General features: G+C 63.6%; 43 protein-coding genes (1 of these 43 only partly in view). 22 read left to right on the top strand and 21 right to left on the bottom strand.

What is annotated here, in order from left to right:
* Positions 1-1,178: 1,178 nt before the first annotated feature.
* Positions 1,179-2,213 (bottom strand): aspartate-semialdehyde dehydrogenase, encoded by a 1,035-nt coding sequence (locus tag ASD50_RS09075; RefSeq protein ID WP_056239353.1) that lies wholly within the window; start codon positions 2,211-2,213, stop codon positions 1,179-1,181.
* A gap of 415 nt (positions 2,214-2,628) precedes the next feature.
* Between ASD50_RS09075 and ASD50_RS09085 the strand changes: the two genes are divergently transcribed.
* Positions 2,629-4,485, top strand: coding sequence for a DEAD/DEAH box helicase (locus ASD50_RS09085; RefSeq protein WP_056239362.1), 1,857 nt, complete (start codon positions 2,629-2,631; stop codon positions 4,483-4,485).
* A gap of 23 nt (positions 4,486-4,508) precedes the next feature.
* Here the strand turns inward: ASD50_RS09085 and ASD50_RS09090 are convergent, their stop codons facing one another.
* The 9 genes from ASD50_RS09090 to ASD50_RS09130 form a co-directional block, all read right to left on the bottom strand.
* Positions 4,509-4,961: an urease accessory protein UreE gene (locus ASD50_RS09090; protein ID WP_056239365.1), complete on the bottom strand. Its 453-nt coding sequence runs from the start codon at positions 4,959-4,961 to the stop codon at positions 4,509-4,511.
* Between the two features lie 48 nt (positions 4,962-5,009).
* The gene (locus tag ASD50_RS09095) at positions 5,010-5,702 is read right to left on the bottom strand and encodes an ABC transporter ATP-binding protein (RefSeq protein ID WP_056239368.1); all 693 of its coding nucleotides are present in this window, start codon (positions 5,700-5,702) and stop codon (positions 5,010-5,012) included.
* Positions 5,695-6,420, bottom strand: coding sequence for an ABC transporter ATP-binding protein (locus ASD50_RS09100; protein ID WP_056239371.1), 726 nt, complete (start codon positions 6,418-6,420; stop codon positions 5,695-5,697). The genes ASD50_RS09095 and ASD50_RS09100 overlap by 8 nt, the downstream gene beginning before the upstream one ends.
* Entirely contained in the window at positions 6,417-7,451 is a 1,035-nt protein-coding gene (locus tag ASD50_RS09105; protein WP_056239375.1) for a branched-chain amino acid ABC transporter permease, read from the bottom strand. The genes ASD50_RS09100 and ASD50_RS09105 overlap by 4 nt, the downstream gene beginning before the upstream one ends.
* Positions 7,448-8,314: a branched-chain amino acid ABC transporter permease gene (locus tag ASD50_RS09110; protein WP_056239378.1), complete on the bottom strand. Its 867-nt coding sequence runs from the start codon at positions 8,312-8,314 to the stop codon at positions 7,448-7,450. The genes ASD50_RS09105 and ASD50_RS09110 overlap by 4 nt, the downstream gene beginning before the upstream one ends.
* A 73-nt stretch (positions 8,315-8,387) precedes the next feature.
* Positions 8,388-9,635, bottom strand: coding sequence for a transporter substrate-binding protein (locus ASD50_RS09115; protein ID WP_244484469.1), 1,248 nt, complete (start codon positions 9,633-9,635; stop codon positions 8,388-8,390).
* A 79-nt stretch (positions 9,636-9,714) separates the two neighbouring features.
* Entirely contained in the window at positions 9,715-10,752 is a 1,038-nt protein-coding gene (locus tag ASD50_RS09120; RefSeq protein ID WP_274533315.1) for an alpha/beta fold hydrolase, read from the bottom strand.
* A 315-nt stretch (positions 10,753-11,067) separates the two neighbouring features.
* Positions 11,068-11,739: an ANTAR domain-containing response regulator gene (locus tag ASD50_RS09125; RefSeq protein ID WP_082549555.1), complete on the bottom strand. Its 672-nt coding sequence runs from the start codon at positions 11,737-11,739 to the stop codon at positions 11,068-11,070.
* 25 nt (positions 11,740-11,764) lie between these two features.
* Positions 11,765-12,874 (bottom strand): transporter substrate-binding domain-containing protein, encoded by a 1,110-nt coding sequence (locus ASD50_RS09130; protein WP_056239389.1) that lies wholly within the window; start codon positions 12,872-12,874, stop codon positions 11,765-11,767.
* Positions 12,875-13,291: 417 nt separating this feature from the next.
* Between ASD50_RS09130 and ASD50_RS09135 the strand changes: the two genes are divergently transcribed.
* Together ASD50_RS09135 and ASD50_RS09140 are read left to right on the top strand one after the other, a co-directional pair.
* Positions 13,292-15,073 (top strand): adenylate/guanylate cyclase domain-containing protein, encoded by a 1,782-nt coding sequence (locus tag ASD50_RS09135; RefSeq protein WP_056239393.1) that lies wholly within the window; start codon positions 13,292-13,294, stop codon positions 15,071-15,073.
* 297 nt (positions 15,074-15,370) lie between these two features.
* Positions 15,371-19,630 carry a cytochrome P450 gene (locus tag ASD50_RS09140; RefSeq protein WP_244484470.1) on the top strand — a complete coding sequence of 1,420 codons (4,260 nt, stop codon included), beginning with the start codon at positions 15,371-15,373 and terminating at the stop codon, positions 19,628-19,630.
* 84 nt (positions 19,631-19,714) lie between these two features.
* On the opposite strand, the gene ASD50_RS09145 is transcribed toward ASD50_RS09140, so the two are convergent.
* Positions 19,715-20,473, bottom strand: coding sequence for a Crp/Fnr family transcriptional regulator (locus tag ASD50_RS09145; RefSeq protein ID WP_056239397.1), 759 nt, complete (start codon positions 20,471-20,473; stop codon positions 19,715-19,717).
* A 263-nt stretch (positions 20,474-20,736) separates the two neighbouring features.
* Here ASD50_RS09145 and ASD50_RS09150 point away from each other — a divergent pair, with 263 nt between their 5' ends.
* From ASD50_RS09150 to ASD50_RS09225, 16 genes are all read left to right on the top strand, one after another.
* Positions 20,737-23,109 (top strand): hypothetical protein, encoded by a 2,373-nt coding sequence (locus ASD50_RS09150; RefSeq protein ID WP_056239400.1) that lies wholly within the window; start codon positions 20,737-20,739, stop codon positions 23,107-23,109.
* A 1-nt stretch (position 23,110) separates the two neighbouring features.
* A complete protein-coding gene (locus ASD50_RS09155; RefSeq protein ID WP_056239403.1) occupies positions 23,111-24,937 on the top strand; it encodes a hypothetical protein in 1,827 nt (608 codons plus the stop codon).
* Positions 24,938-24,971: 34 nt separating this feature from the next.
* Positions 24,972-27,569 (top strand): hypothetical protein, encoded by a 2,598-nt coding sequence (locus tag ASD50_RS09160; RefSeq protein ID WP_056239405.1) that lies wholly within the window; start codon positions 24,972-24,974, stop codon positions 27,567-27,569.
* Between the two features lie 34 nt (positions 27,570-27,603).
* Entirely contained in the window at positions 27,604-30,297 is a 2,694-nt protein-coding gene (locus tag ASD50_RS09165; protein WP_056239408.1) for a hypothetical protein, read from the top strand.
* A 9-nt stretch (positions 30,298-30,306) separates the two neighbouring features.
* Entirely contained in the window at positions 30,307-32,595 is a 2,289-nt protein-coding gene (locus ASD50_RS09170) for a hypothetical protein (protein WP_056239412.1), read from the top strand.
* A complete protein-coding gene (locus ASD50_RS09175) occupies positions 32,592-33,518 on the top strand; it encodes a hypothetical protein (RefSeq protein ID WP_156464990.1) in 927 nt (308 codons plus the stop codon). The genes ASD50_RS09170 and ASD50_RS09175 overlap by 4 nt, the downstream gene beginning before the upstream one ends.
* A complete protein-coding gene (locus tag ASD50_RS09180; RefSeq protein ID WP_056239426.1) occupies positions 33,506-35,272 on the top strand; it encodes a hypothetical protein in 1,767 nt (588 codons plus the stop codon). Before ASD50_RS09175 ends, ASD50_RS09180 begins: the two co-directional genes overlap by 13 nt.
* A 13-nt stretch (positions 35,273-35,285) precedes the next feature.
* Positions 35,286-37,775, top strand: a complete 2,490-nt coding sequence (locus ASD50_RS09185) for a hypothetical protein (protein WP_056239431.1) — start codon at positions 35,286-35,288, stop codon at positions 37,773-37,775.
* 271 nt (positions 37,776-38,046) lie between these two features.
* On the top strand, positions 38,047-39,210 hold the full coding sequence (locus ASD50_RS09190) for a transporter substrate-binding domain-containing protein (protein ID WP_056239433.1): 1,164 nt from the start codon (positions 38,047-38,049) through the stop codon (positions 39,208-39,210).
* A complete protein-coding gene (locus tag ASD50_RS09195; protein WP_056239435.1) occupies positions 39,207-39,851 on the top strand; it encodes an ANTAR domain-containing response regulator in 645 nt (214 codons plus the stop codon). The genes ASD50_RS09190 and ASD50_RS09195 overlap by 4 nt, the downstream gene beginning before the upstream one ends.
* 16 nt (positions 39,852-39,867) lie before the next feature.
* Positions 39,868-41,097 (top strand): urea ABC transporter substrate-binding protein, encoded by a 1,230-nt coding sequence (locus tag ASD50_RS09200; protein ID WP_056239438.1) that lies wholly within the window; start codon positions 39,868-39,870, stop codon positions 41,095-41,097.
* 75 nt (positions 41,098-41,172) lie between these two features.
* Positions 41,173-42,045 (top strand): ABC transporter permease subunit, encoded by an 873-nt coding sequence (locus tag ASD50_RS09205; protein WP_056239441.1) that lies wholly within the window; start codon positions 41,173-41,175, stop codon positions 42,043-42,045.
* A gap of 6 nt (positions 42,046-42,051) precedes the next feature.
* Positions 42,052-43,110 carry a branched-chain amino acid ABC transporter permease gene (locus ASD50_RS09210; RefSeq protein WP_056239444.1) on the top strand — a complete coding sequence of 353 codons (1,059 nt, stop codon included), beginning with the start codon at positions 42,052-42,054 and terminating at the stop codon, positions 43,108-43,110.
* Positions 43,111-43,112: 2 nt separating this feature from the next.
* Complete coding sequence (locus tag ASD50_RS09215; RefSeq protein ID WP_056239448.1) at positions 43,113-43,829, top strand: ABC transporter ATP-binding protein; 717 nt, start codon at positions 43,113-43,115, stop codon at positions 43,827-43,829.
* Complete coding sequence (urtE, locus tag ASD50_RS09220; RefSeq protein WP_056239450.1) at positions 43,822-44,532, top strand: urea ABC transporter ATP-binding subunit UrtE; 711 nt, start codon at positions 43,822-43,824, stop codon at positions 44,530-44,532. Before ASD50_RS09215 ends, urtE begins: the two co-directional genes overlap by 8 nt.
* 29 nt (positions 44,533-44,561) lie before the next feature.
* On the top strand, positions 44,562-45,551 hold the full coding sequence (locus tag ASD50_RS09225) for an acetamidase/formamidase family protein (protein ID WP_056239452.1): 990 nt from the start codon (positions 44,562-44,564) through the stop codon (positions 45,549-45,551).
* 175 nt (positions 45,552-45,726) lie between these two features.
* Here ASD50_RS09225 and leuB read toward each other — a convergent pair whose 3' ends face one another.
* The 4 genes from leuB to ASD50_RS09245 all read right to left on the bottom strand — a co-directional run bounded on the left by leuB (position 45,727) and on the right by ASD50_RS09245 (position 48,536).
* Positions 45,727-46,830 carry a 3-isopropylmalate dehydrogenase gene (leuB, locus tag ASD50_RS09230; RefSeq protein WP_056239456.1) on the bottom strand — a complete coding sequence of 368 codons (1,104 nt, stop codon included), beginning with the start codon at positions 46,828-46,830 and terminating at the stop codon, positions 45,727-45,729.
* A 90-nt stretch (positions 46,831-46,920) separates the two neighbouring features.
* Positions 46,921-47,271 carry a VOC family protein gene (locus tag ASD50_RS09235; RefSeq protein WP_056239459.1) on the bottom strand — a complete coding sequence of 117 codons (351 nt, stop codon included), beginning with the start codon at positions 47,269-47,271 and terminating at the stop codon, positions 46,921-46,923.
* Positions 47,268-47,663, bottom strand: a complete 396-nt coding sequence (locus ASD50_RS09240) for a RidA family protein (RefSeq protein WP_056239463.1) — start codon at positions 47,661-47,663, stop codon at positions 47,268-47,270. Before ASD50_RS09240 ends, ASD50_RS09235 begins: the two co-directional genes overlap by 4 nt.
* A 33-nt stretch (positions 47,664-47,696) precedes the next feature.
* The gene (locus ASD50_RS09245) at positions 47,697-48,536 is read right to left on the bottom strand and encodes a hypothetical protein (RefSeq protein ID WP_156464991.1); all 840 of its coding nucleotides are present in this window, start codon (positions 48,534-48,536) and stop codon (positions 47,697-47,699) included.
* Between the two features lie 207 nt (positions 48,537-48,743).
* Here ASD50_RS09245 and ade point away from each other — a divergent pair, with 207 nt between their 5' ends.
* Positions 48,744-50,444 (top strand): adenine deaminase, encoded by a 1,701-nt coding sequence (ade, locus tag ASD50_RS09250; RefSeq protein ID WP_056239465.1) that lies wholly within the window; start codon positions 48,744-48,746, stop codon positions 50,442-50,444.
* 29 nt (positions 50,445-50,473) lie between these two features.
* Here ade and leuD read toward each other — a convergent pair whose 3' ends face one another.
* The 6 genes from leuD to ASD50_RS09280 all read right to left on the bottom strand — a co-directional run bounded on the left by leuD (position 50,474) and on the right by ASD50_RS09280 (position 56,477).
* The gene (gene leuD, locus ASD50_RS09255) at positions 50,474-51,079 is read right to left on the bottom strand and encodes a 3-isopropylmalate dehydratase small subunit (protein ID WP_056239468.1); all 606 of its coding nucleotides are present in this window, start codon (positions 51,077-51,079) and stop codon (positions 50,474-50,476) included.
* 123 nt (positions 51,080-51,202) lie between these two features.
* On the bottom strand, positions 51,203-51,682 hold the full coding sequence (locus ASD50_RS09260) for a glyoxalase superfamily protein (protein WP_244484471.1): 480 nt from the start codon (positions 51,680-51,682) through the stop codon (positions 51,203-51,205).
* Positions 51,683-52,681: 999 nt separating this feature from the next.
* The gene (locus ASD50_RS09265; protein WP_056239536.1) at positions 52,682-53,980 is read right to left on the bottom strand and encodes a L,D-transpeptidase family protein; all 1,299 of its coding nucleotides are present in this window, start codon (positions 53,978-53,980) and stop codon (positions 52,682-52,684) included.
* Positions 53,981-54,333: 353 nt separating this feature from the next.
* Positions 54,334-55,284, bottom strand: coding sequence for an acetyl-CoA carboxylase carboxyltransferase subunit alpha (locus ASD50_RS09270; RefSeq protein ID WP_056239473.1), 951 nt, complete (start codon positions 55,282-55,284; stop codon positions 54,334-54,336).
* A 95-nt stretch (positions 55,285-55,379) separates the two neighbouring features.
* A complete protein-coding gene (locus ASD50_RS09275) occupies positions 55,380-56,297 on the bottom strand; it encodes a site-specific tyrosine recombinase XerD (protein ID WP_056239476.1) in 918 nt (305 codons plus the stop codon).
* Between the two features lie 30 nt (positions 56,298-56,327).
* Entirely contained in the window at positions 56,328-56,477 is a 150-nt protein-coding gene (locus tag ASD50_RS09280) for a hypothetical protein (RefSeq protein ID WP_056239479.1), read from the bottom strand.
* 143 nt (positions 56,478-56,620) lie between these two features.
* Here ASD50_RS09280 and ASD50_RS09285 point away from each other — a divergent pair, with 143 nt between their 5' ends.
* Together ASD50_RS09285 and aroB are read left to right on the top strand one after the other, a co-directional pair.
* Positions 56,621-57,232: a shikimate kinase gene (locus ASD50_RS09285; protein WP_056239483.1), complete on the top strand. Its 612-nt coding sequence runs from the start codon at positions 56,621-56,623 to the stop codon at positions 57,230-57,232.
* Positions 57,229-57,671: the 5' portion of a 3-dehydroquinate synthase gene (gene aroB / locus ASD50_RS09290; protein WP_056239485.1), read on the top strand. It continues 673 nt past the right edge of the window; 443 of the gene's 1,116 nt are visible here — the first part of the coding sequence; its start codon is at positions 57,229-57,231; its stop codon lies off the right edge, out of view. Before ASD50_RS09285 ends, aroB begins: the two co-directional genes overlap by 4 nt.

Raw genomic sequence — 57,671 nt, forward strand, 5'->3', positions numbered from 1 at the left:
ACCGTCATGCGACCAATCCGGCACCGACGCCCTTCCCTGATACCCGGTGCGCACCAGGTCTCCCGCAAGGGCGATGGCAGCGAGTATGCGGGAGACGGAGACGGTGGGGATAAGTGGGGCGCGTGTTTTTGTGGGAGGTGAGTGGGAACAAGGGGTTGGGCGGAGGTCAGCCCGCGTTTGGTCCACGCTTGGCCAACTCGGCGCTGCCCCTCACCTGCCTGCCGGCATCCCACCCGCCGGGTGCCCGCTGCTTTCGCAGCGACCCGGCGTTCGCTGGCCTTTCATCGTGCCACCGGCACGATGAATTCGCTTCGCGAACCGGCTGCTCACCCCNCCCGCTGCTTTCGCAGCGACCCGGCGTTCGCTGGCCTTTCATCGTGCCACCGGCACGATGAATTCGCTTCGCGAACCGGCTGCTCACCCCCTCATCCGACCTCGCTACGCTCGGCCCCCGCCCGGCCCTCCGCTATGGCTCCGGGCGTTCGTCGTTCGAAAAGCCCATTTAGGGGCTTTTCGTGCGCTCCGTGCACCACGTCTCACCCCACAAGGGGCGAAGGCAGGTGGGCATCCGCGTTCCGGCCAATGTTCAACATGGCTACCTAGCGGTGAGGTCGATGCAGGCGTCCCCTTCGCCCCTTGTGGGAGAAGGCGCCTGAACGAAGTGAAGGCGGATGAGGGGTATTGGCAAAAGGTCCGAAGCGTTTGGCGCTCTGCCGCGATGTGACGGAATGGATCCCGGATAGTCCTTCCTCCCTTCGCTCGAAAGCGATTTCCGGGATGACGAAGTTGAGGAGGCAGCGCTCTTTTGGCCGGATGCCGAAGTTGAGGGGGGTTGTTCCGGCTTCAGGGGCGACGAGGTTGAAGCGCCGCTTCCGGGTTGATGAGGTTTCCGGCTCACATCCCGTGATGACGCAGCATGGAAGCCTCGCCGCGTCTGGAGTGAGACGCAGTGGCGACGATATGGCAGGGAACGAAGAGTACCCAGCCTGCGATTGCGGGCCGCGCCCGATGGCGCACCCCCGCGGAGGCCCGCCGCGAAAGCGGCGATACGGCCGTGAGCGAGTTTATTTCGAGGGTTCGGGCGCCGCGTCAGCCAAGTCCGCGACCGCGGGCCGCGCCCGATGGCGCGCCCCCGCGGAGGCCCGCCGCCAAAGCGGCGATACGGCCGTGAGCGGAAATTACGCCGCCTTCTGCTTCGGCTTGATGAGGCCGCGCTCGATCATCAGTTCGGCGATCTGCACGGCGTTGAGCGCCGCGCCCTTGCGCAGGTTGTCGGAGACAACCCAGAGGTTGAGGCCGTTGTCGATGGTCGAATCCTCGCGGATGCGCGAGATGTAGGTGGCGTCTTCGCCCGCCGATTCGATCGGGGTGATGTAGCCACCGTTCTCGCGCTTGTCGACGACGAGGCAGCCCGGCGCTTCGCGCAGGATGTCGCGTGCTTCGTCGGCGGTGATCGGCTTTTCGAACTCGAGGTTGATCGCCTCCGAGTGGCCGATGAACACCGGCACGCGCACGCAGGTGGCCGTCACCTTGATCTTCGGATCAAGCATCTTCTTGGTCTCGGCGACCATCTTCCATTCTTCCTTGGTGGTGCCGTCTTCCATGAACACGTCGATGTGGGGAATGACGTTGAAGGCGATGCGCTTGGTGAACTTCTTGGCCTCGACAGGGTCGGCCACGAATACGGCGCGCGTCTGGGTGAACAACTCGTCCATGCCTTCCTTGCCGGCGCCGGACACCGACTGGTAGGTCGAGACGACGATGCGCTTGATGGTGGCGGCATCGTGCAGCGGCTTGAGCGCCACCAGCATCTGCGCGGTCGAGCAGTTCGGGTTGGCGACGATGTTCTTCTTGGTATAGCCGGAAATGGCCTCGGGGTTCACCTCCGGCACGATCAGCGGCACGTCCTGATCGTAGCGGAAGGCCGAGGAATTATCGATGACGACGCAGCCCTGCTTGCCGATCTTGGGCGACCATTCCTTGGACACGTTGCCGCCAGCCGACATCAGCGCGATGTCGGTATCGGAGAAGTCATAGGTGTCGAGCGCCTTGACCTTCAGCGTCTTGTCGCCGAACGAGACTTCGGTGCCCTGGCTGCGCCGGGAGGCCAAGGCCACCACTTCGCTCACCGGAAAGCCGCGCTCTTCCAATATGTTCAGCATTTCGCGGCCCACATTGCCCGTGGCGCCGACTACCGCAACCTTGAAACCCATCGAAGTCATTCTCCTGTCGCTCTCCGCTTGTTTTCTGGAGAACCCGCCGGCCGGTGCGGGTCCCGCCTCCCTCGGGCCGAACCCGGGGAGAGGGCGGAGAGGCCAAGGGAGATCAGACCGTGGTAGCGGTCGTTTTTTTGGCCGTGGTTTTGGTCGAGGACAGACGCGCAGAAACCCCTCCGGCCCTGTTGTGGCCGGGGAAGTCGAATGCAAAGAGCGCCATCAAGAGGCCACGCATCGGATACGTCCTGTTCGGTGCCGGCTTTTACGCGGTTTCGCCGAAGAGTCAATCGCGCAGGCTGTACAACAAAGGTCTGGCGAAGTAGGAACGCCCGACAAGCTGTCCGACGCTGAGTTGGACACGGCGTGGCCGCGCACCTGGCGCGCCCGGACCCCCAAACTCCGAAAGACGAAGATGACCATGTTCGAAGGCATTGTTCCCGCGCTGGCCGAGGCGCTGGAAAAACGGGGTTATTCCGAACTGACGTCGGTTCAAAACGCCGTGCTCGACCCGAAACTCGGGCAGTCCGACGCCCTGGTTTCGGCCCAGACGGGATCGGGCAAGACGGTCGCCTTCGGCCTCGCTCTGGCTCCGACGCTTTTGGGGAATTCGGAGCGCTTTGGGCAGGCTTCAGCACCATTGGCGCTGGCAGTTGCGCCGACGCGCGAACTCGCGCTTCAGGTGGCGCGCGAACTGGAATGGCTTTACGAATTCACCGGCGCAACCGTTGCGACCTGCGTCGGCGGCATGGACATGCGCAGCGAGCGGCGCGCTTTGGAACGGGGCGCTCATATCGTCGTCGGCACGCCCGGACGCCTGCGCGATCATATCACGCGCCACGCGCTCGACATGACGGCGCTCAAGGCCGTGGTGCTGGACGAGGCCGACGAGATGCTCGACCTCGGCTTTCGCGAAGACCTGGAATTCATCCTCGACGCGGCTCCGGCCGAGCGCCGCACGCTGATGTTTTCGGCGACCGTGCCGCGCTCCATCGCGGCGCTTGCCAAGGGCTACCAGCGCGATGCCGTGCGCATTGCCGCGGCGGGCGAGGAAAAACAGCACCACGACATCGAGTACCGGGCGCTTTGCGTGGCGCCTGCCGACCGGGAAAACGCCATCATCAACGTTCTGCGCTACTACGAGGCCCGCAACGCCATCGTGTTCTGCAACACACGCGCCGCCGTCAACCATCTCACCGCCCGCTTCAACAACCGCAATTTCTCGGTGGTGGCGCTGTCGGGCGAGCTCAGCCAGAACGAGCGCAGCCATGCGTTGCAGGCGATGCGCGACGGGCGCGCCCGGGTGTGTATCGCCACCGATGTCGCGGCGCGCGGCATCGACCTGCCCAATCTCGAACTGGTCATCCATGCCGACCTGCCGACCAATCCGGAGACGCTTCTGCATCGCAGCGGGCGCACCGGGCGGGCCGGGCGCAAGGGCGTCAGCGCGCTGATCATTCCGAACCATGCGCGGCGGCGCACCGAACGCCTGCTGCAGAACGCCGGCATCAAGCCCGAATGGGCAAGCCCGCCGTCGGCGGACGAGGTCATCCAGCGCGACAACGAACGCATGCTGGCCGATCCCGCCTTCGCCCAGCCGATCAATGACGAAGAGCGGACCTTCGTCGCCACCCTGCTTGAAAAGCACGGCGCGGAGCAGGTGGCGGCCGCCTTCCTGCGCTTTGCCCGTGCCGGGCGCTCCGCGCCGGAATATTTGTCCGAGCCGGTGCCGTTCAAGCCTTCAACCGAAAGGGGCGAGCGCGGTCATCGAGACGAACAGCCCAGCCGACGCGACGACTTTGGCGACAGCGTCTGGTTCTCGCTTTCGGTCGGCCGTCGCCAGAACGCCGAGCCGCGCTGGCTGATCCCGATGCTGTGCCGCACCGGCAACCTCACCAAGCGCGAGATCGGCGCGATCAGGATGCAGCCGGAAGAAAGCTTCGTGCAGATCGCCGCCGACAGCGCCGACCGCTTCTTTGCGGCGATCGGACCGGATCACAAGGTTCAGGGCAACATCGCGGTGAAGCGCCTTGACGGGCAGCCCGACCTGTCGCGAGCCGGCTACAATCCGCCGAAGCCCGACAAGAAACCGCATCGCGGCAAGAGCGGGTTCGATGCGGCCACGCCGAAGCGGCGCTTCGACAAGCGCGAAAAGCCGCAGCCCGAGAGGCAGTTTGCCGACCAGAAGCCGTGGGCGGCCAAGCCCGGAAAGCCAAAAACGGACAAGGCGCGGGCGCCGAAGACCAGGAAGGGCGGAAAGAAGCCGGGCTGACGCCGGTTTCCGAAGCGTGAAGCCTATTTGCTCTTGCCGAGGAACTTGACCGTGCCGCGGTGCAGGATGTGCTGGAGCCGATCCAGCACGTAGCCCGATCCAAGTTCGCCGATGACGTAGAGCCGGTTGCCCAAAAAACGCACCGGCCAGTGCATGTTGCCGGCGCAGTAACCGAGTTCCAGCCCGGCGGCGGCGTCGGCCGCGTCGAACACCAGCCAACGCTCCGGCTCGGCCTTGACGACGATGGCGCGCTTGTCTTCCAGAAGCAGCACGGCCCCGTCGACCAGGCGCTGGGTGCGCGGCAGCTCGATCCGGCATTCGGTGCCGCGATCGGTCGCCACCGACAAGCGGCGGCGAGCGATCTCGACCGTATCGAGCAGGATGAATTCGATGCGGCCCTCGTGATCCAGCAGATGAAGCCGCGCAGCGATTTCCCTGTCCGCCGACAAGCCCACTATGGCATTCAATCTGAGCATCGAATTCCCTACCGATTGAGAGATTGGACAGGCTTGCAAGCTGTTGCCTCAAATTCCGAGGTGGGCGTCGACGGCCTCGCGGTCGTAAAGCTGCTGTGGCGAAATCTCGGCGACGAACACGCCCTTCTGGATGATCAGCACCCGGTCGGCCAGTTGCCGTATGAAGCGGATGTCCTGCTCGACGAGGATGATGCCGAGGTTGAGCGCGGCCCTGAGCTCCCCCAGTTTTTCGGCAATCAGGTCTACGATGGAGGGCTGGATGCCTTCCGTCGGCTCGTCGAGCAGGATCAGTTTCGGCCGCCCGGCAAGGCAGCGCGCAAGCGCCAGGATCTGCTGCTGGCCGCCGGACAGGCCGCGGCCCGGCCGTTCCAGCAGATCCTTCAGAACGGGGAAATGGTCGAGCATTTCGGGGATGGCGCTTTCGCCGTTGCGCATGATCTCGCCCATCTTCAGGTTCTCCATGACGGAGAGCTGCGGGAAGATGTCCCGGCCCTGCGGCACGTAGCCGATGCCGGTACGGGAGCGCTCGGCGGTGCTGGCGCGCGTGATGTCGTGGCCGGCAAAGTCGATGCGTCCGCTGGTCGCCTTGATGTTGCCGACCAGCGTGCGCAGCAGCGTGGTCTTGCCCATGCCGTTGTGGCCGAGGATGCCGACCACCTCGCCCGGTTTCATCTTCAAGTCGATGCCGTGCAGGATCGGAATGCGGCCATAGCCGGAGTGAAGATTCGTGACCTCAATCATCGTCGGCTTTCCCAAGATAGATTTCGCGAACCAGTTCGTTGCCCTGGATGTTTTCCATCGTGTCTTCGACCAGCACGCGGCCCTGGTGGAAGACGGTCACGGTGTGGGCGATCTGCTTGATGAACTGCATGTCGTGCTCGACCACCACGATGGCGGCGGTCTTGTTGACCTCGCGGATGAGCTCGGCGGTGCGGTTGGTCTCGTCGGCGGTCATGCCGGCGGCCGGCTCGTCGAGCAGGATCAGCTTCGGCTCCAGCGCCACCACCATGGCGAGTTCGACCCACTGGCGCTGGCCGTGCGCAAGCTCGCCGACAAGGCGGCCGACCAGACCGGTCAGGCCGAGCCGCTCCGTCACTTCACTGGCGATCGCGGCAGCGCGCGCCTTGCCGTGGCGCGAACGCGCCGCGACCGAGATGTTTTCGCGCACCGTCAGGTTGTTGAAGACATCGGGCACCTGGTTCTTGATGCCGATGCCCAACTGGCTGACCTGGTGCGGCTGCGCTTTCGTTATCTCGACGCCTTCGAACAGGATCTGGCCGGTGGTCGGCTTGATCTGTGCGGTCAGCATCTTGAAGAAGGTGCTTTTGCCGGCGCCGTTGGGGCCGATCAGGCAGCGCAGTTCGCGTTGCTTCAGGTTGAAGTCGACGCTGGAGATCGCGACAACGCCACCGAACCGCTTTTCAAGCCCCCGGGTCTCGAGGACGCATTCGGCGCTCATGACACGCTCCTTTTCTCGACCAGCGGTTTTGCATAGGAACGGCGCTGGCAGGTTCGCTCGATGAGATCGAGAACGGTCGGCGTGATGCCTTTCGGCACGAGTAGGACGAAGCCGATCAGGATGGTGCCGAGGACGAGGTTGGCGTTGAGCACCTGCTGGGTGCCGAGCTGCGTGGCGATCCATTGCACCAGGAAGCAGCCGACGATCGGCCCGAGCAGCGTGCCGGTGCCGCCGACGATGACCCAGATGATGACCTGCGCCGACTGGGCGAGGCCGAACACATCCGGGCTGATGAACATGCCCCAGTTGGCGAACAGGCAGCCTGCGAGCCCGGCGATGCCGCCGCCGATGGTGAAGGCCGCCAGCTTGTAGAAGCGGGCGTCGTAGCCGAGCAGTTCGGCGCGGCGTTCATTCTCGCGAATGGCGACGACCACCTGCCCGAAGCGGCTTTTCAGCATCAGCCGCAGGCCGACATAGACCGCCAGCAATGTCAGCCCGGCAGCGTAGAAAAGCCCGTCGAGCGACAGGAAGGTAGTTGGCGACCCCGGCAGGTTGAGCGGGGGAATGGCCGGGATGCCGTTGTAGCCGCCGATTGCCGCATTGCCGATCGTATAGGCGGAGCCCGACGTCGTGCCCATCAGCTTATAAAGGATCAGCGTGACAGTCAGCGTGATGACGCCGAAATAGACGTCGGTGATGCGGGCATAGAACAGGAAGTAGCCCAGCAGCGCGGCGAACAGGGCCGGCACCACGATGGACAGGATCAGCGGGATGGTGCTGTCGCCCATGTTGATGACGGCGATGGCATAGGCATAGGCGCCGATGCCGAAGAAGGCGGACTGGCCGAAGCAGAGGATGCCGCCATAGCCCCAGATCAGGCCGAGGCTGAGCGCAAGGATGGCCAGGATCACATAGGAGGTCAGTTCGATCAGGAAGATCGGATCGACAACCAGTGGAACGACAACCAGCAGCGCCAGGCCGATGATGACGGCGGCTACGATACCGCCAGTTCCGTTGCAGGCCGCGGTCATGATGCTCTCCTGAAGAAGCTTCCGGTGACGCCCTGCGGCATGAACCGCAACAGGATGACGGCAGCCGCGAGCAGCGCGACCTCGCCGATGACCGGGGTGGACAGATAGGTGATGATCTGGTCGATCGCGCCGAAGAGGACGGATGCCGAAACGGTGCCCGCCAGCACGGCAGGGCCGCCGCCGATGACGGTGATGAAGGCCTTGGCGACGTAGGCTGCGCCGATGGTGGGCACGATGCCGGTGATCGGGGCCATGACGCCGCCGGCCAGTCCGGCGAGTCCCGCGCCGATGCCGAAGGTGGCGGCATAGACGGCAGGCGGGTTGACGCCCAATGCTGCGGCCATTTCGGGATTCTGCATGGTGCTGCGTGCGATCAGGCCGTAACGGGTGAAGCGGAACACGGCCCAGATCGCGGCAAACACCGCAATCGCGATCAGCACGATGATCAGGGAGTAGGCCGCGATGTAATAGTTGCCGACCTGGAGCGAGCCGGCGGGTGCGGAAATGCCTTCGGTGGTGTTGCCGAAGATCGTCGTGGTGATGCCGACGAGGAACAGGCTCAGCCCCCATGTCGCGAGCATGGTGTCGCGCGGACGCCCGTAGAGGAAGCGGATCACCGTTCGCTCGATGATGATGCCGATGATTGCCACCACCAGCGGAGCGAGGATCAGGGTCGATACCCAGATATTGATGCCGGCTTTCGTCGCGACGATCGCGGCGTAGCCTCCGAGCATGAGGAATTCGCCATGCGCAAGGTTGATGACCCGCATCATGCCGAAAATGATCGCCAGGCCGACGCTTATCAGCGCCAGGCTGGCAACGGCCCGAAGGGCCTCAATGGAAAGTACAACGAGCAGGTCCATGGTCGAGCCTCAAGATGGTTGCGGGGCGTCCGGGATCGTTCCGGCCGGACGCCCTCGCCATTGTCCGGGTCGGTCAAACCTTGATGACGTACATCGTGTTGTCGTCAGGGTTCTTTTTGAGATCGCATACCGCCGAGGTGTCGAGGGAATGCTGCTGCGGGTAGCTCTCGAGGATATTGATCTTGCGATCCTGGATCTGGCCGATGTTGATATCCATGATCACGTGGTGGGTCTGCGGATCGATCGAGAACTTGCCGCTCGGCAGGTCGAGGCTGATGCCGGATTCCAGCGCCTCGATAACCGGCATCCGCTCGGCCGTACCGGCCTTCTTGACGCCTTCGGCCCACAGGTAGACCGACTGATAGGTCGCCATCGCCAGTTCGGTCACATAGGGGTAGTCGGCGCCGAAACGCTTGTGGAAGCGTTCGAGGAAGGCCTTGTTGGCAGGTGTGTCCAGCTCTTCGAAATAGTTGAAGCAGAGCAGGATGCCGTTGGTTTCCTCAGGCGCCAGGAACTTCTGCTCGCCGCCGATGGTCATCGTGGTCGAGGCCAGCGGAATGCGCGTGTTCATGCCGGCCGCGGCCCATTGGCGGTAGAAGGACTGGTGCGCGCCGCCGACCAGCACGGTGTAGATGAAGTCGGGCTTCGCTTCCTGGATCTTCTGGATGGTCGAGCCGAAATTGGTGACGTCGAGCGGGAAGAAGTCCTGTCCGACGATCTGGCCGCCATTGTCCATGCAGTATTTGCGGGTCCAGTCGGCGGTGATCTGGCCGTAGTTGTAGTCGGCGGCCAGCGTGTAGATCTTCTTGCCCCATTTGTTCATGGCATAGGGCACGTGCTTGGACTGCTTTTGCGCGGGCGTGATGCCGGTGCAGAAGATGTTGCGGTCGCAGACGCCGCCTTCGTACTGGGTATTGTAGAAATAGAGCGTGTTCAGGCGCCGGAAGACCGGGCGCATGACTTCGCGCGATGCCGAGGTGATGCCGCCGAAGGCAGCGGCAACCTTGTCCTTCATGACGGCCTGCTGCGCATATTGCGGATAGAGCCGCATGTCGGATTGCGTGTCGTAGGTGACCAGTTCAATCTGCTTGCCGAGCAGACCGCCCGCGGCGTTTATCTCCTCGACGGCAAAGGTGATGGCGTCCTGCATCGGCTTGCCGAGGGCATCGAGCCCGCCGGACAGGTCGAGCAGGCTGGCGATGCGGATCGTCTCGTCAGACGCGAATGCTTTTCCTCCCGCGCCGATAAGACCGAGGCTGGTGGCTGCGCCGGCGCTCGATTTCAGAAATGACCTGCGATTGATGTTCGTCATTATTGTCATTTTCAGATCCCCTTTTGTTTGGCCGACCGGGATCGATCGGCCTTTGCTTCATGCGAGAAAGTTGTCCTGTGTCGGTGTTTCAGTCGCCCAGCAGTTCGCGCCAGGCCTTGTCGAGGAAATCGACGTCGGCTTTCCGCAGGCCCGAACCGCCGGCGAAGTGGCCGTGGCTGGAGATGAAGGGGCGAAGCTCGGCGTTGGGCATGTTCGCAACCTCGAACTCGCTGTCTTCCGGCGGGAAGTAGAGGTCGCAATTGCCGGGCATGACGATGGCTCTCGCCTTGATGGCGTTGAGCGCCTTGACGAAATCGCCCTTGTAGAGCTCGTTGTCGCTGATATCGCCGGCCTGCCAGGTATGGATCATCGTCACCATGTTGTTGGCGTCGCGCATGTTGAACCAGTCTTCCCAGTAGCCGACGATGAAGTCCTCGACCGACTGGTAACCGATCTCGAGATATTCCTGCTTGCGGAAGAACTCCTGCGAGAAGCCCCAGCCAGCGTAGACGCGGCCCATGGCGCGCAGCCCCTTGTAGGGCTGGTCGTCGTACCAGCCTTCCTTGAAGGCATCGTCCGCCGTCAGCGCGGCCTTAACGCCTTCGAGCATGACGTGGTTGTGCCGCGCCGTCTTGGCCGATCCAGCCGTCGGGCAGATGTTTTCGACCATGTCAGGGAAGGTTGCCGCCCATTGGAAGGTCTGGGCCGCGGCCATCGACCAGCCGGTGACGAGCTTGATCTTCTTGATGCCGAACTTCTCGGTGAGAAGGCGATGCTGGGCCTTGATGTTGTCGTAGTAGGTGACGTGCGGGAAACGCGCCTTGTTGTAGGGCGGTGGCTGGTTGCTCGGCGACGACGAAAGCCCGTTGCCGAAGATGTTCGGGATGACGATGAAATACTTGCTCGGGTCGAGCGCGCCGCCCTCGCGGATGACCCACTGGTTGTCGTAGTGGGTGGAGGCCATGTAGGTCAGAAGGACGATGACATTGCTCTTGTCGGCATTCAGCTTGCCGAAAGTCTTGTAGGCCAGCTTTGCATTAGGAAGCGTCATTCCCTTCTGCAGCTTGAGATCGCCAAGCTCAAAGATTTCGTAGTCGACTTCCTTGTTGATTTTCCACGGTGCCACAGTTTATATCCTCCGTTAGACATGGGTCTGGCGTTCGGCGAATCCATGTGGACTCGCCGTTGTGCCGTTTTGTACTTTGGGCAAAGACTACCCGTCCGATCCGGATAGGATCAGCTGGATGTCAGTTACTTCCGAGCCTGTATTTTCCTCCCAGACATGTTGCAGGCAGCAGAAACGCAAAAGCCCCGCGCACTCAGGAAACCTGAGTTTGCGCGAGGCTCAATTTCGATCCTCTATGGAGCGCGCCAATTTTGCCGCGAATTCCGGTTCCCTAGGAACCAACGTGACCATTAGCTGTCACGGATATTGCAAACGTTACTCTATCAAGCCGTAGGCGTCAACTAGGGCGGCCGATATTGCAGCGACGGACTTTTGCTTGCTCATCGCCTGCTGGCGCAGATAGTCGTAGGCCTCGTTGGCGCGCAGCTTCTTTTGCTGCATCAAGATGAGCTTGGCCTGTTCGATCTGCCGCGTGGCGTGCAGCGTTTCTTCGAGCTTGGCGACCTTGTTCAGAAGCCGTCGCTCGTAGTTGAAGATCTGCTTCGCCAAGGCAAGGTTGGTGAGGATCGCCGCAGGCTGGCAGGGCTTGACCAGCACGGCCTGCGCATTTGAAAGCCTCAGCACGTCATCCGGCAGGCCCCTGTCGCCATCGACCACGGCAACGACCGGGACCGGCGGGGCTCCGGACAGCCATGGAGCCGCCATCAGCGCATCGGTATCGATGGCGACAATGGCGAAATCGAAGCCGAGCGGCGGCAGCACCGGCGGCGGCCATGCCATCTCGACCCGGCAACCGGTGCGGCGGACCTCGCGCAACAGCGCCTCGCCCTGGCTGTCGTCGGGATGAGCAAGCAGCACGGTCGACTGGCGCAACTCGGTCATCGCCTTGGCGCGGGCGCGCGCCGACCTCGGCGGAGCGCTGCTGGCGCGGTTCAGGCTGTCGGCGGTGTTGCCGCTCAAACCGCGAGGTGGATCCGAGCTTGTCATGAAGGCTCCTGGAAGTCAGACGGCATCAGGTGACCAGGAACGGATCCGGCCGCAATGCGACCATCGATTCCCGCACGATGTCGAAATTGCCGGCGTCCGTGGCCTTGCCGATGCGCGTCCACAATTCGGCATGGCTGTTCTTGTAGTCGATGCCGATCCTGCCCTGGGGAGCCGCAATCTCGCGGCCCAGCACCGCCGGGCGCAGGATATCGGTCTCCATCGTATTGGTTTCGGCGACCGCCTGGGCGAAGAGGTGGACCTGGAAATAGGCCGCCTCGGCGCACATGTTGGTCGTTTCGTTTTCGCCGAAGCGTTGCTTGAACAGACGCACGAAGCGCGTGTTCTCCTCATTGGCGACGCTGTCGAAATAGGCTGCGGCGGTGATGTGGCCGGCCCCGACATCGCGGCCCATCAGGCTGAGTTCCGCCTCTGACGTGTTCAGGCTGCCGATCGGCATGTTGTCCGGAGTGAAGCCGGCGTCGGCATAGGCCTGGTAGAAATGCGAGATCGCCTGGCCGACGACGGTCGAGAAGATCACGTCGGGCTTGCGGTCGCGAAGGGCGTTGATGATCGGGCGGATTTCGTTGGGGCCTGCATCGAAATCGAGGTATTCCTCGGCCACGATCGAACCGCCTTGGCCGCAGACCAGATCGCGCACGATGCGGTTGGTGCGGCGCGGATAGCAGTAGTCGGTGCCGATGAGGTAGAAGCGGTTGCCGTGCGTCGCGACCAGATAGTTGATCAGCTCGACCGTGTTCTGGTTCGGCGATAAGCCGGTGTAGATGATGTTGGGCGAGAATTCGAAGCCTTCGTAGCGGGTCGGGTACCACAGGAGCGCGTTCACCCGCTCCACCAGCGGCAGCACCGCCTTGCGGCTGGTCGAGGTGTAGCAGCCGAAGATGGTGGTGACGCGATCCTCGATCAAAAGCTTGTGGGCATAGTGGGAATAAAGCTCGGTGCTCGATGTCGGGTCATAGATGATCGGGATGATCTCGCGCCCGTTGATGCCGCCGGCCGCATTGATCTCGGCAATGCCAAGCATCGTGCCCTTGAGCTGGGTTTCCTCGATAGCGCCGGTCACGCCCGATTGCGAAAAGAGGACGCCGACGCGCCAGGGTTCGCAGGTCGATCCCATCTCACCTACTGCCCAAGCCAGCATTGAATGCGAACATGCGATTCTCCACGGTCTGGTTCGGTTGCCGACACCTTATGGCCGTTATCGATGCTGCGGCCTATCCTGCTGCTGCCAGAAATCACCCTTCAGGTAAAATGCGAACTGCTAATGTAACATGGAACCTTTGCCGCACAACATTAAAACCGGCTAACCGGGGCTAGACATTTGCGGTAGCGACGTCACCATCGCAAACTCTACCCATATCCGCGCGCTGGTAAACGCCATACATAACAATACGGGAAAAATTAACGATCAAAGCATTTTGACTGCAATCCATAGTGCTTCACCAGCATCAACGCAAAAGGTCGATCTGTATACTGCGGCCGAAAACATTTTTCGCTACATTCGATTTTGGGGCACGGGCATGAGCTTGTTCTAATGCTTGAACAACACCATCCACGGCAGATCGCGACGGTCGTTTCCGCCGATGCCGTCGGCTTTTCCAAGCTGATGCATGCGGATGACCGGGCGGCGCTGCGTCTTTTCGACGAGCGCCGCGCCCTGATCGTGGAGGCGGTGGACCGGGCGGGCGGCAATATCTTCGGCGCGGCCGGCGACAGCATCATGGCGGTGTTCGGCAACCCGATCATCGCGCTGCGTACGGTGCTTCAGTTCCAGGAGGCCATCGCCAAGGCGAACGCCGGGGTCGAGCCGCACCAGGTGATGCCGTTCAGGACAGGGATCAACTCCGGCCCGGTGGTGATCCGCAGCGACGGCGTGTTCGGCGATGCGGTCAATATCGCCGCGCGGGTGCAGGAGTTTTCGCCTTATGGCGGCGTGGCGCTTGCCGAGACCGCCTATTCCCAACTCAAGGAGCAGTTCGAACTCCATTTCACCGATCTTGGGCCGTTCCAGCTCAAGAACATTTCGGTGCCGGTGCGCGTGTTCGTATCCGACCGGCTTGGGCGCAGCCTTGCCCCGAACGCGCTGATGGACATGCGGGCCAGCCATGCCGGCCCTTCGGTCTCGGCCGCCGAGGGCGATCTTCCAGCCCTTGCCGTACTGCCGTTCCAGAACCTGACCGGTGATCCGGCGCTTGCCTATCTGTGCGATGGCATTGCCGACGACGTGCTGCTCGGGCTTGCCAATACACGCTCGGTGCCGGTCATCGCGCGCGATTCCAGTTTCCAGTTCCGCGAGCCGTCCTTCACCACCGCAACCGTCGGCCATCTTCTTGGCGCGCGCTATATTGTGTCCGGCTCGGTATCGGGCGATCCAAGGCGGATCATCCTCAACGCCTCTCTCGCCGACAGTTCCAATTCGCGCGTCATCTGGGCCGGGCGGTTCGAGCGCGACCTCGAAGAGGTGCAGCGCCTGCAACGGGAGCTTGGCGGCGAGATCGTGACGCGGCTGGAGCGCGAGGTCGACCGCGTCGAGCAGATCAGGACGTTCCAGGTGCCGCCGGAAGCGCTCTCGACATGGCAGCTTTTGCGGCGCGGGCGCTGGCACATGCAGCGGCGCTCGTCCGAAGACACCGCCAAGGCCTTCGCCTATTTCAAGCAGGCCTATGACGAAGACCCCAATTCCAGCGCGGTGCTGAACGAACTGGCCTGGTGGCATCTGTGGAAGGCGTGGCTGAACTTCGCCGACCGCGACGAACTCAAGATCGTGGCCAATTACGCCAGGCGGTCCTCGCTCATGGATAGCCTCGATGCGCGCAGCTATTGCTACCTCGGCTTTGTCGAAATCCTCGAGGCGCGGCCGCAATCGGCCATCGACCTGTTTCGTCAGGCAATTGACATCAATCCGTCCTTCTCGCTCGCCCGCACCGGACTGGGCAGCGCCAACGGATTGCTGCTGGAGACGCGCGAGGCGATCCTTCAGTTGAAGGAAGGCATGCGGCTCAGCCCGTTCGAGGCCTATCTGTTCCACAATCTGGGCGAGGTTGCCGCTGCCTATACCGTTGACGGAAACTGGCCGGCAGCCATCGAAGCGGCGGACCGCTCGCTGTCGCTGGCGCCCAACTATTTCTATGCCAGCTACCTCAAGGCCGGCGCCTTGGCGCGTAGCGGGCGTCCCGACGAAGCCCGGCAGGAAGTCGAGCTTTTCCGGGCGCGCCATCCCGAATTCGAGCGCAAGTGGATCGAGTGGATTCCCTTCCGCGACAAGTCGGTCAACGAGGGCATGATCGAGAATTTCGAACTGGCCGCCAGGTCCTGACCCTAGATGAAGCGGCCGATTGTGAAGCATTTCACAGAGGCGGTACGACAGAAAGCCGATTGCTAGGCCGTGGACTCATAAATGTGATCGAAATGGCGCATGGAACGGCAAGAAGATGCGAGGAGAAGCGCGAAGGGCGATGTGGTCCATCTGCCCGGCTACTTTGTCGAAAGAGCTTGAAAATGAATGACATTTCCAGCGCTCTTTCTCCGCGTATCCGAACAGATGGCCTCACACCATTTCGACCAGATTTATGAGTTCACGACCTAGAACATTCAGTCCGGAGGGGCGTCGATAGTGTTCAAGTGCAGCCCGAAATATTTTGAGCGCATCAAGGAGGTTCAGGCCTCGCTTCCCATCGATGCCGAGGTTCCGGCCTTCGACCTCGAGCGAATGCGCTCGAAAGGGTTTCTGGCGCGCGCGGTGGGATATCTGTTCGAATACCCCGACTGGTGGCTTTCGCTGTTCAGGACAGTTCTGCCGCGCGCGCGCTGCGGGCGGTTCCTGCTTTTGACGCGCGACAGCGACGTGCGCGAAGTGCTGGAGCGGCAGGCCGACTTCGAAACTCCTTACGGACCCGAAATGATCGAGTTCGCCGGCGGCGCGAACTTCATTCTCGGGATGGCGGATGGCGAGGACTACAGGCGGCTGAAGTCGGTCGTGCTCGGCGCTTTTCCGCCGCTGGAGGTCGAAGCGCGCGTGCGCTCCATTGCGGCGCGGCGCGCCAAGGAAATCGTCGACGCCGCCGATACGCAACTCAACGCCGCGCACGATCTTTTCCGCATCGTGTCTTCGACCATCTGCCGCGAATATTACGGCGTGAAAGTCGACGACGAAGGCGCCTTCGCCGACTGGGGCCTTGCGCTCAGCACGCTGTTCTTCGGCGATCCGACAGCCAATGAGACGGCTCGGCAACTGGCGATCTCGGCATCCCGCAACATGCGTGCGGCAATCGACCAGTCGATCGACGCGGTGCTTGCCAGCGGCGCGCTTCAGGACAGGCCGCTCGACCGGCTGGTCGGGGCAATGCAGCAAGAGCGCATCGGCCGGGGCGACATCCACGCCATCATGCTCGGCATGATTACCGGCTTTGGGCCGACGACGCTGCTTGGCGGCGGCAATTGTCTCGATGTCGTGCTTTCCCGCCCGGAGATTTTCGACGAGGTGGCGGGAGCGATTGCCGACAATGACGGCAACAGGCTGGACAGGGCCATCGTCGAGGCGATGCGGTTCAAGCCGATCTGGATCAGCCCCTGGCGCTATGCGCGCAACGAGCAGAAAATCGGGGCGGGCGCAGGCAAGCCCTATGCGATCAAGGCCGACACGGTTATCTGGCCGGCGACGCGTTCGGCGATGTTCGACAAGCGGGCGGTGAAGGACCCGTGGGATTTCAGGCCGGACCGTCCTGACCAGCAATCGCTGATTTTCGGCCACGGCATCCATAAGTGCATCGGCGCGATGCTGGCGCGCGTGCAAACGGCGGAGTGCTTTCGCGCATTGTTTTCGAGACCCGGTTTCCGCCGCGCGGCGGGCCGGAAAGGCAAGCTCGAACGGCTGGGCCCTTATCCGGAAAAGCTCATGGTCGAGTTCGACCCGGCCGGCCAGCAGTCGCTGGTCACCGTGATCGTGCCGGTCAGGCCCGGAGTGGAAAAGGATGCGGTGCGCGAGCAGATCGAAGCGCTCGGCAATCCGTCCAGCGCCGAGGTCAGGCAAAAGTTCGATGCCGTCCGCACCGTTCATTTCGCGACCCTGTCGATCCTTGAAACCGGCGAGCATGCCGATGGGAAGCCGCGCCATCATCTCATCATCGAAATGAGCGGCGACGGCAACCGGCACAGCGTTCTTGCCGCATTCGACCGGGCGCTCGGCGTCGAGGCGCGGCAAATCCTCGAGGACGCCTCGGCCGATCCGCTCGGGGTCGATCTCGTCAAGTTCATGGACAGGCACGCGCAGGACGTTTCGCCCTATTTCGGCAGTCTCAACGGGCTGGTGTTCAGCGGCACGCCCGGCCACACCGTCGACCGCATCCTGCGCGAGGATCGGCTGGCCAAGACCGCGATGCGCGTTGTCGAGGAGCATTCGGCCAAACCCGGCAGCGATGCCGCTTCTGTCCTGCAGGAAGTGCGCGACAGGCTCAGGCTGGACAGGTCGTTCGACTGGACATTCATTCCGGCGGCGAACGCGCTGGACGATCCGCCCAAAGGAGGCTGGAGCGCGCTGAGGCGAACGCTGCTGGCAAAGCCCGTCTATCTTACCGCCGGCATCTTCTATGCACTGTGCTGGGCACTGACCTACTATCTCCTGTTCTACCCGACCGAAACATGGCCGCAGTTTTTGCTGCGCCTCGGCACCGCCTTGGTGCTTTCCGGCCTCGGCATCCTGACCTTGCTGTCATTCGCCGTCGGGCTGGCGCTTATCTGTCTGCGCAGGATCGAGAAGGCATCGGCGCCATCGCCCGATTCCATTTCGCTCGAGCGCCTGGTGGCGTTGCAGAAATGCGAGGATCGCGGCCTGCAAAACCACATGACCGCCGTCTCGACGCTGAAGGAAGGGCGCTTCCGCCGCGTCTTGTTGCGCTTCACCTTCTACGTCATCTCGATTGCCGCCACCCACATCTTCAGGCCGGGGTTCCTGTCCAGCATCGGCACCATTCATTTCGCGCGCTGGGTCTGCATTCCCGGCACCAACAGGCTCGTGTTCTTCAGCAACTACGGCGGCAGCTGGGAAAGCTACCTGGAGGACTTCATCACCAAGGCCTCGAAAGGCCTGACCGGCGTGTGGAGTAACACGGAGGGCTTTCCATCGACGAAGTTCCTGTTCTTCCACGGAGCCCGCGACGGCGACCGCTTCAAGCGCTGGGCACGGACGCAGCAGGTGCCGACGGACTTCTGGTACAGCGCCTACCCGCACCTTTCCACCGCCCACATCCGCACCAATGCGCTGATCCGGCAAGGCATCTGCTCGGCAAGGCTGAGCGAGGCGCGCGACTGGGTGAGCCTGTTCTCCTCCACCGAGCGCCAGCCGTGGACCAAGCTCAACGCCGTGCAACGGCTGCTGCTGCCGGACGAGGCTCCGTCCGAGATGCTGGAGCAAGGCGAAATCCAGTCGATCGTGTTCGGGCCGATGGGGAGTCTTGCCAAGGCCCGGATGCTGGCCTTCCACATACCGGACAGTCTCGACGCAGCCCGGCGCAGGCAATGGCTCAGCTACGTCGCGAAGAACCTGTCCTTCGGCGACAGCCCGCCGGCCCACAGCGCCATGATCGCACTGTTCGGACCAGATGGTCTCAATCGTCTTGGGCTGGACGAAGCCGGTGGCGGCGACCCGCTCGCCAGCTTTCCGCTGGCGTTCAGGCAAGGCATGTCGAACCCTTATCGCAGCCGCATCCTTGACGATTCAGGATCGAACGACCCCGAGGCGTGGCTGTGGGGCTCGGGCCAAAATCCGGTCGATGTGATCGTCAACTGCTATGCCGATACGCCCGAGCTTCTGGCGGAAATGGTGCGGGCGCTGGAACAGGTGTCGGACGATACCGGCGTTGCCATCGTCCACAAGCTCGATCTTTCGATCCTTCCCGCGCCTTCAGGAAATGCCGATGGCCGCCGCGCCAAGGCGCAGGACCAGTTCGGTTTCGCCGACGGCATCTCGCAACCTATCATCCGCGGCAGCGGGCGGGAATCAAGCGGTCCGGCCAATTCGATGCATCTGCTCAATCCCGGCGAATTCCTGTTCGGCTACCGCGACGAGCATGGCTTTTATCCGCCGACGCCGACCGTGCCGGGAGAGGCCGATCCGCTCGGCATCCTGCGCGCCATCGGGCCTGACGGCAGCATAGCGGCAGGGGCTTCGAAGCAGCATGATTTCGGACGCAACGGCACCTTCGTCGTCGTGCGGCAGCTTCAGCAGCATGTCGAACGTTTCAATGAGTATTGCCGCAGCGCCGCGAACGATGTCTCGAAGCTGACGCGCGATGCGGTGACGCCCGACTGGGTGGCGGCGCGCATCGTCGGGCGCTGGAAGGACGGCTCGTCGCTGATCCGCAATCCGCACCGGCCCGGCGGCGGCATTCCCGACAATCAGTTCACCTTCGGCGCGGAAGACCCGCAAGGTCTTCGATGCCCGCTTGGCGCGCATGTGCGCCGCTCAAATCCGCGCGCATCGCTGAGCCCGGATCTCGACACGCAGATCCGCATCACCAAGCGCCATCGCATCCTGCGGGTGGGGCGGACCTATTCCGCCGCCGGCGAAGGCGGGCAGGCCGAGAAAGGGCTGCTGTTCATGTGCGTCAACGCCAGCATCGAGCGCCAGTACGAGTTCATCCAGCAAACCTGGATGGCATCGGGGAGCTTTCACGGACTGCGCGGCGAGAAGGACCCGCTGATCGGCAGCCAGACGGTGGACGAGGCCGGCGACCCGGTCGGCAGGTTCGCGATTCCCAGATGGGAAGGCTCGCTCGCATTGCAGGGCATGCCGTCCTTCATCACGACGCGCGGCGGCGGCTATTTCTTTTTGCCGAGCAAATCGGCCCTGCGCTACATGCTGTCCCGGATGGCCTAGGGCCTGACCCTAGAGCATTTCCAGCAAAAGTGTGCAGCGGTCTTGCGTGCGGAAAAGCGGTCAAACAACAGATTGGGCGTTTCGTCAGCCTTCGTCTGTCGCCATCTGGCGCAGGCTGCGCGCGTTGGCGACCTTGATGCGGCCCCGCTTGATGTCGATCAGCGAACGGCTTCGCCAGGCGTTGATGAGCTTGTTGACCGATTCACGCGTCGCGCCGAGGAACTCGGCGATCTCGCTTTGTGAAATGGCGATCCAGCCGGCTTCGTCGGCCAGAAGCCGGTCGAGCAGCAACAGGCGCTTGGCGAGCCGCACCTCGACGTTCAGGAATGCCTGGTCGCCGAGCGATTCGCTTACCCAGCGCACCCGCCGGCAGATCAGGCGCAGCATCGAGCGGGCGAGAATCGGGCTTTCCTCGATACGCCGCAGCAACTGCGTGCGGTCCAGCGAGACGATCATGCAATCGGTGCGGCAGATCGCGGTTGCGGTGCGCAGGCCGCCGTCGAGTGCGCCGATCTCGCCGATGATGTTGGGCGGCGTCTGCATGTTGGCGACGAGCTTCTGGCCGTCGATCGAATAGATCGAGATTTCCACCGAGCCATCGACGAGGCCGAAGATGCGGTCGGAACGGTCTTCCTGCAGGAACAGGTGCCGGCCGGCCGGCACACGGTCGGCAACGCAATTGTCGAACAGAAGCTCGAACAGGTCGCGGTCGGAAAAACTCTGGTCGAACGTGCCGGCTGCTTCGACCGGGCGGTTCTGTTTCGTCATGCTTGCACGCCTCGATGCCGGCCGGTGGGAATCCAGCCAGACAATCTTGTCGGCAACGAAATTCTTCTTGCCCATGACAGGGGCGATCCTTCCTGACGATGGAGCCGGAACCTGGCAAGGCAGGAGCTGACCCAAGGTAACATTGCCAGACGATGACCCTGCGAGACAAGCCGTCATCGCCCTGTATGAACCCCTGTCTTTCAAGATGATGAACGCCGAGGATAACCCGTCCGGCGTAAATCGTCGCCCGTTAACCTTGATACTGTGAGCTAGATCACGGTGGGCACGCCCGATAGCAGCCATGGTCGGTCATTCGACGGCGATGGAGACGCTGATCAATGCCCCGGGCGGACGAGCTATACGTCATCAGCAAGGATATGTCGGTCAAGACATTGAAGGACGCGGTGCGCCCCTTCAAGCCGCTGCCGTTCCCGCTTCCCCATGTCGAAGAGACGCAGGACGATGCGCTTGCGCTGAGCCCCTCCGGTACGCTTGAGGCAGGCGTCGCCTATCCGGCTTCGGACGGGTCGGCGCGCAGCTTCGCGCTTCCAACCTACACGTTGCAGGAAACGGCTGGCCGCTACGCAACAAGCCTGAAATGGCTGGAAAACACCGAGCCCGGCGGCGCGATTGCCCGGCTTGTGATCGGTCTTTCGCGGACCCTGCCAGCGGCTCCGGCAGGGGGGTCTATCGAAGAAATCGCGCATGAGGTTTCCGCCCGGCTGGTCTACGCCGTGCCGGTCGGAAGCGCCGGCGGGGATGCCGGCGAGAGCTGGCTTTCGATCCCGGTTGGGGCCGTCAACCGTGTCGACGAACAGGCATCGCAGCTTGCGCTCGACGTCAACACCAAGGCCGAGTTCGACCGGCTGTGGTCGGCCATGACAGACCCTGCGGCAAAGGGCAGGCTGGAATTGCGGTGCTTTGCGACCATCGGCCGGCGGACATGGCGGCAGGTCATCCCCGACCGCGTCGGCCTGCTCGACCAGATGAGCCTCCTGAACGACCGTGGCGTGTTGCTGACCCATATGGTGAAGCCGCCGCCGCTGGTCCAGGTCGAACCGCAAAGGCCGCCCCGGCGCAGGCCGCCGGTGCGCGAGCTGAGGCCGGATTTTCGTCGCACCGTGCTGACGGAGCCGGTGTCTCCCCTGATCCTTGACGCGGCGCCGATGCGCTTGAGGGCGGTGCGCACGTTCGACACCGCCATGATGCTGCGCGACGTCGGCACGCCGCTGTCCGTCCTTGCCGATCGTCCCGTCAGCGAATTGACGCCCGTCGCCTCCCGCCGCGCCCTGCACGGGGCCTTTCGCCCCGAGCTGACGGAAGCGGTGCAGGTCAGCGATCTTCTGGTCGATCGCAAGCGCGTGCTGCCGATCCGCGCCATTATCGACAGGAAGGGCAGGCCGGCGCTGATAAGGATCAACGCCGAGGCCGTGCAGTCGGTCCCGTTCGGCTTCGATGTCGGGCTCAACGCCTATATGTTCGACGTGCCGGGAGACCTGCGCCCCGTCATGACGCACGTGCTTTTGCGGGCGGAGTTCGATGCCGGCGAGGGACGCCCGCCGGTGGTCTACTATCAGGACTCGGCCTTCCCCAATCACTACTATTACGAGCCGCAGGAATTCCGCATCCCGCGCCGCGACGAGGCGCCATATCTGCCGGCGCTCAACATCGCCTTCTTCGACGTGGTGCAGGCTCCCGATTCGGGCGACGGCGCGATCCTCTACCGGGCGCATCTGGCCTATCGCGCCGTTCCCTATCTCGACCGCGTCGTGCTGGCGCGGCTCAGGCAATCGCTGCAAGCTGCCGGCGGCAGTGCCGTGCTTTCGGCGCTCGTTCCCGAGCAGGCCACGCTGCGGCTCAGGCTGCCCGACGCGGCCGGATCGGCATTTGTCGATGTCGAGCGGCCTGACGCGACCATCAGCCTCGACGACGGCATCGTCGACGAGGTGCAGCTGACGCCGGAAGCGCTGGCGGCCGTCATCGCCGCCTTGCAAACCGGCGGGCTGACCGGACAGGTCAAGGCGTCGCTGCCCGGACAGGCCGACACGTCGATCCCGATCCGCCTGTCGTTGCACGATGCCAACGGCACCATTGTCGAGCGCAGCTACCGCGGGCCGGTCAGCGACGGGCGCGTGCGCATAACCTTGCGCAACCGGATCGAAAGCCCGCTCAGGATCGGCGAGTTCCTGGCAACCCCGGCAGGGACGGGCTTCGCATTTCCCGAGACGGCACCCGGCTTGCAAATTGCATCCGGTGCTCTGGCCGATATCGACTACCGGCTCGATCCGCCCGGCCTCGTCGTCACCGACATCGACCCTGTCCTGCGCATGACGATCGATCCCGACCTGCCGGCCCTGCTGCCGAAGATGATGGTCAACAAGGGTTACGCCAGCAAGATCTTCAGGATCTCGCTCTCCGTCGATCCGATCTATTTCGGCCAGGTCATGCCGGGGGATGCGCAGGCGCTGACCGCCGTGCTGGTGGAGTTTGCCGACGACGCCACCGTCGTCCTCGACGCGGCAGGCCCGGCCGACGAAATCGACCTCAGGCTGCCTATCCTCGGCTGGCTTTTGAAGCAGCCGGATTCCGAACGCTATTCCTACCGCGTCACCAATCTTCTCGGCGCCAGCGCAGACGTCACCGGCAGCATCGGCGCGTGGATCGAAGGGTCCGGCGCGGGCGTTCTCGCAATCGTTCCGGCGGGGGCGTGACGTGATCATGTTCATCGACCCACCGCCGCTTGCGCCGATCCTGCCGGGAGAAGGTTTCCCCGATCACGAGGCTGTGCGCCTCCTGCATGTGCTGCCGCGCGGGCTCGCACCCGTACGGGAAGCCGACGGCACGCCGCGCTTCGCGCTCAGCCGCTTCCGGGACACGACCATCGGCGCTGCCGGCGGCATGATGCATCTCGAACTCGACTTCGCCACGCTCGATCCCGACCTGATGGGCGCGGCCGCAACCGATGGCTGGGATCTGCGACTTGCCGGGTTCAGCGCGGCGCGGGCACGCCTGAGAAGCCATGTCCCTGGCCTCTCCGACGACGGTCCCTTGGGGCCGTGGAGCGAGGTGGGGCTCTCCACTCGCACCTTGCTGGTCGAGGATCACCTCTTCGACGCCAATACGGCGCAAATGCTCGATGCGCTTCTGTCATCGGATGCCGGCGACATCGAGGTGGAGGTCGAGGCTCGCTACGAGGGGCTGGAACAACCCTTGCCGGTCCTGGTCAGCGCTGAGTTGGCGCAGGTCGCCGCGCTTTTGCGGGCGAGCGCCCCTTCCTCCCTGCTGGCCGAAGGCGTCGCTCAAGATGCTGTCGAGGCGGCAATCCTTTCGGCTGTCTCCGGCGCGCATTCGCCGTTCCGCTGCGAGCAACTGGGCAGCGAGGTTGTCGCCGACGACACGGTGCTGCGCCGCTGTTTGGCGCTGGCGATGCGCGACGATCTCCTTGCCGCCGTTGCGACTGACGATAGCTGGGCCGTCCCACGCTACCGGTGGCGCGACGAGATCGCAGTGGAGGGCAAGCGTAGCTGGGACCTCTCGGTTCCTCGCCGCACCTCGCGCGTCTGGCAGGGGCGCTGGTCGTTGCGCAGCCTCCTCCGCGATCTTCCGTCGGAAGACCGCCAGGCTTTCTTCCCCGCCTTTTCGGCGATTGCCCCGTTTGCGACGGTTCCCGTGGCGTTGATCGGCCCGGTCGGGCTCGACCCCCGCTTCGTGCGGCGGGTGCAGATTGACGTGCTCGCCAGCGGACCGGGCGGCGTACCGCAACAGCGCAGTTTCGTTTATCCGCCGACGCCTGCCTTCCAGCGCTTCAACGTCTCCTATCCGGCGTTGACCGAGACGTTTCAGGTGTCGGCGCATGTGTCCGCCACGCTGTCGCCGCTGGCGGGAAAGGTCCCCGCTTTGCCACGGCCGCTTGGCCGCCGTCCGCTCAAGGCAGGCACCGCGATTGCATGGACGGCCGCCGACGCCGGTTTCGACACGCTTGCCGTCTCGGTGATGCCCGCCCTGTTCGACCGCGCCGCGCGTATCGAGGTGAAAGTTGCCGACGGCGACACGCTGCTTTGCGTTGCCAGCCTGACCCACGACGCGCCCGAGGCCATGCTGGCGTGGGAAACGCAGTCCGGTACACCGGCCATCAGCGCCGTCGCGTACAAGGATGAAGCCGGCGGCCCGAGCGTGACCCTCCACGAAGGCGCGGCGCATGGCTCGCTGCTTGTCCGGCCCGAGATGCTTGAGGTTCTCGATCCCGAAACAATTCGCGTTTCGCTCGATCCGGCGAGCATCGGCAACGCCGCCTATGCCGCAATCACCCTTGCCGACCCGACCGGGCGCAAGCGCTCGTTTTCGCTCGACGCCGGCGAGGTGTTCGACTGGCCATGCTGGCGAAGCTCGCGCTTCGACCCGCTCTCCTACCAGTACCGGGTGCAGCACATTCCGCGCCTGCCGGACGGCACCACGCTGCCTCTGGTCAGCGGCGACTGGTTGCGCGGCCAGGCACCGGAACTGCGCATAGTCCTGCAACCGGCAGGGGTGGACGCATGAGCATGACCGCAACCAGCGCTGAAGGAATGACGCCATGCTGATGATCCCGGCCATCGAGCGTATCGGCAACGTCACGGTCTTTGCCGACGACACGGAATTCTATCGCTTCTATCCCGTTGCCGACGCACCGCGCCTCAGGCTGGACGAGACGGGCGACCCGGTCTTCCTGCTGTTGTCCTACGCGCTGTCCGACGAGGAACGCGCCGCGCATCCCGACCTGCCGTCCGGCGGCGGCTACCTGTCGTTCGACACCACGTTCGAGCCGACCCAGGAAGAAATCGCCGCCGTGCGCGCAGCGCTTTCTCCCCGCGTCGCAGCCGAATGGAACCGGCTCAAGGCAGGGACAGCACAGGAGCAGGCGCGGACCGGCGTCGCCGGCACCACCGAACCGCCCACCATCCAGCTTGTCACGCCGACCTGGACCGAGGGCATGGTGACGATGGACGCGCCGCAAAGCGCGCAGCTGATCGAAGCGCGGGTGGCGGAGTCCGAACCGTCGCTCCTGGCAGGCAACATCGCCAGTTTCTCGATGGATCTCTCGCCCGCCGGCGCAAGCTTCATGGAGCAGACGCTGCTTGCCGACGGAGACGCCGCCGACGAAACGCCGATCCAGATCGCCTATGACCTGCGTTTCTGGGCGCGGCTGCCGCCTGCGCGCATCCATCTCGAAGTGAATGCCGAGCGGATGCACAAATATATCGAGGAGCAGTTCCGCGGCCGCAACGTCGACGCCTGCACCGGCTACGACTATTCCAATGCGGACGTCGACACCGAATCGCTGACGCTCTCCGGCGCGGTCACCGTGCAGATCGATACGGGCTCGGGGTCGCTTCCCGAAGAAGTCATCGCCGAGCTGCGCGCCTACGCATTCGACCTCGTCAAGCAGCTCGTCCAGCACAGTTTCTTCAATGCCGAAGGCGAAGGCGCCGCCCAGCCCGCTCCCGCGCCGCGCCGGTCCAGTGACGGACGGCTGGTCATGCCGCCGCTCAAGTACCGGATACTCGGGCGGCGCAAACTGGTGCGCAAGGACATCAACCAGCAGACCATGTCGATCAGGCTCGACCTCGAGCAGAGCAGCGTCGTGCCGTGGACCATCCATCCGCGCGGCACCATGCAGACGCTTTTGCCGGGTAACCTGGCTGCCCGCAAGCGGCATGTGCGCAAGCTGCGCCTCAACGATCCGTTCTTTGCGACCATCGAGACCGCCATCCAGGTGTTCGCGGATTTCTCTCGGCTCGACCATGTCGAGGTCGAACTCGCCTACGAATCGACCGACGAGAACGGCCGGCCGCACGCAGCCGGTACGGTGCTCAGCTTCGCCGATGCGTCCCCGCAGACATGGAAGACCGCCGTGGTCGGCGGCATGCGCGACTACCGTTGGCGCCAGCGCGTCGTGCTGCCCGGAGGGCGGATCGGCCCGTTCAGCGAATGGACCACGACGCATGCGCCGCGCGTGCCGATCTCCATCGAGTCGCCCGGCCTGATCGAGATAGACGTCGTCTCCGGCTCCGTCGACTACGAGAAGCTGGTGCGCGGCGTCCAGGTCAGCCTTGCCTATGAGGACGCGGCTTCCGGCGTTCCACGCGAGGAAGCGGTCATCATCCTTTCCGACGTCAAGCAGGCGGCAAACTATAGCCGGCGCATCGATGCCGCGCAGACCGGCCCGGTCATGGCCAAGGTTCGCTTCGACCTCCAGTCCGGCGATGTCATCGAAGGCGGCGAATGGATGCCGATCCAGGGACGGCAGCTCGTCGTCAACCAGCCGAGCGAGGCGGTCCTTGATGTCAGCCTCCTGCCCTCCGGCAATGGCTGGCCGGATCTCGTCGCGGTCATGGTCGACCTTGCCTATGAGGACCCGTCGAATGCCGTCTCCATCCATGACACCTTCACGCTGAAGACGCTGGATGCCTTCGCCACGTGGAGCGTCTACCTGCGCAACCGGGCGCGGCGCAACTATCGCTACCGGTGGACGGCCTCGTTCGCCAATGGCGATCTGGTCAAGCAGGACTGGCAGGACAATCCCGGCGATCCCGTGCTTCCCATCCGCATCCAGCGGTCCGGCATCACGGTTGCCGTGGTGGCCGATGCGCTGGACTTCACGGATTGCCCGTTGACCGAGGTCACCATCGTCCACGACGTGCCGGGCGGCGCCAGCGAAACGCTGGTGTTCCGGGACAGCAAGGCACAGAGCTGGCATGTCGAGGCAGCCGACGGCGCTGCCGTCGCCTTCCGCTATCGCGTCACGCATTTCCCGACCGGCCGCGATCCGGTCGAGCTGCCGGAGCGCAAGGAAACCGATCCGGTCATCGTGCTTCCCGCCTACCGTGCGGTCAGCGCCGGTGAGCTCAGGGTCCAGGTCATGGCGCAACTGGTGGATTTCGCTACCACGCCGATCGTGGCGGTGGACCTCAACTACCAGGACCCGGCGAACGGCGTCGACCTCAACCACTCCATCACCATGACGGTGGACCAGCCGATGGCGAACTGGGTCGTCGCGACGCGGGATGCGCGCGTCACCGGCTTTCGCAGCCGCACCAGCTACTTCCTTGCCGATGGAACGCAGAAGGCGGGCGAGTGGGTTCCCAGCACGACGCCGAGGGTCGTCGTGCCCGCCTATCGCCCTTCCGCATGAGATTTCATTCAACCCTGTCCAGGAGGACGCACCTATGCTGAAACTTCCCGAATGGCGCACCTTCCACGAGCAGCGCGTCACCGTCTATCAGGACGACACCATCTTCTGGAAATTCTACCTGGTCCCGAACTATGTGACGATCCGCAAGGACGACACCGGCAAGCCGGTGTTCCTGCTGGTCTCCTATGCCTTCGGCGACCAGGACAGGGAAGAGAATCCCGACCTGCCGCGCGGCGGCGGCTACATGGTGCTCGATGTCGAGATGCGGGTCGAGCCGGACCACGAAAAGGCCATCAAGGAACAGCTCCAGAAGGACGTCGACCAGCTCTGGCATGAACTGAAGCGACTGGCCGAGCAGGCCGGCAAGAGCGTGCAGGGCTACCGCATCACCAGCAGCCACAACCTGCCGCGCCTGAGCACCTCCGTTTCGCTGGGCGTGAACGATGTGCTGCTTGGCCTCGGGCCGGAAGGTCCCGAAGCCCCTCCCGGCGACCAGCCGCCGAAGGTCATCCTTGCCAGCCCGACATGGGTCGAAGGCACCTTCAAGGTTTCCGCGCCGCAGAGCGAGCATCTCGTCTCGAACAGGCTGGCGGAAGGCAAGGTTTCGCTGGTCGGCACGAACGTCGCTTCCGCCAATCTCGACCTGACGACGGCGGGTGCCGCGTTCATGGTGCAGACGCTGGTCGATCCGCAGGGAACGGGTGCGACCAACCTCACGCCGATTCAGGTCACCTACAATCTGAAATTCGTGGCGCGTGTCCCGCCGGTCAGCGTCGTCGCCAGCGCCAACACGCGCAATCTCTACGCGGCGGTGAAAGGCATCTTCCACGACTACGAAGGCGGTGGCTGCGACGAGGACACCGTGTCCCATTCCGAACAGAACATGGAGATGGCGATCTCGTCCGGCCTTGTTGAAATGAAGATCGACGTCGGCTGGCCAGATGTGCCCGACGACCTCGTCAACCAGATGCGCTCGGATGCGATGAAAAGCGTCCAGCAGGCGCTGACCGAAAGGCTCGCCGACAAGAAGGCGCCGCCGGTGCCTGCCGCCGACGACCCGACCCGCGAGTTCGTCAACCGCGACAGCGACATCTACTATCTGAAATCCGAGATGAGCGTGGACTTCACCACCTTCACCCACAAGGAGACGCTGGCCAGCACGCGCAAGCAGGACATCAACCCGCAGGGCACGCTGCAGGCGTTCCTGCACGGCCTGTCGCCAGAAGAAGTGCGCCAGTATGTGCGCAAGATCGATCTCGACGATCCGTTCTTCCAGACGCTCGACCTCAAGGCCTGGGTCTTCGGCATCGACTGGGAAAAGGACCCGATCGATTTCGTCGAGGCCGAGATCGACTATCGCGGCACGGACGAGAACGGCCAACCGGTCACCAAGGCGACGTCGGCCATATTCACCAAGGACAAGAAGGAGTTCGCCTGGGACCCCAGCCTGATCGGGGCGAAGCGCGAGTATCGCTGCCGCTGGCGCGTCGGCTATCGCGGCCATGAGCCGAGCGAATGGAGCGCGTGGGAAACCAAGGCCAGCAATCGGCTGAGCCTCAGCGTAACTCCTCCCGGCAAGATCGACGTGGCCTTCCGGGTCGGCGACATCAGCTTCGACACCGTCACCAAGAGCGTACAGGTCGAGGTGGAGTACGAGGACACCTCGCGCGGCGTCGCCAAGATCGGCACCATGATGAAGCTCGATGCGTCGGCTGCCGAACAGCGCTTCACGAACTGGATCTTCAAGCCGCGCGGCAAGCCGGTGCGCTACCGGCCGACCTTCTTCCTGAAGAACGGCCAGACCATCGTCGGCGACTGGCTTGAAACGACCGGCGATGCCGTGCTCGTCAACGAGCCGCGCTCCGAAAACCGGCTCGACGTGCTTTTGGTTCCAAGCGGCCGGAGCTGGGCCCAGGTCGTGCAGTCGGTGGTCACCGTGCGCTATGCCGACCAGCGCAACGGTGTCGCGGCGGAAGCCTTCTACCAGCTCAAGTCGCTGGAAGAGTTCAAGCAGTTCGCCGTCTATCTGGCGAGCGGGGCTTCGCGCAAGTTCGAGTACCAGGTGGTGACGACGTTCAAGGACGGTTCGAGCGAGCAGAGCGGCTGGCTGACCGGCGACGGCGACAGCACGGTCCAGGTCACCGCGACCGAACCGCCGGAGCTGGTCGTCGACGTTCTGCCGATGATGCTCGATTTCACGGTCACACCGGTGGTCGAGGTTGGGCTGCGCTACGACGACGACGCCAACAACATCCACGAGAGCGAAACCTTTGCGCTCACGGCCAACGAGAAGCAGAGTTGGGCGGTGCCGCTGAAGAACCCGGCGAAGAAGGACTTCAAGGTCAAGGTCACCTACAACTGCGCCGACGGCAAGGTGGTCGAGCGCGCCGAGGAGACCTCGCCGGATACCAAGGTCACGGTGCAGAAGCTGCTCGTTCCCGAGGTCGTCGCATCGATCCTGCCGCGCATGATCGACTTCGTGCAGACGCCCGTGGTCGAAGCCAATGTCGCCTATTCCGATCCGGCGCGCGGCGTCGATGTCCAGGAGACGTTCAGCTTCACCGATGCGACGCCGCAGGAATTCCGGCATCAGGTCGATGCGGCTGCGCCGAAGGCCTATTCGGTGGAGATCGTCTACTACCTTGCCGACGGGCAGGTGGTGACGCGTCCGCCGGTGACGCTGAACAAGACGCAGCTCACCCTTCCGAAATACGTCCAGGCAGCGTGAGGAACGGCCGTGCTGTACCTTGCTCCGCCATTCTTCGAAATCGAGGGCGTTGTCGTCGGGCGCGACTACAGCGATCCGCGCCAGTACTGGTACTACCCCAACCGGCCGCGCATCGCGGTGGACGAGCAGGGGCGGCCTGCGGTGCGCCTGCTCATCTACAAGGAGATACTCCAGAACCTCGATGCGACCGACGACGAGGTCGCTGCAGGCTTCCTGATCTTCGACACGGTGCTCGACTGGGAGCCCGAGCGGCTCAAGAAGGTCGCGGCGAAGATCAAGCAGGACATGGACCTCGACGAGCTGCCGCGACTGTCGCCGCTGCAATATCGCTCCGGCAAGGTGAGGCTGAGCTTCCTCGACCGCAAGAGCGCCTTGCCGGGCGACCCGCCGCCGCCGGAGGAAGACATTCCGGTCAGCGAATGGGTCAGCTTCATCGAGTCGTCGGGCGTTCCCTCGCTCTACGGCGAGAATAGGGCGATGTTCAGCGTCGAGCTGACCGCCAAGGGAACGCGCTTCATCCTCGGTTCGTTCGACGGCTTCATTCCCGCCGGCGTCGTCTACGAGCTGAACTATGTGGCGATGCAGCGCGCCTACAACGTCAAGGTCGAGGCCGACTGGTCGATCGTCTACGACTACATCCGCGACTACGAGCAGGACCGCTTCCTGTTCTGGAACGACGAAGTCGAAAAGATCGTCGAGAAGCTGGTCGAGAAAAAGGTGATCAAGATCACCGGCTCGATCGAGGGCGTTGGCGACGAAGGCATGGAAGGCGAATACGCTGAAGTGCGCAAGCAGCTGACGCAATTCGTCTACGAGAAGTTCTTCGAACCGAAGATCAACCCGAAGGAATTGCTCGACAAGGACACGCCCGGCGCCATCGTCTCGCTCATCGCAGGCGTGCGCGACACCGGCCTGCCGATGCAGTTCGGCGGCTCCAAGCGCGAGCTGCATGTCGACCAGCTGCGCAGCTTCGAGGCCGACTTCACCACCTATCGCGCCGTCGAACGCATGATCGCGCCGCAAGGGCACCTGAGCGTCTTCTGGGAAGACCTCGGCCTGACCAAGGACCAGGTCGTCACCGTCGTCGACGACAAGGCCGAAATCTGGAAGATCGCCGAACTCGGCATCATCGCCGTCGCCAGGTTCGGCGACGATGCGATTGCGCATATCGTCGTCGATGTCGTCTATGGCGGCCTGATCGACGGCCGGCCGGCACCCAACGCGCGCACCTTCAGCGTCGTCCTGGATGACAGGAACCGCAAGGGCTCGGTGCGCAACTGGTTCGACCCCGCGCTCGGCACAAGCTTCCATTACCGCTACACGGTGGCTTTCGGGCCGGATGCCACGGTCGGCTCCGACGTCCTTATGACCTCCGAGTGGATCGAGGCAATCGGCAGCGACGTCGCCGTGACCATCAATCCGTCGAACCTCATCGAACAGCGTTCCTACGAGTTCCAGCGCTCGTCGCTTTTGAAGTCGGACATCTTCCCGCAGGTCGTCGTGCGCCTGAACTACACCGACCCCGACACGGGCTGGCAGTACGACCGCTCCAAGGTTCTGGATGCTGAACATCCGTCGTGGACGGCGGAATTCCGCGTCCGCAAGGGCGCGCCGAAGGACGCTGTCTACCAGGCGCAGTTTCCCCATGCGGGCGGCACGATCTCGCAGCCCGAGCGGCCCGCCAGCACGCTCATCATGCTGAACGACCCGCGCGAGAACCTCGTCCGCATCAAGCTGATGGTCACCGACCAGCAGAACTTCCAGCAGGCGATCGTCAACCTCGAACATTCCGATCCGGCTAACGACATCTTCGAAAGCGATACGCTGGTCATAGCGGCTCAGAACGTCAACGACGCGCATGAATGGCAGTTCCGGCGCGCGCCGGGCGCTCGCGCCCGCTACCGCTACAACTTCATCCTGTTGAAGACCGACGGCACGGTCCTCGAAACCGACTGGGTGGAAACGGAAGCTCCCTCGCTGCTGATCGGCGAGAAGACGGCGCGCAAATGGGACATCCGTCCGCAGCTGATCGGGCCTTCCCTTGCCCAGAACGGCGTCGAGCGGATCAGCGTTGCACTTCTCTACGAGGACGCCGCCAACGACTACCGGGCGGCCAAGGAAATCGTCTTCACCCAGCCGGGCGAGGCCGGCGGGCTGGAACTCAGCCTGCGCAATCCGGCGCTGCGCGACTACGTCTATACCGCGACCTACAAGATGGCGAGCGGCTTCGACCGCAAGCTCGGACCGATCAGCTCGCGCGACAGCTTTCCGGTCATTTCCACGGTGCCGCCGACATGATGGCGCGCGAGGTGGAAAAGGGCAGCCGCGTGGATGTGCTTTGGCTAAGCGCGCTCCTGGCGGGCCTCGGGACGCAGGCGGAGGCCGCGTGCGAAAAGCTCGGCGTTGCCGCCGTCCAGTCGGGTGGCGGGCGCATGTGCATCGACGGCGGCGCGAGCGGGCTGATCGCCCTTGCCGCACCCGGGCCGCGGCTGTGGGAAGCGCATGTCCTGTGCGGCATCGATGCCGGGCACCAGCATTGGGTCGGGACCAGCGTCGGCCCCGGCGGGCAGTCGCTGTCGCTCGAGCGCCGGCTTTACCGGGGGCGTGGCGAGGCGGCGCTTGACCAAGCGAGGACGATGGCATCCGCGCATGGAGAGGCGGCCCTTGGCTGTTTCGACCGGTGGCACCGGTCGCTCGGATCGTTCGGCCGCATCTATTCGGTCGGCCGGGAAGGCACGGACTGCGTGCGGGTCGGCTGGCAGATCGACCGCCACGTCGATGTCCAGGCCCTGGTTGCTCCGCTCATCGGGCAGGACAACTGGAACGCCGCTGCCCGATCGCTGGACGCGGTGCATGGCTTCGACCTCGCACACACCGCCGGGCCGTGGAGCCTGTCGGTCGACGTTGCGGCACCTGAACGTGGCTGGCGCCTCGGCTCCACCCGCTGGTCATGGGCGATCGACGACCACGCCAAGCGCCAGCGCCTGGCGCGCTGGATAGCCGGGCATGGCGGCGATGCCGGCTATGCCTGCGCACTGCACGACCTTTTGTGCGGCCACAAGGCCGGGCGCGCCGGCTCCATCGGCCGCGCCGTCGAAGGCGACGTGCGCGACGGATGCGTCGTCGCCGCAATCGCTTATCTGGGCGCGCGCCTTTCGCCGCCCGACCGCTTGCCGGGGCATTCCGGCGGATCCGACAGGAGGCTGACATGGGTTGGGTAAGAATTCACCCTTTCATCGCGAACTGGCCGGGCGGCGGCGATCCGCCGGTGTTCGAGATCAACAGCAACGAGAACGGCGAGGCCGTGGTGGAACTGGCCTGGGACCCGCAGGCGCTGCTCCATCCATCGACCTATCCGGACCTGCTGCGCTACTACTGCAGCGCTATCGGCATCAATGGCACGATGGCCAAGGACGGCGGCGGCACGATGACCGTCAATGTGCCTGCCGAGCGCATCACGCTCAACGCCAACCGGGCTACCTGGGTGATGCCGAAGGCGCTTTGGGCGGCCTATGTCGAGGAGAGCCTGAAGACGCTTAACTCGCCGCCGACCAGCACGTTCTCGCGCAACCTCTATTACCGCGTCAGCGTAACGCCGCCGGGCGGATCGAAGGCGGAGATATGGCCCCCGGACCATGTTCTCGGCGGTCAAAGGGTCACGCTGCCGCCACCGGACGACAGCGGCGTCATCGACCGCGCTTCGGCAATGGCGGCGCCGCATATCGGCATACTGGCGATCTCCGCCACGCCAGCCTCGCGCGTGGTGCCCGATACCGCGGCGGTGCAGGCGATGGGCGGCATCCCCTTCCTGCCCAACCTGTGGGGCACCATCCTCACCACCATCTGGAACCAGTTGCCGGAAAACGATGCCAACCGGATGTCGCTGGCCACCGTCTTTGCGCACCCCGAGTTCAAGCGCCTTGCGGTGCCGGAACGCGGCGGCGTGCTGCGGCTGTGGCTGCTTTCCAGCCGAATCCGCAAGGACATCCCCGTCCTGCTGTCGCGGCAGGCAGTGACCGGCAGCGGCGTTCTGACCCCGATCCTGAATAAGATGGCGCTGAAGGGCGGCAAGACGCTTCTTACGCTGCTGCTCGACCTGCTGAACGTCCATATCCACCCCGACCTCGTCGTGATGACCCGCGACGAACTGGTGGCGGACGTGCTGCACGAGGTGCTCGACCCGAACGGACGGGTGAACCAGGGTGCTGCCGGAACCTGCGTTCCGACTTCGATCCAGACCATGCTGATCACCGTCAACCCGGCCGAATATGTCCGCTTGCAGGTCGGTTGGCTGAGCTCGGAAGGCAAGGTCGAACTTGCCAACGGCACCATCGTCGCGCTTCCGCGCGGCGTGTTGCAGATCGCGCGCTATTCGCAACCCGACGCGCCTGCCTCCACCGGCTTTTACGCCCGCAACTATGCCGAACTGGCGTTCCAGGCCTCGGCCATCAAATACGCCCATGCCGGAAACTTCCCAGCCGACACCGGCAACGAGGCCAGCGCCAAGGCGATGTTCAAGTATGTCCACGAGAACGGCCTGTTCCCGGACCAGACCAAGCGGCTGCTGGAAGCCCTGTTCGCGGTGACCTTCACCGGTTCGGCGGTGGCACCGACCAACTCCTCGACCACCGTATCGATCCAGAACAGCATTGCCGACGGCTTGTTCGCGGCCATTCCGGCCAAACAGCAGCAGGTGCTGGTCGCCACCTATTGGGGCATCCCACCGCAGGGGCCGCCACCTCCCGGATCGAAATATGGGGCGCATGCGGTACTGGCCCTGCGCCACGAAGGCGGGCGGCTGTTCTTCAAGAACCCGCAATATGCCGGGTCCCTCCCGTCGGGCGTGGACGGCGGCACCGCGAACAATCCACCGCGCCGCTACGAGAACGTCTCGTCGACGCTGGAATCGATCTCCGACGCGGATCTGCGCAAGTGGATCTATTGGTACTTCACGCCGGACACGGCAATCATCTGAGGGAGGCACGACAATGCTTTATCTCGATTCCCCAGTCGGCTCGATCGCGGGCCTGACAATCTTCCGCGACCATGCCGACCCGAACCTTTTCTACTACGCCTGCGAGCGGCCCCGGCTGGCCATGAACGGCACCGTGCCGGAGTTCGTGTTCCTGGTTTACCAGCGCGACATCACCGACAATCCCAACCTGTCGGCGGACGCCAAGGAGCAACTGGGCGGCGGCTTCCTCGCCTTCACCGTCGACCTCTCGGTCGACAAGAACCAGCTCGACGAGGCGCGGCGGCTGCTCGGACGGTTCGCCGAGGGCACCGTCAACCTGGCCCCCCTCCAGTACCGCAGCGGGACTGTCAGGCTCTCGATCACCAAGGACACCGCCGAAGCCCCCGGGGCAACGGGAGACGCGCCCAAGGGCGTCAGCTTCTTCGAAGAGGTGTACGGCACCAGCAAGCCTTCGCTGCTCAGCGACAACCGCGCCACCTTCGGCGTCATGCTGGACCATGAAGGCGCGCTCCTGATGGAGGCCGCGCTGAAGTCCGGCATCAGTCCGATCGGGGTGATCTACGATCTCGAATATCTGGGCATGCGCCCGGCCTTCAACGTCAAGATCACCGCCGACTACAAGCGCATCTACGACCATCTTGAAATGCAGTTCGGCATCAAGGGCGGCGTCGGGCCGATCTCGGCCGCCGTCGACATCGGCCTTGCCTGGCAGAAGCTGCGCGAGGACGGCTCGATCAAGGTCGAGGTCGTCAACTTCACCGACGACGAGAATTTCCGCAAGCAGGCCGATGCGGCCTTCGACTGGTTCAAGACCGAACTGCTGCGCGATTTCTTCAAGTCGTCGCTCGAACCGCCCAGCTTCATGAAGCAGGGCCAGTCGGCTAACCTTCTCGGCGCGCTGCAATCGCTGCTCGGTCCGTTGACGGAAGGCCAGCAAGGCCCGTCCAAGCCGACCATGGGTGCGCCGACCACGCTTGCGCCGACGCCGACCGCGCCGCCGACAACGCTCGATTCCGGCACCCAGACCACCGCCGATCGCAACAAGGCGGCGACGGCTGCCGCCGCACCGCAGGCGGACGGCGCGGCCAAGCCCGCCGGCAACGGCGCGCAGTTCGGCCTGCAGGTCGGGTTCTCACTCAAGATGTACCATCAGGAAGAACTGAAGACGCGCAGCTTCGAATATTCGATGCAGGCCGCCGTGGCCCGCACCGCCGCGCCGCAGGGCCTGTTCTCGACGATGGTCAACGGTCTCGATCTTTCCCGCGCCATCAAGCGCGTTTCGCTCGATGACGACTTCTTCAAGCACATCAACGCGAAGTTCCAGATCGCGGCGGATCTCGAGCGGGACAAGATCGATCTCGTCACCATCAACATCGAGTATCCGGGCGTCCGTCCTGCGGGCGTGCAGCCCGAGCAGGTGGGCGGCGTCACGTTCACGCCGCAGGACAAGACGCCAAAGTCATTCCGGACTTTCCTCAATGACGATCTCGACTTGCGCTACCGCTACAAGATGGATGTCCACTTCGCCGCCGACAGCGAGTGGGAAGGCAACGAGCCGCATTTCTCGTCGGACTGGATCGTAGAGACGGGGCAGGCGCCGCAGGTCAATCCGTTCGATGCAGTCGACAGGCTGGACGTCGAAGTCACTGTCGCAAGCGACGTTGCCGACCCGGTGCAACAGGTGCAGGTCGATCTGCTCTACGACGATCCTGCTGTCGGCATGCGGGCCGAGAGGTCGTTCAACTTCAAGCCCGGCGATGCCTCGAAACGCTGGAAGCTGCGCTTCCCGGAAGGAGCCAAGCATGGGTTCCGGCATCGGGTGACCTACTTCCTGACCGACAACGTGCGCTACCAGACGGACTGGGTCGAAACGGGGGAGATCACCACGGAAGCGACTTCGCTCGTCATCCACGGACCGTTCCAGAACACGCTGCGCATTCCGGTGATCTCGCTGCTCGATCCTTCCCAGATCATCGAGGCGAGCGTGGACATCATCTACTCGGACCCGGCGCGCGGTTACGAGCGGCGCGAGCGCGTGGTCTACGGCCCGGAGGAAAGCAGCCAGTCGCGCAAGCGCAGCATCGCCATTCCCACGCTGGATGTCGCGCCCAAGGGCGTGACGTATTCGGTCAGCGCGATCCGCAGCGACGGGACCGTTTTCGAAACACCGCAAGCAGAAGTCTCGCCCGGCAAGACGATCATCGTCAGCGACGGCGTGGGAGAAACGCGCATCATCAAGGTCGAGCTCGCCAATCCCGACATTGCCGGCGCCGGCCTGGCGGCGGTCCGGGTGCGGGTGCGCGGCAAGGGCGAGATGGCGGATCAGGATGAGGTGCTGTTCCGCCCCGGCGACAACACGCCGAAGACGATTACGCTCGTGCAGCCGATAGAGGGCGCCTTCGCCTATTCCTATGAGGTCGAGGGTTATTCCCTGCTCGGCGTGCCCAAGGCAGGTGCGCGCGCGGAAACAAGCGACATGACGCTGCTTGTCGGCCTTCCTTAAGGCGCAACGTGCGTCTCCGCATCGACCTTGGCGCCTGTTCTCGAACAGGCGCCAAGCGCATTTATAGCCGGCTAATTAAGCTTGTTGGCCGGGCTGAACCGGCCGTCTTTGAATTAAATTTCACCCGAGGTTGACAAGCCGTACCTTTCCATTCAACTATTGTCGTGCGCTGGGCAGATGAGCCCGAGCGGCGCAAAATTTGCATGACATATTGATGGCAAGAGTGCCCACAGTGCCAACTGTCGGGCACCTTTTTGCTTTGAGGGAGGTCATGGCAAAAGCGCAATACCAGATCGGCGTGCTGTTTTCGCAAAGCGGACCTTATGGGGCGGTATCGCGCTCCATGTACAACGGCGCGATGCTCGCATTCGATGAAATCCGGGCATCCTCGGACATTCCGTTTGCAATCGTGCCCATCGTTGCCGATCCGGCCGGCTCGTTCGAGCAATATGCCAATTCCAGCCTGGGCCTGCTCACCGAACACGGCGTGCGCCACGTCGTCGGCTGCTACACCTCGTCCAGCCGCAAGGACGTCATTCCGCTTTTCGAGAAATACGACGCGCTGCTGTGGTATCCTTCGCACTACGAGGGCTTCGAAAGCTCCTCGAACGTCGTCTACACCGGCGCTGCGCCCAACCAGCACATCATCCCGCTGATCGAGTTCCTGCTCGCCAACATGGGCAAGCGCGCCTACTGCATCGGCTCGAACTACATCTGGGCGTGGGAAAACAACCGCATCCTGCGCGAGGCCCTCTCCGCTGCCGGCGGAACGGTGGTGGCCGAACGCTACACCGCGGTCGGCGATACCGACCTGTCGAAAACCATTGCCGCGATCCTCGAGGCAAAGCCGGACTTCATCTTCAACACGCTGATCGGAACAAGCGCCTACCACTTCTTCCAGGGCTTCCGCGCCGCCTGCAGGCAACGCGGCATCGACCAACCTTTGGAAATGCCGGTGGTGAGTTGCAGCCTCTCCGAGCCTGAGCTGGGAGAAATCGGGCCGCAGGCCATGGACGGCCACATCTCGTCCAGTGTTTATTTCTCTTCCATCGAGACGTCCGCCAACCGGCGCTTTACGGCAGCCTACCGCGAGCGGTGGCCGGACAGCTCCGCGGCCTCGGCGGATGCGGAAGCTTCCTATGTCGCGGTAAAGATGCTTGTCGCGGCAATTGCCGCCGCGGGCTCCGACGATGTCGAGGCGGTGCGCAAGGCGCTTCCCAGCCTGACGATCGATGCGCCGCAGGGAACCGTCAAGATTGACGGGCCGACCAACCACGCTTTCCTGACCCCGCGCATCGGCAAGTCGAATTCGGCCGGCCAGTTCGAAATCCTGTGGCAGGCCGACCATCCCGTCCAGCCCGACCCCTATCTGGTAAAGACCACGCCCCGCTATGCGATCCGCAACAGCTTACCGAAGCTGAGGGCGGTCAAATGAGCGAACCGCGCATCATCCAGAACTTCATCGGCTACCGCGCCACCATCGCCACCGAGCAGCCGGGCGCGGTCGAGCAGCTTCAGGACATGCTGACCAAGCTCGGCATTGCCTTCGGCATGGCCGAGATCGGCGACGGCAAGCTGCAGATGGATCCGGGCGACAAGGATGTGCTGTTCATCGATTCGGATCTCAACGTCGCCGTCGAGACCGGCGCGCTGGAGCCGAGCCGGTGCCTGCCGGTCATCGGCATCATCGGTGTCGAAGCGCCGAGCCGGCTGCGCTCGCTGATGCAGCTTGGAGCCACCGCCACCTTGCGCAAACCCGTCCACCGGGCCGCAGTCTATTCGGCGCTTTTCGTCGGCATCAACGAATTCCGCCGCCGCCGCTACCTTGCCGACCGGGTCGACGAGCACGAGCGGCGGCGGCTGATGCGAAAGAGCCTCGTGCAGGCTGTACTCATCGTGATGCGGCGCACCGGCTCCGACTACGCCGCAGCCTACGACCAGCTGCGCCGCGAAAGCATGCGTTCGCGCCAGAGCCTCGAGGATTTCTGCGAAACGTTCATCCAGGCCAACGGTCCCGAATTGGATGAACCCCAAACACCCATCGGGACAAACAGGACCTACGCCAAAAAACACTAACCGGAGGAGAATCGAAATGACTGTAAGATTGTTACAGGCAGGCACACTGGCGTGCGCCTTCGCCTTGTCTGGCACGGCCTTTGCCGCCGATCCGATCAAGATCGGCGTGCTTGAAGACCAGTCGGGCGACTTTGCCGCCGCGACGATCGGCAAGGTCCACGCCATCGAACTGGCCACCGAGGAGATCAACAAGGCCGGCGGCATTGCCGGGCGCCAGATCGAACTGGTCGTCTACGATACCCAGTCCGACAACAACCGCTACCAGGAGTTCATGCGCCGCGTGCTCCAGCGCGACAAGGTCGACGTGGTGTTCGCCGGCTTCTCGTCGGCATCGCGCGAAGCCTACCGCCCGATCGTCAACCAGTTCGACGGGCTGGCCTTCTACAACAACCAGTATGAAGGCGGCGTCTGCGACGCCAACATGATCGTCACCGGCGCGGTGCCCGAGCAGCAGTTCTCGACGCTCATCCCGTGGATGATGGAGAAGTACGGCAACAAGGTCTACACCATCGCCGCCGACTACAATTTCGGCCAGATCTCGGCTGAATGGGTGCGCAACATCGTCAAGGAAAACGGCGGTGAAATGGTGGGCGAGGAGTTCATCCCGCTCGGCGTCTCGCAGTTCTCGCAGACGATCCAGAACATCCAGACCGCCAAGCCCGGATTTGTCGTCACCCTGCTCGTCGGCGCCGCACAGGCTTCCTATTACGAGCAGGCAGCGTCGGCCAATCTCGGCCTGCCGATGGCGTCCTCGGTCAATGTCGGCCAGGGCTACGAGCACAAGCGCTTCACCCCGCCGTCGCTTGCCGACATGTATGTGACCACCAACTACATCGAGGAAGTCGACACGCCTGCCAGCAAGGCGTTCCTGGAGAAGTTCCACGCCAAGTATCCGAACGAGCCCTACGTGAACCAGGAAGCGGCGAACTCCTACATCGGCATCAACCTCTACAAGCAGATGGTCGAGCGCGCCAACGGCTCCACCAAGCGCGACGACCTGCGCAAGGTGATCGCTGAGGGCGACGTCTGCTTCGACGGTCCGTCCGGCAATGTCTGCCTCGATCCGAAGAGCCAGCACATGTCGCACACGATCTATCTCGCCCATGTCAACAAGGACCATTCGATCGACTTCCCGAAGGTCTGGGACAACATCAAGCCTTACTGGCTGGGCGATGCGGGCTGCGATCTGACCAAGGCCGATCCGGACGCGCAGTACACGCCGTCCAATCCTCCGCCTAAGCAGTAACCACCACGAATTGGGGCGGGCGCGATCCGTCGCGCCCGCCTGCACGCCTGCCTGTTTGCCCGATCGGAGCGCCTTATGGATTTTGTGACAACAATCGTGTCGTCGGCCTATCAATTCGGCGACGCGTTCGCGTTTCTGGTCCTTTCCGCCTGCGGCCTCGCCGTCATTTTCGGCATGATGGGCGTCATCAACCTTGCGCATGGCGAATTCATCATGTGCGGCGCCTACATGACCGTGTTCGCGGTCAACTGGGGCCTGCCCTTGCCGCTGGCGATCATCTGCGGCAGCCTTTTCGCCGGCCTCGTCGGCATGATCATCGAGCGCCTCGTGGTGCGCAGGCTCTATTCACGTCCGCTCGATTCCATCCTCGCGACATGGGGCGTCAGCCTCATCGCCTCGCAAGGCACGCTGATCCTTTTCGGGCCGACCATGCGCGGCGTCGGAACCCCGCTCGGCAGCTTCATGGTCGGCGCGCTGTCGTTTTCCTATTATCGCCTCGTGCTGATGGCGACGGCGCTGGCGGTGCTGGTGCTGCTCTATCTCGTCTTCAACAAGACGCGCTTCGGTGTCCTGGCGCGCGCCACCATCCAGGCGCCCCACATGGCCAATGCGCTCGGTGTCGACACCAACCGCGTCTACGCTTTCACCTTCGGCATCGGCGCTGCCCTTGCCGGCCTCACCGGCGGCATCTACGCGCCGACCATGACGATGATCCCGACCATGGGCACCACCTTCATCATGGAAGCCTTCGTCACGGTCGTCGTCGGCGGCGCAGACGTATTCCTCGGCACCGCGCCCGCCGCCGCGCTGCTTGCGGTGGTGAAGGCCTCCCTCACTTCCTGGCAGGGACAACTCGCCGGCCAGATCGGCCTGCTCCTTGCCGTCATCCTCGTCATCCGCCTGCTGCCGAAAGGCGTGACGGGCTTCATCCTGAAAGATCGGGCCTAAGCAACAATGACATTGTCACGGATCTTCAAGCGGCTGGAAGGGCCGCAGACCATGGGCAAGGGGCGCGTGTTCTGGACCGCCTTCGTGGTCGTGCTGGCGGTAGCGCTTGCCTATCCGCTGTTTGCCGACGGCTACGATGTCGGCAACAACATCTACTTCCTCAACTGGACCTTCATGGCGCTCGGCCTCAGCCTGATCTGGGGCTATGGCGGCTCGCTGTCGTTCGGCCAGACGGCCTTCTTCGGCGTCGCCGGCTACAGCTACGGCATCCTCACGATCAATTTCGGCACCGCCTACGGCTTCGGCATCATCTCGGTCTTCGCCGCCATCGCCATCGCCGCCCTGTTCGCCGCCATTCTCGGCTACTTCCTGTTCTTCGGGCGCATCAGCGGCATCTTCCTCGGCATCGTCACGCTGTCGGTGACGCTGGCGCTCGAGCGCTTCATGGCCCAGACCGCCGGCCCGGAATGGACGGTCGGCTCGGCGCGCCTCAACGGCTTCAACGGCATGAGCGGCATGCCGCCACTGACCTTGCCCTGGTTCGGCGGGGAGATCGTGCTCTATCCGGACATCGGGCTTTATTATCTCGTGCTCGGCCTTCTGGTGGTCGTCTATCTCGGCCTGCGCATCCTGGTGAATTCCAAGTTCGGCAACATCCTCGTGGCGCTGCGCGAAAACCCGCAACGGGCCGAGATGCTCGGCTACGACATCCGAAAATACCAGCTTGGCGGCTTCGTCATCGGCGCCGCCCTCGCGGGCCTCAGCGGCGTGCTCTACACAAGCTGGGGCCAGTACATCACGCCGTCATCGATGGGCATCACGGCTGCCGCGCTGCCCATCATCTGGGTCGCCGTCGGCGGCAGATCCGACCTCACCGCCACGCTGATCGGCACGCTGGTCGTGCTCTCCGCCTTCCAGGCGCTGACCATCTACGGCAGCCAGTATGCGCTGGTAGTGATGGGCCTGCTTCTGGTCTGCACCGTGCTCATGGCTCCCAAGGGCCTGATCGCCAATGCCGGCATCCTGCTCGGCTCCCTGTTTGGCCGCAAGAACGGGGGCAAGTAGCCATGGCCATGCTGCAGACCCACAATCTCAACAAGCACTTCGGCGGCCTGCACGTCACCGCCGATGTCAGCTTCCAGCTCGAGCCGGGCAAGATCCATTGCCTCATCGGCCCCAATGGGGCCGGCAAGAGCACCTTCTTCCGCCTGTTGCTGGGCGAGCACCAGCCGTCGAGCGGAACCATCGTTTTCGACGGCAAGGACATAACCCGGCTGAAGCCGTTTCAGCGCATAAACCAGGGCATGAGCGTCAAGTTCCAGGTGCCGGGCATCTTCGGGGCGCTCAGCGCGCAGCAGAACCTGCAGATCGCCCTGCAGCACCGGCTGGCATCCTTCGACCTCGATGCCGAAGTCGAAAGGCTGCTGGAGTTCCTGCAGCTCAAGGACGTCGCCGACCAGCTGGCCGGCAACCTCAGCCACGGCCTGAAGCAATGGCTCGAGATCGGCATGGCCATCTCGCTGAAGCCGAAGCTTCTCCTGCTTGACGAACCGACCGCAGGCATGTCGCCGGAAGAAACCTTCATGACCGGCGAGATCGTCAAGCAGCTCAACGCCGAGGGCATGACGGTGCTCGCCGTCGAGCACGACATGGCCTTCGTGCGCCAGGTGGCGGACCGCGTTTCCGTGCTGCATTTCGGCCGCATCTTCGCCGAAGGCACCATCGACGAGATTGTTGCCGACGAGCGGGTTGCCGCCATCTATCTGGGGCAGAGCCATGACTGACACCTTGCTCGACATCAAAGGGCTTCGGGCCGGCTATGGCGGCAAGCCCGTGCTGCAAGGCATCGACCTCAGCGTCTCCAGGGGCGAGATCGTCGCCGTCATCGGGCGCAACGGGGTCGGCAAATCGACCTTGATGAAGACCCTGATCGGCCTCGTCGAGAGCATGGCCGGAACGATACGGTTCGGCTCGACCGAACTGACCGGTTTGACGCCGTTTCGCCGGGCGCGGCTCGGCATAGGCTATGTCCCGCAAGGCCGCGACGTGTTTCCACGCATGTCGGTAAAGGAAAACCTCCAGGTCGGCGAATCCATGCGCGATCGCATCCCGGCCGATGTCTACGAGCGCATCTACAGCCTGTTCCCGATCCTGAAGGAAAGGGCCAGCCAGCAAGCCGGAACCATGTCGGGCGGCCAGCAGCAGCAGCTCGCCATCGGGCGGGTGCTGGTCGGCTCGCCGCAGCTTTTGCTGCTCGATGAACCGTCCGAAGGCATCCAGCCGTCCATCGTCCAGGACATCGGCCGCATCATCAAGCAGCTGAACCAGGAAAGCGGCATGACGATCATGTTCGTCGAGCAGAACCTCGACATGATCAAGGCTCTCGCCCAGCGCTGCTACGTCATGGACAAGGGGCGCATCGTCGCGCACGTGACCCCGCAGGAGCTTGAGGACCGCGACACCATCAGAAAGCACTTGGCCGTATAGCCGGCTAAGATCAACAAGGAGAGTACCGGATGTCCTGGCTTCAGAATTCGATCATGGCCAAGCGCGGCGTGGCCAAGGGAAAGGTCAACAGCACCCACAGCATGACGGAGGCCGATCAAGGCAAGTATCACTATGTCTACGGACCCTATGTCGAGCCGGTGCTTCGGGTCGATCCGGGCGCGGAGGTTTCGGTTGAAACCCATGACGCCTTCGAGGGCGCCATCAAAAGCGAATCCGACATTCCGAGCCAGATCCTCAACTTCCCTTACCTGAACCCGCAGAACGGCCCGATCTATGTCAACGGCGCCGAAAAGGGCGATTGCCTTGCCGTCTACATCAAGGAAGTCCGCCCGCGCGGCCCGCAGCCCTCAGGCACCACTTGCCTCATTCCCGAATTCGGCGGCCTCGTCGGCACCGGCGACACGGCCATCCTCAACGCGCCGCTGCCGGAGCGGGTCAAGAAGGTGCATATCGACGCCGTCAAGGGCGTGACCTGGAACGACAAGATCACCATTCCCTACGAGCCGTTCATCGGCACCATAGGCACGTCGCCGGAAATCGAGGCCATATCGGCGCTGCAGCCCGACTATTACGGCGGCAACATGGACCTGCCCGACGTCGCTCCCGGCGCGGTGGTCTACCTGCCCGTCAACACGCCGGGCGCTTTGCTCTACCTTGGCGACTGCCATGCGAACCAGGGCGACGGTGAGCTTTGCGGCGTCGCCATCGAGCATCCCACGGTCACGACGGTGCAGGTCGATCTTATCAAGAACTGGAACTTCAAGTGGGTCCGGCTTGAGAATGAAAAGGTCATCATGACCATCGGTTCCGGCCGGCCGATGGAAGATGCCGCGCGCATCGCCTATCGCGAGCTGGTTCGCTGGATGGCCGCCGACTACAAGTTCACCGAACTCGATGCCTACATGCTTTTGACACAGGTTGGGCGTGCCCGGCTGGGCAACATGGTCGACCCGAAATACACGATCGGCGCGTCGATCCTGAAGTCCTACCTGGCGTAATTTCCCCGCTCAAACGTCAACGCCGGCTGCCATGGCAGCCGGCGTTTGCGCATTTATCCGTCCGGTCGGTCTTAAAGCGTGCCGCGATCTTTCAGATTAGCTTAGCACGCTTTAACCGGTTGATTTTATGCATGTCTTTATCCCGAAACCGGTTCCCACTTTCGGGAGACATGCATTAGGCGAAAAACTTCGCGATGATGGCGTCGCCCATGGCGGTGGTGCCGACCTCGGTCTTGCCTTCCGACATGATGTCTCCGGTGCGCAGGCCGTCGTCGAGCACGGCTGCGATCGCCGCCTCCAGACGGTCGGCCTCGGCCACCATGTTGAAGGAATAGCGCAGGCACATCGCAAACGACGCGATCATGGCGATCGGGTTGGCGATGCCCTTGCCGGCGATGTCCGGAGCGGAGCCATGCACCGGCTCGTAAAGCGCCTTGCGCTTGCCGGTCTTGGCATCCGGTGCACCCAGCGATGCCGAAGGCAGCATGCCGAGCGAGCCGGTCAGCATCGCCGCCACGTCGGAGAGCATGTCGCCGAACAGGTTGTCGGTGACGATGACGTCGAACTGCTTGGGCCAACGCACCAGCTGCATGCCGCCGGCGTCGGCCAGCATGTGCGAGAGCTGGACGTCGGCATATTTCGCCTTGTGCGTCTGGGCGACCACTTCCTTCCACAGCACGCCCGACTTCATGACGTTGTTCTTTTCCATCGAGCAGACCTTGTTGGCGCGGGTGCGCGCCAGCTCGAAGGCGACGCCCGAAATGCGCTCGATCTCGAAGGTGTCGTAGACCTGGGTGTCGATGGCGCGCTTCTGGCCGTTGCCGAGATCGATGATCTGCTTCGGCTCGCCGAAATAGACGCCGCCGGTCAGTTCGCGCACGATCAGGATGTCGAGGCCCTCGACCACGTCCTGCTTCAGCGACGAGGAAGCGGCGAGCGCCGGGTAGCAGATGGCGGGGCGCAGATTGGCGAACAGCTCAAGATCCTTGCGCAGCCGCAGCAGGCCCGCCTCGGGGCGAACATCGTAGGGCACGCCGTCCCACTTCGGCCCGCCGACGGCACCGAACAAAACGGCGTCGGCGGCCAGCGCCTTCGCCATGTCGGCGTCGGAGATCGCCGCACCATGCGCATCATAGGCCGAGCCGCCGACGAGGCCCTCGTCGGTGGCAAAGCCGCTGCCCAGCTTGGCGTTCATCGCCGCGATCAGTTTCTTGACCTCGGCCATCGCCTCGGGGCCAATGCCGTCGCCGGCAAGCAGGAAGAGATTTTTCGAAGTCATGGAGAACCGTCCCGGAAGTTGCTTGAACCAGAAGTCACTGAACCGGGGCCTTGCTAAACGGCAAGCTGCCCTTGCGCAAGGGGAAGCCGTTCAGCGGTGCGAGAGGATATTGACCAGCTTGCCGAACGGGTCGCGCACATAGAAGCGGCGCACGCCCCACGGCTCGTCGGCGGGCCCATACTCAACGGCTATTCCTGCCTTCCTGGCTGCCGCCAGCACGGCGTCGACATCGTCGACCTCGATCGACAGGTCAGGCACCGGCGTCCCTGAACCGCCTTCGCTGGCGATGCTGACCTGCACGTTCATTTGCGCTGGACCGCCATAGGTTGCAATCCAGCCGTGATCCATCACCACGTCCAATCCGAGTAAGTCGCCGTAGAACCGTTTCGCTTCCGAAACGTCAACTGCCGCAATGTTGGCGATGATGCGCCGGACGCTCATGCCTTGCCGCTCGCGCTGCGTTTGAGCGCAGTCACTTCGATCTCGATCTTCATTTCCGGCGTGTTGAGGCCGCAGGTGATCATGGTTGCAGCCGGCCGTATATCGCCGAAATATGCGCCGAGGATCGGAAAGACGCGATCCACGTAACTTGCATCGGTGATGTAGTAATGCGCCCGCACCACGTCGGCGAGCTTGAAGCCGCCCTCGGCCAAAGCCTTGATGATCGTCTCAAGGCAGTTGCGCGTCTGCTCCTCGACCGTCTCGGGCATAGTCATGGTGGCATAGTCGTAGCCGGTGGTGCCGGAGACGAAGCACCAGTCGCCCTGCACCACGGTGCGCGAATAGCCGGCGGTCTTTTCAAACGGCGAGCCGGTGGAAATCAGTTTGCGCATGTGGCGTGTCCCTTCAACCAATCGCTGTCCCGCTTATTGCGGCGGCGCGAGCGCTGTCTTCATAGCCTCGCGCAATTCGCCGGGCCATGTCTTCAGCGCCGGCCATGCGTCCGGCTGGGCCTTGTCGGTCTGGCGGGCGAAATAGAGTTTCTTGCCCTTGGTATCGATCGCCATGAAGCCGTCGCCGCCACCGCAGGCATGCGGGATGCAGCCGCGCGCGTAGGCGATGCCGGACTTGGTCTTTTCGGTACCGCCGCCAACCAGCAGGCTGGTCGCCATCTCTGTCAGCCCGTCGCCGAGCAGTTTCTTCGCCTCGCCGTAAACCGCTTCGTTGTGGAAGGCGTCGATGATGTTGTCGTATTTCGCCGGATCGACATCGGCCCAGCCGGTGCCGGGGTCCGGCGTGTAGCTCAGCCTGCCGGCCAGCGCAAAGCCAGTCTGCGGCGACCATTTCCTGACATCGCCGGACGCGCCGGGCAAAAGCCACGGCACGAAATAGATCGCGTCGTCGCTGACGCCGGCGGGCGGTGCGCCGCAATCGTCCTCGCCGATGCTGGCCCGCTGGACATCCTGCCCTTCCGGCTTCCAAACCATCACCTTGGCGGGTCCGCAGGCATTGCCGCCATCGCCGGTGTCGAACAGCGCGACATCTGTGCCGCCGACCTTCACGATGCCGTTGAAATAAACAAAGTAGGCCTTGGCCAATTCCTTGCCGTCGAAGGACAGCGTCTTTTCGCCGTACTCTTCCGTCTGCGTGATCGTCAGCGTCCCGCCAGCAAACGGCACCGGCGCCGGCTTCTCCTCCTGCGCCTGTGCGGCGCTCAATGCGACAAGCCCAAGCGCTGCGGCAATCGTTGTTCTCCAGAATTTCATGGCGAGCTCTCCCGTTGCGGCGTTTCCGTCTCAAGCGTCGCGGCAAGTTAGGCAAGGCCGCAGCCCAAGTCCACCGTGCACCGACGCTTCCGCCAAGTCATGCGCCAGCCACGGCTGATGGCTTGCAACGGCTCCCGTTCTGGTATCGATTGCGGCGATGAGGGAAGGGCGCAATTTTGCGCGCGCCTTTGGCGGAGCAGGACAGGCATGAGCAGTTTGCTGGAACGGATGATCGACCAGGGCGTCGGGCGCGAGCCTGCCGACCTCGTGCTGAAGGGTGGGCGTTTCTTCGATCTCGTCACCGGCGAACTGGTCGAAAGCGACATCGCCATCTGCGGCGAGCGCATCGTCGGCACCTGCGGCAGCTATAGCGGCGCAAACGAGATCGACATCGCCGGCCGGATCGTCGTGCCGGGCTTCATCGACACCCATCTGCACATCGAATCCTCGCTGGTCACGCCGCATGAGTTCGACCGTTGCGTCCTGCCGCACGGCATCACCACCGCCATCTGCGACCCGCACGAAATCGCCAATGTGCTCGGCCTCCAGGGCATCCGCTTCTTCCTCGACAGCGTCGTCGAAACGGTGATGGACATCCGCGTCCAGCTGTCGAGCTGCGTGCCGGCGACGCATCTCGAGACCTCCGGCGCCGAACTCACCATCGACGACCTTCTCCCGCTCGCCCCGCACCCCAAGGTGATCGGCCTTGCCGAGTTCATGAATTTTCCGGGCGTGCTGGCCAAGGACCCCGTCTGCATGGCCAAGCTCGAGGCCTTCCAGGGTCGTCACATCGACGGCCATGCGCCGCTTTTGCGCGGCTACGACCTCAACGGCTACCTCGCCGCCGAAATCCGCACCGACCACGAAACCACCGCCGCCGAGGAGGCGCTGGAGAAATTGCGCAAGGGCATGCACATCCTCGTGCGCGAAGGCTCGGTGTCGAAGGACCTTGCCGCGCTGATGCCGATCATCACCGAGCGCAATTCACCCTTCATTGCGCTCTGCACCGACGACCGCAATCCGCTCGACATCGCCGATCACGGCCATCTCGATCACATGATCCGCACCGCGATCGCCGCCGGCGTCGAGCCGCTCGCCATCTACCGCGCGGCTTCGATTTCCGCCGCGCGCGCCTTCGGCTTGAAGGATCGTGGCCTTGTCGCGCCCGGCTGGCGGGCCGATCTCGTCGTTCTCGACACGCTGGCTGACTGCCACGCCGAAACGGTGCTGTCCGCCGGCCGCGTCGTTTCCGATGCCTTGTTTGCCAAGCGCAAACCGGTCGCCCCGGTCGGCCGCCACAGCGTCAAGGCGCACCGCGTCGCCGCTACCGATTTCCGCGCCGCATCCAACAGCGGCAAGACGCGCGCCATCGGCATCATCCCCGGCAAGATCATCACGGAGAGCCGGGAGTTCGACCTTGCCGTCGGCAACCACGGCGTCGAGGTCGATCTTGCCCGCGACGTGGTCAAGATCGCGGTGGTCGAGCGTCACGGCAAGAACGGCAACATCGCCACCGGCTTTGTGCACGGTTTTGGGCTCAAGCACGGCGCCATCGCCTCGACCGTCAGCCATGACAGTCACAACATCTGCGTGGTCGGCACCTCGGATGAGGATATCGCGGCGGCGGCCAACCGGCTTGGCGAAATCGAGGGCGGCTTCGTCGTGGTGCGCGACGGCAAGGTGCTGGCCGAACTTGCCCTGCCGATTGCCGGGCTGATGAGCCTTGCCGACTATGAAACGGTGCGTGACGAGCTAAGGGTGCTGCGCCAGGCCGCTTACGGCCTTGGCTCGACACTGGAAGAACCGTTCCTGCAGCTCGCCTTCATCGCGCTGCCGGTGATCCCTCATTTGAAGATCACTGACAAGGGCATGGTCGATGTCGACCGCTTCCAGATTATTGGTACCTGAACAGGCGCGAGTCCGGTTTCAGGCCTGATTTAAGCCCAGGGGCGCGACTCTGCGTTCTTCTTCTCGAAGCTGGCGATGGAGCCGGCCTTTTCCATGGTCAGGCCGATATCGTCGAGGCCGTTCAAAAGGCAGTGGCGCTTGAAGTCGTCGAGGTCGAACTTGACCACGCCGCCGTCCGGGCCACGGATTTCCTTGGCTTCCAGATCGACCGAGATGGTGGCGTTGGCGCCGCGCGAGGCGTCGTCCATCAGCTTGTCGAGGTCTTCGGCGCTGACCGTGATCGGCAGGATGCCGTTCTTGAAGCAGTTGTTGTAGAAGATGTCGGCGAACGAGGTCGAGATCACGCAACGAATGCCGAAGTCGAGCAGCGCCCACGGCGCATGCTCGCGGCTCGAGCCGCAGCCGAAATTGTCGCCGGCAACGAGGATCTGGGCGTTGCGGTAGGCCGGCTTGTTGAGCACGAAATCGGGGTTTTCCGAACCGTCCTCGTTGAAGCGCATCTCGGCAAACAGGCCCTTGCCAAGCCCGGTGCGCTTGATCGTCTTCAGGTAGTCCTTGGGAATGATCATGTCGGTATCGACATTGACGATTGCCAAAGGCGCTGCGACGCCGGTGAGCTTGGTGAACTTGTCCATGGCTTGTGCCCGTAGTGTCGTTGCGGGAATTGCTGAGCCACGCTTTACACAAAGGCGGCGGCAAAGAAAAGGCGGCCGTTTCCAGCCGCCCTTTTTGTAATTTTATGTCGCGCGAAACCGGTCTCAGGCCCGCTTCAGCTCCATCACGCCGGTTTCGGTGCCGGTCAGCCGGCGCGAACGCCCGTCAGCGCCCACCACCATCTGCACGCGCCGCCTTTCAGCGGTGAACAGTTGCGACGTCGCGGCATTGACCGGCGGGTTGAAGGCCACGGTCACGCGCCACAGGTCGGGCTTGATGGTCTCTTCCAGCCCGATGACGCGGCCACGCGCTTCGCGGCCATTGAAGGTGCCGGCAACCCGGTCGCCAACGGCAAACGGGGTCGTCCCGTCATGCTCGGCGGCGAGGGCGGGTTGTGCGACGAGCGTGTTCCAGTCGCGCACGCCGTTCTGCTTCGCCACCAGTTCCAGCGCCTTGGCGTGGGTTATGGCGATGCCGTCTTCGGCAAGTGCCGAGCGCAGCCGCTTGGCGCTCGCCTTGTGGACTTGCACGGCATCCTGGGCGTGAAGGGTTTCGGTATCGTATGTGGTTCGACCAATGGTCATGGCTTCGCTCCTTGCGATCGGTGAACGGCAGTCTTCGAACGGGTGTCCGCATTGCCGTTTCGGCCGTCACATCGACAGGGAAACGAAGTGATCGAGGGAAGCTTCACCAGGCCTTGAAAGGCTGCGGACGGCAGGGGCTTCCCGCCCTTGATGGCGCTCAGATAGGCATTGCGGACGAAAACGTCAATCTCGGCTCCGCGCCAGCGCCGGTACCTTACCCTCCCCTACGTGGGGAGGGTCGCGCCAAAGGCGCGAGGTGGGGGAGGAGTGGCACTTTCACTCACTTCTGGCACCCCCCTCTGGCCTGCCGGCCATCTCCCCCTCAAGGGGGGAGATCACGCGATTGCCATGCTTTCATCCGGTACTGAAGTCACAGAGGAGGCTGTAGCTTGACGCTGCCGATCTCCCCCCTTGAGGGGGAGATGGCCGGCAGGCCAGAGGGGGGTGTTGTTCTTGTGAAGATTCTGATCGCGTAGGGGACAAATCACGCCTTGAGGGGGAGATGGCCGGCAGGCCAGAGGGGGGTGTTGTTCTTGTGAAGATTCTGATCGCGTAGGGGACAAATCACGCCTCCCCACAAAATCCTTCACCCCATTTATCCCCACCGTCTCCGTCTCCCCCCATACTCATGCCATCGCCCTTGCGGGAGACCTGGTGCGCACCGGGTATCAGGGAGGGGCGACGGTGCCGGGCTGGTCGTCTGCGGTAGGCGGCTGGGTGATGAACCCCTAAGTTCGGCCCTCGAACCGGGCGCAGTGTTGCCCGCGGTTGCCGGCCATTGAGGCTGGAGCTGCGGCATGGCCGGTGCACTGGTTGAGGGAAGCCACCGGACGGGCGGCCGCAAGGCCGCACTACTTACCTAAACGAGCGACCGAACGGCCGCCCGTCCTCCCGACCTCTCAGATGAGGTCAGTTCTTTGACAATGGCCAGACGGCGTTAGCCGGGCGTGGCGATGAAAAAGTGTGATCCGCTGCCGATGTCCGGCCAGCGCCGGAAAATCAGCCGCCGAACATGCCGAGCAGCCGCTTCTTCAGCTTGGAAACCGTGCCGTCGGACTGTGCGGTCTGCACCTCGGCGGCAGGCGCTGCTTCGGCCGGCGGCTGGGCCGCGACCGTGGCGGGCTGTTCCTGGGCTGCCTTGGCGGCTGCCTTTTCAGCGGCAAGCTGCTGCTGGGCAAGCTCCTTGGCAGCCTTCGCCGCGGCTGCTGCTGCGATCTTTTCTTCCTCGGCCTTTTTCTTTGCGGCCTTCTCGGCGTCGAGTGCTGCCATCTTCCGCCCTGCCGGTGAATCGATGCGCCCCATGCGCGTTGTCGTTTCCGTCAGCGTGCCGTCGGAACTCAGCGACGGCGGCTCCATCGTCACGCGCTCGCCACGAGCCCGCTTGCGCGTCCAGTCCGAGACGATGTTTGCTTCCTTGAGACCGGCAATCGTCGGCCTTGGCGCCGGGATCGACGAATTTATGGCGCTGTTGAATGCTGCCTCATACGTGCTCTGGTAGGCGCCGTAAGCCATCTTCAGCGAATCGGGCTGGGTGGTGGCAGGGCACGTAGCGGACGGATTGAAGCTCTGGCCTTCGGCTGCGACCTGGTTGAAGACGTAGCGCTTCTCGCACACGTCCACCTTCGGCGGCACCTTGGTCACCTCGAAATTGTCGTAGCCGACCTTCAGCATCTTCCAGAACTCGTAGTTCGGGTCGTTGCGGTAGCGCGCCATGTTGGCTGCGGTCATGCGGAAGGGAAACGCCTGGATCTGGAACTCGGTCTGCCCGCCCTTGAAGGCGTCGCGGCCGAACGCATAGATCTCCTCGATCTGCGGATCGGTCATCGAATAGCAGCCGGACGACGAGCAGGCGCCATGCACCATCAGGTTCGAACCGGTGCGGCCGTTGGCGCGGTCATAGGCGTTGGGATAGCCGATGTTGAAGGCCAGATGATACTGCGAGTTCGGCTTCATCTGCGCCGGGCGCACCGTGTAGAAGCCTTCCGGCGCCTGGCGGTCGCCTTCGGTGTATTTCGGCCCGAGCTTGCCCGACCATTTGCAGATGTCGTAGCTGGCGATGATGTCGTAGCGGCCGTTGGTCTTCTGCTTCCAGATTTCCAGCTTGCCTTCTTCCTTGAAGATGCGGGCCATCACCGGCGCGGTCCGGCTCATGCCCTTCTTGCTCATCTCGGCAACGATTTTCGGCGAAAGCTGGCGGTTGGCGTGCTGCGGCGCGAAATCGCCGACGGACGATTCCGTGCAGCCGGCAACGCCGAGCGCCGCCACCAGAAGTCCAGCCTGAGCAAGTTTGGCGAACAAGGATGCCGTTTTCGTCATTTTTCCCATGCCCCCGGCATCAAGCCGGGCCGACCTACTGAACATCGACGGACCCTAAGCCCGTTAACCTTGAAAATTCCTTACCGCAAGTGGGACGAAAAGCCTCTCACTGCTTTGTCATTGGGCCAAACCGGCGGCATTTTTGTGGCGCGACCGGGCCGAGGGCCCTGGCGCTCTCGACGTACTCGTGGCGGAGACCATCTGGAAATTCGCTCTGGCGAGGCAAATGGTGAGGTTTTTGAGAACCGGAGCGGAGCGTACGTTAAGGTACGTGAGCACCGGAAGCGCAGAAAGCCGCATCAGTTGCCCGCCGGAGTAGAATTACCAAAGGTCTCCTAGAGGCTGCGGCCCATGGCGAGATATTTCTCGCGCCGCTGCTCGCGGAAATCGGCATTGGTGCCGGCAAATTCCTTCATCGTCTTCGCGATCAGGTCGCCGGTCGAGGCGATCACCGCCTCGGGCGCGCGATGCGCCCCGCCGAGCGGCTCGGGAATGATGGCGTCGATGATCTTGAGGCCGAGCAGGTCCTGCGCGGTGATCTTCATGTTGGTGGCGGCGTCCTTGGAACGCGTCGTGTCGCGCCACAGGATCGAGGCGGCGCCCTCAGGCGAAATCACCGAATAGATCGAGTGCTCCAGCATGTAGACCTTGTTGGCGGTGGCAATCGCGATCGCCCCGCCCGAGCCGCCCTCGCCGATAACCACCGAGATCGACGGCACCTTGAGCGCAAGGCAGGCCGAGGTCGAGCGGGCGATTGCCTCCGCCTGCCCGCGTTCCTCTGCGCCGACGCCGGGATAAGCGCCCGCCGTATCGACCAGCGTGACCAGCGGGATGCCGAAGCGGTCGGCCAGTTCCATCAGCCGCACCGCCTTGCGGTAGCCTTCCGGCCGCACCGAGCCGAAATTGTGCTTCAGCCGGCTTGCCGTGTCGGAGCCCTTTTCCTGGCCGATGATGGCCACCGGCTCACCCTTGAAGCGGGCAAAGCCGCCGACGATGGCCTGGTCCTCGCCATAGAGGCGGTCGCCGGCCATGGTGGTGAAGTCAGTGAACAGGCCCTTGATGTAATCGAGGCAGTGCGGGCGGTCGGGGTGGCGCGCCACCTGCACCTTCTGCCACGGCGTCAGCGCCTTGTAGGCATCGCGCAGTGCGTCGCGCGAGCGCTTTTCCAGCCGGGCGATCTCGTCTGCGACATCGACCGCCTCGCCGCTCTCCGCCAGTTTCTTAAGTTCGAGGATCTTGCCTTCGAGATCGGCAACCGGTTTTTCGAAGTCGAGATAATTGTACATTCGTGAGCTGACCAGTGCGCCGGAAACGACGAGGGTTGATGCCTGCCGCAAGATGAGCAGGCGCTAAATGTCGCCCTCACATAGCGGCATGAGCGCTAGTCGGCAAGCGGATGGTGGTCATTGACCAGCCGCACAAGCCTCTCCTCCAGCACGTGCGTGTAAATCTGCGTGGTCGAGATGTCGGCATGGCCGAGCAATTGCTGGACGGCGCGCAGGTCGGCGCCATTTTGGAGCAGATGGCTGGCAAAGGCGTGGCGCAGCACGTGCGGCGACACCTTGGCAGCCGATATCCCGGCCCGCGCGGCAAGCCCCTTCAGGTCGCGCGCAAACACTTGCCGGGCCAGAAATCCGGTATCGGACGCAGCCGGAAACAGGAACGGGCTTTCGGCGAAGGCGGGCGCCGTCGCCCGCACCGCCAGCCATACCTGCATCGCTTCGCGCGCCTTGCCCGACAGCGGCACCATGCGCTCCTTGTCGCCCTTGCCGCGCACCGCGAAAAAGCGCTCGTCGCGCAGCGCCACCGTCACCGGCAGGCTGACAAGTTCGGAGACGCGCAGGCCCGTCGCATAAAGCACCTCGACCAGCGCGTGCAGCCTGAGAGCGGCCACCTGCCCGGTTTTGCCGGGCGACGCGTCGGCGGCTTCCGCTGCTGCCCGGTCCAGCAGCTGCCCGGTCTCGGCCTCGCTCATCGTCTTGGGCAGCGGCCGTCCCTTTTTCGGTGCGTCGAGCGTGCCGGTCGGGTCGTCGCCGCGCAGGCCTTCGGCATAGAGGAACTTGTAGAACTGGCGCAGCGCCGAGAGCTTGCGTGCCTGCGAGGTCGATGCAAAACCGCGCGTGGCGACCCCGTCCAGATAGGCGCGGATGGCGGAAGTTCCGGCATCGGCCAGGCCGCCCGCAATCTCGCCTGAGGCGTCCTCGAGGTCGCGGCGGTAGGATTCCAGGGTATTTTTCGCTGCGCCCCGTTCGGCGCTCATCATCTCGAGGAAGGCTTCGATGCGGGCCGCGCTGTTCATTCGATCTAGGTCCCGACCCTCGGTTCCGCGCTATTTTTTCGGCAGGAGTTTTTCCGCCGGGATACGCACGCTGAGTTCTGCCTGCCTTGGCTCGACGAAGATCACCAGCGCGAACATCGCGCCATAGACGATGCCTGCAAGCACGGCGAGAGTGATGATGAAGCGGAACAGTGTCGGCATGAGCTCTGGTGAATCCTGACCCTGTTTCTTGCTTGCCGCCCGAATCTGTCTCCTTATGGGACGCCGTTTCGGGCATTTCAAGTCTACAGGCAGGCAACACGCAAGCTTGACGCAACCGGGCTTTTCATGTCGATACGCCAGCGATGAACGCTCAATCTGCTGTCGAAACCGATGTCGATCAAGCTGCCCTGCTGGAAAAGCTGGGCCAGCGCTCCATCGTGCTGGTCGGCCTTATGGGGGCCGGCAAGACGGCGATCGGCCGCAAGATTGCGACAGCGCTTGGGTTGGCTTTCATCGACAGCGACCAGGAGATCGAGGACGTCTCGCGCATGTCCATTCCCGAGCTGTTCGAACTTTACGGCGAGCCGGAATTCCGCGCGCTGGAACAGCGCGTCATTGCCCGTGTCCTCGAGGGTGGTCCGCAGATCCTCTCCACCGGCGGCGGCGCCTACATGAATGCCCATACGCGCGAAGCCATTGCGTCGAACGCGGTGTCGGTCTGGCTCAAGGCCGATCTCGACCTCTTGATGGAAAGGGTGTCGAAGAAGCAGAACCGGCCGCTGTTGAAGAACGACAACCCGCGCGCCGTGCTGGAGCGGCTGATGAACGAGCGCTATCCGGTCTATGCCCTTGCCGACCTGACGGTGGTGACGCGCGACGAGCGCAAGGAGGTCATCGCCGCCGAAGTCATCGAGGCGCTCGACAGGCATCTTTCATTGGCCAATGAAGTCGAGCCCAACGAGATGAAGCGATGAGCGCAGCCGTTACCGTCGAAGTAGGTCTGGGCGAGCGGGCTTACGATATCCTGATCGGGCCGGGCCTGCTTGCGAGCGCCGGCGCCGAGATCGGAAAGCGCCTTCCCGGAACCCGCACGGCCATCGTCACCGATGAAAACGTGGCCGCTGTTCATCTCGACACGCTGCAAGCCGGCCTTGCGGCAAGCGGCATCACGCCTGCGGTCATCACCCTTCCGCCCGGCGAAAAGACCAAGAGCTTCGACGCCCTGCAAGAGGTGGTCGACGGCGTCCTGGCGGCAAAACTGGAGCGCGGCGATGCCGTGATTGCGCTCGGCGGCGGCGTCATCGGCGACCTTGCCGGCTTTGCTGCCGGCATCGTGCGGCGCGGCATGAACTTCGTGCAAGTCCCGACCTCGCTGCTCGCGCAGGTGGACTCCTCCGTTGGCGGCAAGACCGG

The organism is Mesorhizobium sp. Root552, assembly GCF_001427285.1.
Taxonomy (GTDB): domain Bacteria; phylum Pseudomonadota; class Alphaproteobacteria; order Rhizobiales; family Rhizobiaceae; genus Mesorhizobium.

Excerpts from the sequence above, each read along its gene's own strand:
- ASD50_RS09160 (WP_056239405.1), top strand. The coding sequence starts at position 24,972 with ATGCTGATGATCCCGGCCATCGAGCGTATCGGCAACGTCACGGTCTTT.
- ASD50_RS09225 (WP_056239452.1), top strand. The coding sequence starts at position 44,562 with ATGTCCTGGCTTCAGAATTCGATCATGGCCAAGCGCGGCGTGGCCAAG.
- urtE (WP_056239450.1), top strand. The coding sequence starts at position 43,822 with ATGACTGACACCTTGCTCGACATCAAAGGGCTTCGGGCCGGCTATGGC.
- ASD50_RS09200 (WP_056239438.1), top strand. The coding sequence starts at position 39,868 with ATGACTGTAAGATTGTTACAGGCAGGCACACTGGCGTGCGCCTTCGCC.
- ASD50_RS09095 (WP_056239368.1), bottom strand. The coding sequence starts at position 5,702 with ATGATTGAGGTCACGAATCTTCACTCCGGCTATGGCCGCATTCCGATC.
- ade (WP_056239465.1), top strand. The coding sequence starts at position 48,744 with ATGAGCAGTTTGCTGGAACGGATGATCGACCAGGGCGTCGGGCGCGAG.
- ASD50_RS09260 (WP_244484471.1), bottom strand. The coding sequence starts at position 51,682 with ATGACCATTGGTCGAACCACATACGATACCGAAACCCTTCACGCCCAG.
- ASD50_RS09195 (WP_056239435.1), top strand. The coding sequence starts at position 39,207 with ATGAGCGAACCGCGCATCATCCAGAACTTCATCGGCTACCGCGCCACC.
- ASD50_RS09205 (WP_056239441.1), top strand. The coding sequence starts at position 41,173 with ATGGATTTTGTGACAACAATCGTGTCGTCGGCCTATCAATTCGGCGAC.
- ASD50_RS09130 (WP_056239389.1), bottom strand. The coding sequence starts at position 12,874 with ATGGGATCGACCTGCGAACCCTGGCGCGTCGGCGTCCTCTTTTCGCAA.
- ASD50_RS09125 (WP_082549555.1), bottom strand. The coding sequence starts at position 11,739 with ATGACAAGCTCGGATCCACCTCGCGGTTTGAGCGGCAACACCGCCGAC.
- ASD50_RS09270 (WP_056239473.1), bottom strand. The coding sequence starts at position 55,284 with ATGTACAATTATCTCGACTTCGAAAAACCGGTTGCCGATCTCGAAGGC.
- ASD50_RS09185 (WP_056239431.1), top strand. The coding sequence starts at position 35,286 with ATGCTTTATCTCGATTCCCCAGTCGGCTCGATCGCGGGCCTGACAATC.
- ASD50_RS09090 (WP_056239365.1), bottom strand. The coding sequence starts at position 4,961 with ATGCTCAGATTGAATGCCATAGTGGGCTTGTCGGCGGACAGGGAAATC.
- ASD50_RS09110 (WP_056239378.1), bottom strand. The coding sequence starts at position 8,314 with ATGGACCTGCTCGTTGTACTTTCCATTGAGGCCCTTCGGGCCGTTGCC.
- ASD50_RS09215 (WP_056239448.1), top strand. The coding sequence starts at position 43,113 with ATGGCCATGCTGCAGACCCACAATCTCAACAAGCACTTCGGCGGCCTG.
- ASD50_RS09240 (WP_056239463.1), bottom strand. The coding sequence starts at position 47,663 with ATGCGCAAACTGATTTCCACCGGCTCGCCGTTTGAAAAGACCGCCGGC.
- ASD50_RS09150 (WP_056239400.1), top strand. The coding sequence starts at position 20,737 with ATGCCCCGGGCGGACGAGCTATACGTCATCAGCAAGGATATGTCGGTC.
- ASD50_RS09135 (WP_056239393.1), top strand. The coding sequence starts at position 13,292 with ATGCTTGAACAACACCATCCACGGCAGATCGCGACGGTCGTTTCCGCC.
- ASD50_RS09075 (WP_056239353.1), bottom strand. The coding sequence starts at position 2,213 with ATGGGTTTCAAGGTTGCGGTAGTCGGCGCCACGGGCAATGTGGGCCGC.
- ASD50_RS09285 (WP_056239483.1), top strand. The coding sequence starts at position 56,621 with ATGAACGCTCAATCTGCTGTCGAAACCGATGTCGATCAAGCTGCCCTG.
- ASD50_RS09115 (WP_244484469.1), bottom strand. The coding sequence starts at position 9,635 with ATGACAATAATGACGAACATCAATCGCAGGTCATTTCTGAAATCGAGC.
- leuB (WP_056239456.1), bottom strand. The coding sequence starts at position 46,830 with ATGACTTCGAAAAATCTCTTCCTGCTTGCCGGCGACGGCATTGGCCCC.
- ASD50_RS09105 (WP_056239375.1), bottom strand. The coding sequence starts at position 7,451 with ATGACCGCGGCCTGCAACGGAACTGGCGGTATCGTAGCCGCCGTCATC.
- ASD50_RS09280 (WP_056239479.1), bottom strand. The coding sequence starts at position 56,477 with ATGCCGACACTGTTCCGCTTCATCATCACTCTCGCCGTGCTTGCAGGC.
- ASD50_RS09175 (WP_156464990.1), top strand. The coding sequence starts at position 32,592 with ATGATGGCGCGCGAGGTGGAAAAGGGCAGCCGCGTGGATGTGCTTTGG.
- ASD50_RS09180 (WP_056239426.1), top strand. The coding sequence starts at position 33,506 with ATGGGTTGGGTAAGAATTCACCCTTTCATCGCGAACTGGCCGGGCGGC.
- leuD (WP_056239468.1), bottom strand. The coding sequence starts at position 51,079 with ATGGACAAGTTCACCAAGCTCACCGGCGTCGCAGCGCCTTTGGCAATC.
- ASD50_RS09245 (WP_156464991.1), bottom strand. The coding sequence starts at position 48,536 with ATGAAATTCTGGAGAACAACGATTGCCGCAGCGCTTGGGCTTGTCGCA.
- ASD50_RS09100 (WP_056239371.1), bottom strand. The coding sequence starts at position 6,420 with ATGAGCGCCGAATGCGTCCTCGAGACCCGGGGGCTTGAAAAGCGGTTC.
- ASD50_RS09275 (WP_056239476.1), bottom strand. The coding sequence starts at position 56,297 with ATGAACAGCGCGGCCCGCATCGAAGCCTTCCTCGAGATGATGAGCGCC.
- ASD50_RS09235 (WP_056239459.1), bottom strand. The coding sequence starts at position 47,271 with ATGAGCGTCCGGCGCATCATCGCCAACATTGCGGCAGTTGACGTTTCG.
- ASD50_RS09085 (WP_056239362.1), top strand. The coding sequence starts at position 2,629 with ATGACCATGTTCGAAGGCATTGTTCCCGCGCTGGCCGAGGCGCTGGAA.
- ASD50_RS09165 (WP_056239408.1), top strand. The coding sequence starts at position 27,604 with ATGCTGAAACTTCCCGAATGGCGCACCTTCCACGAGCAGCGCGTCACC.
- ASD50_RS09190 (WP_056239433.1), top strand. The coding sequence starts at position 38,047 with ATGGCAAAAGCGCAATACCAGATCGGCGTGCTGTTTTCGCAAAGCGGA.
- ASD50_RS09210 (WP_056239444.1), top strand. The coding sequence starts at position 42,052 with ATGACATTGTCACGGATCTTCAAGCGGCTGGAAGGGCCGCAGACCATG.
- ASD50_RS09145 (WP_056239397.1), bottom strand. The coding sequence starts at position 20,473 with ATGGGCAAGAAGAATTTCGTTGCCGACAAGATTGTCTGGCTGGATTCC.